We start from the raw sequence: 56579 nt of genomic DNA on the forward strand, positions 1-56579 counted from the left end.
TCATCTAGTTTAAGTAATTTTTCTTTAGCAATAGATACATTGCTTTGTAGTTCTTTATTTTTATTAGAGGTCTTCTCTAAAGAGCTTTTCGTTAAATTTATTTCATTGTTCAATTGATCGACTTTACTAAATTGAAAATAAATCAATCCTAATAGTGCTAAAGCTAAGGTTATAATAAACCCCGTAGTCCTTTTAAGTTTAATACTTTTTTTTGTAAAAATTAGTGCATTTTCAATTCGATCTGTAACTGATTTCGAAGGTTTACCATTCTTTATATTTAATGCTTTTTCATTAACTAAGGCTAACCCTAAAATAGACTCATACCAAATAGCTTTTTCAATTAACAATCCATCAATAGTAATTGGAATAAGAGGTTTATTTTTGTTCTTTCTTAGAAAAAGAATTAATTCATCTTTTATAGGTTTAGAATTTTGTGCTCCTTCACTTCCAATCAGTATAAAGCAAGTAGATACAGTCACTGCATCTTTAATGTTTTGGGGTAAATCTTTGCTAGGAGAAATACTAGATAGTTGATCAATGTAACACTCATATCCTTTTTTCATAAAAAATTGAGCAAGTGCATATGCATAATCAAGACCATCTTTTCTCGAATAGGAAATGAAAATATCATAACCAAAAATAGCTTTATATAATTTTGACTTTTTTAAAGGCATTACTTAAACATAATTGAATTTCATTCTTCAAAAACTCTAGATCTAGTTAACTTATCATGAACAGAAGTTTTTTTAAGAAATACTAAGACTAGTGAGACTATAAATAACGGTGATACAACACTTAAAAATTTTAAAAATGCTCTTAACCCACCTTGGTATAACGATATAGGTACACCTTCTTTATCTTTTGTTTTAATTTTGCAAATTTTTTTCCCTAGTGAATTAGTTATTACTCCATCAATAACACCAAAATAAAAATAATAATAAAATACCCCACCAATTAACAATCCCAAGCCTGCCTCAGAACTTGTAAATATTCTATTTAATATTTGTACTGCAATTACAATTGATATTGTAAAAAATAAAACATCAATAATGAAAGCTAAAAATCTTTTAGATATTGAACTTAACTTTCTTTTACTATAAGTTTTATCAAAAACTGGTTGAAGAAGTTTTTGTAAATCTGAAGCTAATGTATAATTAACGTTATCAAACCTAAATCTAAACGCTTGTATTTCTGGTTTCCAAAACTCATTGAACCATAAAACACCTCCAAAACTATAATCCATTGTTTCATTTGGAATATAAGCAGCTTCTATCGGTACAATAAGTAATTTATCTATTTTTTCTTTAAATTCTAAGTAGTCTTTTTTTTTCTTTGGTAATAAAAAAATTATCTTTTCAGGTTCTCCATTTTCAATAACTTTTCTCACTTCCCACCAAAAACCTTCACTTTTTCCTACCCGTAGGATATATAATTGCGCTTTCCCTATTAGGTTTATAATTTCATTTTTCCAACTTTCATTAGTAGTATAAGTTCTGTATGCTCCTAGTTGTGGTAATAACTCTCTTGGATTTCCAATAGCTATAAATGGACCGTATCGTGACATTACCATTTCTATCTGTTCTTCTTCACTAACTACATTATGAGGAATTGATTTAGGTAATATTTTCATTAATATACTATCACTTAAACTTTTACTTCCTATCTTATCGTCTTGAAATGATCTTAAATACAAAATAGGACTTCGTAAATCAACTTTTAATCTCTCCTCTAAACTCTTAACTCTTAATTTTTTTCCGAGCTTCCATAACCATATTCCAATTAATGAAGTTACTGTTATAGTTATATATAAATACATTCCCCATTCATCTTTTTCTTGATCTTTAAGAATTCTAAAAGAACTCCAAAAAAAATAAGACATTATGAAAAATAAAATCGCCACACAACTTACTACTATACTAAATATTCTTTTCATTTATAAAAATCTATTTAATATGCTCTGATTTAATATCTCTAATGGCAGCTTTAGTACCAATATCATACAATAATTCTTTATTTTTAGATTCAGACATTTCTCTTAGAGATTCTAACTCTTTTTCATTAAGATTAAAGCCTAGATCATTAAGTTCTTCTTTATCTAACATAACATTATAGTGTACATAGTGTAAGGCTGGTTTTTCTGTAACTAGGTCATTTTTTAAGTCTAATATTTCTGAATCTATTATTCTTGGTGTTGGTGAGTTTGATAAGTACTGTAGAATTGTTTGATTTAAATAGTTAGCATCTTCCATAAATAGTTCTGGCATCATTTCTGCCCAACCTAACAAGCCTTTTCTTGCTATTTTATCTGCATCAAACCTTTTAGTATAAGTTCCTGTCCCAATAGATAATAGAGATAATTTTTCCTCTCCTGTTTCCCATTTATATGGAAACTCACTTAAAGTACCCACTAAAAATAACTGTAATGCTGGATTGTTTGCTAAGCTTACTCCACCATCTATAAAGGTTCCAAACTCCTCGTTGTTTTCCACATAAATTTTCTGAGGTATAAAATAGCTTGGAGCTGCTGCACTTGCTCTAATTACGTTTCTTAATAAAAAATGTTTGTTGCCTTTTCCTAGTAATTTCCCATTGCTATCTCTAATGTCATTAAAAAATTTACCATTTGGATGATTAATTATTGGCCACGTGCTTAATGTATCTGCTCTTTTTGTTACAATACAAAGCCCTGTTTTTATTTTATCACTTCCTATTGTTATATCTCCAAAAACTTTTTTTAATTCATCTTCTAAAGGTTTAAAATCAAATGCAGCTTTATATCGTTTAAATGGATTCCATAACCAACTTCTTTTTTTTCCGAATATTTTATCTCCTAAGTTTAAATATAAATCTTTGATCTCACTAGCTGTCATACCAATAGATAAACCTGCTGCTATAATAGCTCCTGTACTAGTGCCTCCTATTAAATCAAAATAATCGCATAGTTTTAAATTAGGATTATTTTCTCTTTTTTGAATTATTTCCTCTACTTTTTCTAAAAAACCTAAAGTTAATGCCCCTCTAATTCCTCCTCCACTTAAAGCTAATATTCTTTTACGTTTGTTTTCACTCATATTATATAGTTTAAAGTTTTAAATGACAGCACTTTTTACTAAAATTCTTGACTGAATCAAATCACTCTAAAGTTTTAAGTAAAAAATAAATTCAATAAAAATTCTTGCCCTGAGGAAATATCTTTTATACTTATAATATGGATTCTTCTTATCGTTTTAAGATTGATTTATTTGTTTAATATCAATTTTTGATTTAAGAAAGGTTAATTATTTCTCTTTTTTTCACAGGTTTAATAATGATTGAATAGGATGTTAATTTACTATTTTTTTGATAGAAATCCTTATTTAAAGATTGATTATTAGTTTTTTACTATTAAGAAGTGTGTTTGTTTTTCTATTATCTTTTCAACAACTTCAAAGCTTCTCTAGAGCTTTCACACCAATTACAATTCTTATTCTTTCCCAATTCTAAAGCTCTTTTATAGCTTTTAATTGCTTTTTTTATTTGTCCATCTTTTGTGTATCCTTCTCCTAAAGAATCCCAAATATTACCATCGTTTGGAAATAACTCTGTATTTAGCTTAAACAAGCTAATAGCCCATTTAGCATTGTTTTTAGATTGTATTAATTCTTTATTAAGCACCATGTACCCTAAATCATTTAGTTTATTCGAGTTTCTTAATTGTTCTTTATAAACTGTTTTAATGGTATTTGATAATACATCAACCTTTTCTATAGAATTGTTTTTTATAAAATCGTGTACCAAATAAAATAAGTTCTTTTTAATAGGTTTAGGATGGTAATTACTGTCTAAAATCATTCTTTGAATTGGCCAAGTTACTTCTACTTCGCTACTACTTGCATTGGTAAAAAGAAGCACTAAAACATCTTCCTTAGGCAGCCAAATAAAGTCATGAAAAAATACATTATTTCCTCCATTATGACTAATAATTTTCGTGTTATTCTTAGAGTTATAAATAGCCCAACCATATGCATAATAACTCAATTTATCTTTTGTTTCTGCTACATAAGCAGTTGTTAGTTTTTCAAATAATGCTTTAGATAGAATTTTGTTTGTTTTTAAGGCAGTATACCATTTATACATATCTTTTGTTGTGGAATGTATACCACCATTTCCTTTCAAATTCCAAGTAATTTTTTGTTGTTTTTTAAATCGATCAATTAAAGTTCCTAAACTAAATACATTGAAAGCATAACCGCTAGCAATGTTATGTTTAGACCAATCTGGAATAAAATAACCTGTGTTTGTCATTTTTGCAGGTGTAAATAGATGTTTATTAAGGAATTGTTCATATTCTATTCCAGAAACTAATTCAATTATTCGTGCTAGAATACTATATCCAGCATTAGAATATCTATATGTTCTTCCTGGTGCATCTTTTAACTCAGAAGTAAATAAACGTTTAAAGTATGTTTCTGTAGGGATGTAATCAAAATCACCTTCTCCAATACCATTTGAAAATCCTGAAGTATGTGTTAACAACTGATGTATCGTAATATCTTTTTTGTCTTTTGGTATATTATTAAAGAATTTACTCAATGAATCTTCAACCTGCAATTTTTGTTGTTCAACAAGTTTTAAAATTGCTGTAGCAGTAAACTGTTTAGTAACCGAACCTATAGTAGCAATTGTAGTAGTTGTGTACGGAATCTGCTTTTCTTTATTTGCAAAACCATAAGCTTTGTTCAACAGAATTTCACCTTCTTTTGCAACTAATACAGCTCCTGAAAATCCATTAGAAATTCCATTAGTTAGATAGGTGTCTATTTTATTTTTAAGTACTTTTTCTTCAGAAGGTGTTTGAGCATTTAGTTGTATAAATGATGTTATTGTAGTTATGCTATATAATAATAACAAGATTATTTTTTTCATGATTTTTTAATTTTTTGGTTAAAGTTTAGACGTGTAGATATTAGACTCTATGTATGTAAAGCCTTTTAATAAATTGTAAAGTATAAGAAAGTTCTTTAACTACTGAAGCGATTTAAATAGATAGCATTTACTAAAAATGCACTAGCAATGCTAATGGCCATAATTCCAATAGAATGTATGCCTAGAGGTAAAAACAAATTGCTAATAAATAATCCTATTCCTGTAGCTATTAACACTAAAAACCATTTGACACTGGTATGTTTAATGCTTTGAGAATCGTTTTGTAAAATAGTAGCAATTATTTCTTCTGAAAGCTCTTTTTCAAGCATTTTATTTTTTAATTTATGATCTAAAATATTTTTTAAAACTGTGGTAAAAAAGGATAGAAATACAACAATCAAAAATATAATTACTATGATTTTATATACATCAGGATCTATATAATTCTCTGAATCTGTAGAAATAAATAATGCGTTCATAATCTTAATTTTATATATAGTTAATTAGACCAGTATCTTGTTTAAATGTTGCTTAAAAAGTCATCTTTTTTTGAAAACTCTGTACCATATCAGTAATCCATAATACACCAATAAAAAATCCAATGCTTAGGGTAAAATAAACACCTTTGTTTTCCATCCTTTTCCAATTAAGTGCAGGAATATTTATAAAGTGTATGAGAATAGATACTATTCCTAATCCCAGTAAAAGTAAAGCAGTTTTATTTGCTGTTATAAAAGGTGTTTTTGGTTTATTTACAGGAAGCTGCTCTAGGATATTTGACGCTATATCAATACCTATATTTGGTACTGGTAATTCACCTAATTCTTTTGATAGTTCCTGATAAGATGCTACTAATTCCAGACATTCCGTAGAAGATTCAATATAAGCTATTACGTCTTGTTTACAATTTGCTTTATCAAAAACGTATTGCTGAATTTCTTTATCTGTTATATCTATTTTGCTCATAATTCTTCTTTTTTATAGGTATGCAAAAGGTACTCTCGTAACTTCTTTCTAGCTCTATATAAATAACTCTTTAAAGTTCCTTCAGGTAAGCCTGTTATCTTTGAAATTTCTTCATAACTTAGTTCTTCGTTATGAAATAGTGTGATTAATGTTTTATATACTGGAGGTAGTTTGTCTACAGCCATTTGTAATATGTGCATTCGTTCCTTTTTAAATAAATAACTATCCGTATCATTATAAGAACGATGTTGTACAGTACTATCTACGATATTCCATGATTCATTTCCTTCTTTATCGAATACTTTTACTGTAGGAATTTTCTTTTTTTCTAAAAAATTAATACAAGTATGATAAGCAATGGTTGCAATCCAAGTAGATAGCTTACTTTGATATTTAAAACTCGAAAGTTTGTGATATACTTTCAAGTAAATTTCTTGAATCAAATCTTCTCTATCTAACGGAGCATCAGTCATTTTGTAAACAATTTGAATAACCAAACCTTGTGTGTTAGTTATAATGGTTTTAAAGGCTGTGTTATTGCCTTTTAAGACCATTTTAATCAATTGTTTATCTGTTGAATATGCTTTTTTCATGTCTTATCTAAAACATTAGACCGAGTACTTTGATAAAAGTTGCAGCCTTTTAGAGAAGTTTAGTTTTATCCATTGTTTTTTCCTCTAAGTATAGCTACAATTTTCTTTAAAAGTTTTGAAAAAATACCTACACCAGTAATTACAATATTCTTTTCAAATTGTGGTAAATTGTTTTTTAGATAATCTAAATCTTTTTGAATACTATCTATTTCAAATTGATTAATACTTTCATTAATAAACGCTATATCTTTGACTATAAAATCTTTTTCAAATGGGCTAACCATTGTTTCTAATTCTTTAATTAATGCATTCATTTGAAAGTTAATTTCTTTACCTTCAGTAGATGAGTTCCATGTGTTTTTAAGGCCTTCCCATTTTTTTTGTTCTGTTTTATTTTCCATCTTATTTTATTTTAGTGGTGATACATTTCAATAATTTTTTGCGAATTCGTTTCATTTTAACCGCAATATGATTTTCAGTTAATCCTGTTACTTCAGCAATTTCTTTATAAGCTAACTCTTCTAAAGAGAGAATTACAATCGATTTATCTAAAGGGTTTAAATTTTCGATACAACTTTGAAGTGCTTGAAATTTTTCATCGTTCATTGAAGTAGAACTATTTTCTTTCGTTTCAATTTGTATTCCATCTAATCGTACTGTTTTTCCATTCTTTTTATCTAATTTTTCTTTAAAACGGATACAAACATTTAACGCAATCTTATAAATCCAAGTGCTAATACTCGATTTTCCTTTAAAAGAAGTATAAGATTTCCATATTTGATATATAACTTCTTGAAACAGATCTTCAGCAGTAATAGGATTTACTGCATAAATTCTACAAATTCTAAAGATCTTAAGCTTATTAGTTTCTATTACTTCTTCAAAAGTCTGGTTTTGTTGGTATTGCATAGTTTATTAGCTTCTTTCTATTTGTTTAGTGACAGAAAGTTTTAAAATATGACAGTACAAATAAAAAAATGTTGCTTTTTACAGCTTTTTTAAGGAAAACATTATTTATTTATAAAAGCAGTTACACTATTCTTATAGGTCTGCCCGATTGGAATTTGGTGATTTCCTATGATTATTTTGTTGTTTTTTATCTGTTCTATTTTTGAAGTAACAACAATGTATGATTTGTGAACTTGTATACAATTTGCCTCAGATAATTTTTCGAGATATGAAGACAGTTTTTCTAATGTTATAATTACTTTATTTTCTGTAAAAACTTTGGTATAATTTCCTAAAGCCTCTACAAATAAAATCGTGTTCATTACCACTTGATGATGTCCATCACTATCTTTTAAAAAGATTGTTTTATGTTCAAAAGGAACTATATTGATATAGGGACTATGTTCTTTATAAACTTTATCTATTGCCTTTAAGAATCGTTGTAAACTAAATGGTTTTAAAAGATAATCTACAATTTCTAGTTCATAACCTTCTAAAGCATACTCTTTATAAGCAGTTGTAACAATTATTTTTGGTGGATTTGATAACGACTTCAGAAACTCAAAACCATTTATTTTAGGCATTTCAATATCTAAAAAAACTAAATCTACAGTGTTCTTATTTAAATATTCAATTGCCTGAAATACATTATAGCAATGTTTTTTCAATGTTAAATATTCAAGATTTTCAGCATATTCTTCAATAATTTCATGTGCTATAGGTTCATCATCTACAATCAAATAGTTTATCATAATTCAAGTTCTAATGCTGTTTTAAAAATAGTTTCCGTACTTGTAATTGTAAAGCTATGTTTATCTGGGTATAATAACTCTAAACGTTTCCTAAGGTTTTTTAACCCTAGTCCATTTGTTTTAGTTATTGTATGCTTATCAAAATTATTCTCTACCGAAAAAAGTAGCTTTCCTTTTATTGTTTTTAACTGTAAATGAATAAACGCATTATCTGTAAGCTTTTCTGCTCCATGTTTAAAAGCATTTTCTATAAGAATAATTAACAATAAAGGGGCTATTCTTAGGTTTTTCTCCTGAACTTCCTTCTTAAAATCTATAGTTATGGTATTAAAATAACGAATTTCATGCAATGCTATAAAGTTCTCTAAGTAATTAATCTCTTCTTCTAACGAGACGGTTTCCGTTTCACTGTTGTATATGGAATAGCGCATTAAATCAGATAGTTTTAGCACAAACTCCCTAGATTTATCAGTATCTTTTTTAATTAAGCCGTATAAATTATTGAGTGTATTAAAGAAAAAATGTGGACTTATTTGACTTTTTAAATTATTGAGTTCTGCCATTAATTTTTCGTTTTTTAATTGCTGATATTCTTTCCATTTTCTAAATAACCAATCTCCTATAAAAACTATTAAAACTGTGAAAAAAAGAACTCTGAATATTGAAAAATATAATTCACCATTCGTGTTAGTGTTATATTCTATTTCACTTTTCATTATAAGCATTCCAATAATGGAAACTAAAAGTAAAACAAGACTAAAAATGGTTATTAAATATCTTTTATTCATTGTAATCATTTCTTAAAAATAGAAAAAAATTGAAGGCTATCACTTTCTAATTGATATACACAATTACATTCAGGATGAACATAATCATTATACTGATGAATCTTAAACAACAAGATGTATTCACTTTATAAATAGAATTTCAAGGAAGTCATCATATAAATTTTAAAATGCTAGGAGATCGATTTAGGTTTATATCATAATTTTTATAAAAAAGCATTATGAAAACAATTATAGCATTAATATTTACAGTCTACTTAGCAAGTTTATTTCTACATAAAGATACTCACATAAATGGCACTTCTGAACATCTTAAAATTGCTGAATTACCTGAAGGCATAGCTCATATGCAACAACGTATTGTTGGACAATTATCTGGTAAATATGCATTAACAAATACCGTGACACTTTCGAGTAGATGGACTCCAAAAGAACGAGTATTAACTCAAGATTATTTGAAAGCAATTATTCACCAACTAGGATTACAACCTATAACACATACATATTCTTATCCAAACATGAATTTTGGTATTGATTTATTAATTGAACCTTTTAAAGGTGTAAATATTTATACCGTACTTCCAGCAACTGTAAAAAGTAGTGAATATATAATTTTAGGAGCTCATTATGATTCTGGTAAAAGAAATGCTCCTGGAGCTATTGATAATGCTACAGGTATGGCTTTAATTTATTCAGTTATTAAAGAGCTTCAAAAAGTACAACATCGTAAACAGCACATACTTATGGTCTTTTTCGATCAAGAAGAAGAGGAAAATATTGGTAGCAAAGCATTTATAAAACTTATACAACAAAAAAAATGGAATATAACTTCTGTACATTGTTTTGATATGATTGGATGGGATGCAGATAATGATGATGCTATGGAAATTTATACAGCTTCAAAAAGTTTAGAAAACTACTATTTAAAATTAGCGGATAATTTAGATAAAAAGATTTTAAATATTACTATTAATCCTATCAATTATAACAATTCTTCTACTGATTTTGATGAGTTTCTCAAGAAAGACTTTAATGTTATAGGAGCTGGAGAATGCTATTATCATAGAGACACAACTCCGTATAAAGATACTGCTAAAGATACTTTTGAAACAGTGAATTTTAGCTATTTGTTATCCTCTTCTCAATTCATTACATCAATTATTAAAAACTTAATCAACTAATTATGGAAAGACTGATAATTTCAATAAAACAGCATAGAATATATTTTGTACTATTAACCTTAAGCTTGTTCTTTTTTGCAAGAAAAGCTATACAATATGCAGTATTAGAAAGTTATATTACGTCTGTAATCCTATTACTTATTTTAACTCTTATTAGTACTAGTTTGTTATTAAATAAGAGAACAAAGTTCGCATTACGTTTTTGGAGTATACTATTACTAATTTGGTCTATTATTAGAGTATTATTATTTATTGCTAATGCTTTTTTAAAAGAAATGTCTGAAAGCCATCTCTATCATCAATTATTTAGTCCAAAAGGAATTATAACTAGTAGTATATTTCTATTTATGAGTATTTATTTATTCAAAAATTCAGGGAAAGTATAACAATCTAATTATACTTCCCTTCTATGCTTTTTTAATTAGAAACTTTATAATGTTCTCCTAAACTTCCTAAAGTGAATAAGTGCTCAAATTGCTTTTTAGGTAATTCATTTTCTAGTTTAAGAATTTTTTCATCGGAAAATGCATTTCGTAACGATTCAAGATCCTGCCATTTACTATTCGCAAGAATTAATTTAGAATTTCCTACACCTTTACTTAAGTAACAAGCAATAAATCCTGGTTTTTTACTCATTTTATCTGCTAGTATATTCCACCTTTCTTCTAAGTTTTTAACTTTAACCGTATCTACAATAACATAACCTTGTATTGATAAAACAACTCCTTGGTTTTTAGCGTTAAATTGCTTGAATGCATAATTATGTTGCGGTGCACATCCTAGTAATAAAAAGATAAAAAAGCATGTGCATATAACTTTAATAAAAGTACTTTTATTTGTATTCATAAAATTGATTTTAAAATTAACGACTAGTTATTATTTCCTTCTACCATTGTTTTAGATATGGCTAAAATTGAAGTGACTAATGCTCCAGAAGCAAAAAATATTCTTTGCCAATGATAACTTAACCAATTATTTAATTCTTCCGAAACAGCTGATACTTCGATAGTCTGGTCAGCAAAAGAAGTGTTTGTTGGTAAAAAATAGACAGGAAAATATATGATGTTTATTAATGTAAATACAATGGTTAATCCCCAAAGTACTTTATACTGCTTGTTTTGGAGAAGAGCAATTATTGCTAAAATTAATACGCCAGGACCTAATGGAATCATAAGGTTTCCTATTTTATCTCCATAAATAGTAAACCAATCTAGAAATTGCTGTGGTTAGGAATTTTTCCAGAAAGGGACTAACACTAAAGCAATTAATATCATGGCACCAATAAAGGCTCCATTAATAGCAATTGTTAATAATTGAATTGTTTTGTTTGTAGTATTCATAATGAGTCTTTTAAAAGATTCTTTTTAAAGTATTTTCTTTCGTATTTATATAGTGCTTTATTACGCCTATAACGTGTAAGAGTAAAAGCAACATCATTATTGTTGCCATAATACCATGGGCTTTAAGTGCTGGAATATTTGTTGGTATTTTAATTAATTCTGAGTTTCCAATTTGTAAGGCTTTTGCATATCCTCCTAAAAAAATGGTAGCAATACCTGAAAATGATAATCCAAATAATAAGAAATAGAACAGATTATGTATCCATATAATCAATTTATCATTGATTCTTGATCCCGTTTTTACATTTTGAGGTCGTTCTTTTTTAAAAAACAACCAAGATCTTATTAAAGTTAACACCAATACGATTGCCCCTAGAAAAGCATGCAATTTTATTAGTCCCAGTTTTTCAGAGTTTTCTAGTCCCTCCATGTATTTACCTAATGGAAATAATATTATTATGAGTACAGCTGTAAACCAATGTATTACAATTGTACTTCTATGGTATTTGTTATTATTTTTAACTTGATTCATAACTACAGAATTCGTTTGTTACACTAATATTTGTCATGACAAATATATATAAAAAAATTAACTAACTAAATTCTCCATTATTTTTTTTGCTGTTCTATTGAATAAGTTAACATCCTTTTTATCAATTCCTTTAGTAGATTTTTTAAGGATTTCTACTGCTAAAGGTTCAATAGCATCTCTTAATTTTCTTCCTTCACTTGTAATAAATATTTTCCATGTTCTTCGGTCATTAGCATCGTTTCTTCTATCTACTAAACCTTTAGCAACTAACTTATCAATTATTCTAGTAATGTTAGCATTGTCTTTAAAAGTTAACTTCGCTACTTCTTTTTGAGAAAGTCCAGATTTTTCATTCAATCTATTTAAAATAGCCCATTGCTCTGTAGTAACATTAATATTATTATTTTTTATAGCAGTATTCAATTCTCTTTTTAATAAGAGTGCTGTCATATTTATTAAATAGCCTGCAGATTGATCTAAAAAAGATTCCATAATATTTGTTTTGTTAATTGATAACATGACAAATATAAAGGAATCTTAAATTAAATCTACGGTTAAAACTTCTTATAATTTTCGAAAGTAAATAAGAACTAATACCTGTGTAGTATATTTGTTAAAAAATATTTTAGTGCTTATTAACTTAATACACATACTCGTTTTTACATCTTTCCTTTTCCTCTCATTTATTATCTTTTCTAACCCTCTTAAAGTAAATAAAAAAGCAAACATTTGGTTTGGTTTTTTCTTATTATTATGGGCAACATTCTGGTTAGATGAAATATTAATTCTTGTAAAAGCTAAGCCATTAGGAACTATCTCAAATTTGATTCTTTATTTTTTCCAGTTTTTAACTCCTATAATACTTTATTTAAGCATCGTTTTTTTTACCAACCCAAATTATAAGTTTAGTAGGAAAGATTTTACTTATCTAATTTTTCCTACTATTTATCTTTTTTTACTTTTTTATTATAAACCAAATTTAACTACATCTATTTTAATTATATTTCTTATTTCTCATGCACTTTTCTATGCCTTAAAATCTTATTTCAAAATTCATAAACATCAGCAACAAATAGCTCTCTTTTCTTCGAATACATTTGATATTAATTTAAAATGGTTAGAACACATTATTTTAGGTATTCTCTTTATTTCAATAATAATTACAATTTTTAACCTCTTTTATTTTGGACTTCCTTTAAATTTATATATAAATATTATAATGCTTTTTACTGCTTATTTTATAAGTTATAATGCTTTAAAGCAAAAAGAAATTTTTCCAAAAGAAAAATACAGAGACGAAATAATTACTATTAATACTACAGAAGCTAATAATCAAATTTCTGCTAAACGTAAGCTTGTTTCAGATAGCGAATTAATTGAGTTTAAATCACAACTAATTCATCTAGTAACCGAAGAAGAATTATATTTAAATCATGAGATAAATCTTGCTTCTTTATCAGAAAAACTAGAAGTTACTCCTCATCAACTTTCTTATATTCTTAATAATGGACTTAAGCAAAACTTCTTTCAATTTATCAATTCTTATCGTGTAGAAAGAGCTAAAGTATTATTATTAAAAAAGTCTTCAGAAAAATTAACTATTTTGGGAATAGCATATGCATCTGGTTTTAGTTCTAAAACAGCTTTTAATACTACATTTAAAAAATTTACCAATCAAACACCTTCTCAGTATAAAAAACAACATTCAGTTTTATAAACCAGCACTCACACATATAATAACAACCTAATAACAAACAACATAAAAACAAGTTCAGTTTTATAAACACGGGCATTTAATACTAATACTGCATCTACTTTTGTTTAAATTTTATTTCAAAAATGAAAAAAATAGATTCAAAAACTACTTATGCAGTAGTTACAGGTGCAAGTCAAGGTTTAGGTAAAGCTTTTGCATTTTCGTTAGCAAAAAGAAGTCATAATATTATTTTAATTAGTCTACCAAATCAAAAACTAAAAGAAGTAGCAAATCATATTAAAGCACTATATGGAGTAAAAGTATTATACTTTGAAGCCGATTTTTCTTCAGACGAAAATATGTTTTCGTTGGTCAATTTCTTAAATAAAAATTATGCCATAGATATTTTAATTAATAATGCAGGAACTGGTGGAACTAAAAAAATAGAGGATGCTTCTTTTAATTACCTTAATACTATTATTCAAGTAAATGTAAAGGCTACTACTTTATTTACTCATCAACTACTTCCTAATCTAAAACGCCATAAAAAATCATATATACTTAATGTATCGAGTATTGCTGCATTTTCACCTATTGGTTACAAAACAGTATATCCTGCTTCAAAAGCATTTATACATTCATTTTCAATTGGTCTTTCTGAAGAATTAAGGAATAGTAATATTACAGTAAGCGTTATAAATCCGGGAGCAATGAAAACAAATCCTGAAATTACTGCGCGTATTGAAAAACAAGGTTTTTTAGGTAAATTAACTTTATTAGAGCCAGAAAAAGTTGCCGAATATTCAATAAACAAAATGTTTCGTGGAACGACTTTTATATTGATAAATCCTTTAAGCTGGTTACTTTCTAAACTTTTACCTAATTGGATAAAAGTACCTATGATGACTAAAATAGTAAAAAGAGAAGCCTAATGAAGCGAATTTTTGTCACAGGAATAAATGGTTTATTAGGAACTAACTTATGTCATTCTCTTATCAATAAAGGGTTTGAAGTAACTGGACTTGTTAGAAACAAAAATAGTTTTAAAGGAAAACAACATAAAAACTTGAAATTATTAGAAGGAAATTTATTTGATGATTTTTCATTATTGTTTAATAATATTGATATCATCATCCATACTGCAGCAGTAACTAATCAAAATTTAATTCATTATTCTGAATATTTTGAAGTTAACTCTAAAGCTACTATTCAATTATATAATACAGCCATAACCTCTAATGTTAAGCAGTTTATTTTTGTAAGTACAGCTAATACTTTAGGCTATGGAACGTTACATTTTCCTGGTACAGAAAATAATAAAATGAATTCTTTATTTAGAAAATCATTTTATGCTAAAAGTAAATTTGAAGCTGAAAATTTCTTATTAAAGAATAAAAACACAATAGCAACAATTATTGTGAATCCAACATTTATGCTTGGAGCTTACGATACAAAGCCCAGTTCTGGAAAAATTATCCTAATGGGATGGAAAAAGAAACTTATATTTTATCCTCCAGGAGGAAAGAATTTTGTTCATGTTAAAGATGTTGCTTTAGGCATAGTAAATGCTATTGATTATGGAGTTTCTGGAGAAAAATATTTACTAGCAAATGAAAATATGAGTTATCAAGAGTTTTTTATAAGCCTGAATAAAGTAACTAATCAAAAAACAATAATGATTAAAATTCCAAAACTTGTTCTAATAATAATGGGATATTTTGGAGATATACTAAGATGGTTTCATATAAGATCGAGTTTAAGTTCAGTAAACATGAAAATTTTGTGCGTAAATAATTATTTCTCAAATTCTAAATCTAAGAAAGAACTAAAAATAACCTATGTACCTATTGAATCTGCTATTAAAGACTCCATAGGTTATTTTCAAGAAAACACATAATTGTTCTGTCTGATAAGCTATTTTAAATACCTAAATTTCTAATATTTGTTGTTTATATAATCATTAAGTTTATCTAAAGCATAGATAGTAGATTTGTATGGATTACTTCCATGGTTTGCATTTGTAGTAGTTTGTGAATATAAAGCTATATTATTACTATTTAATGAACTATGTAACTCTTTGTTAAGTAAATTATGAATCACGTTGTATCCATTTTTCATTTTTTCATTTTCTCCATCTCCAATACTCATAAAAATGAACTTATCCTTTACTTTATTTTCATTTAAAAAAGCCTTTGTTTTTTCTGCTATGAAAATATCTTCTCTCCAAAATGCAGGGCTATAACTTATATAACCGTTAAAAAGCTCAGGCTTCTCTATAAACGCGTATAATACAAATAACCCTCCTCTAGAATGTCCGCTTATAGTTTGAAAACCATTTGTTCTATAATTACTATTTATATACGGAACTAATTCTTTTTCTATAAAAGCTAAAAAGTTATGAGCATTCCCTTTTTTACTATCCTCATCTTCTAAATCTATTTTCATATAGTGCGGTGTAAAATCACGGCTTCTATTACCACTTGTGTTTGGAATTCCAACCACAATAGCCTCTGGGAATTCATTAATTTTTGATAATAAATCAATTTTAGCAAATGTATGCCCATCTTGTGAGGTGCCATCTAAAACATACATTACTGGATATGTTTTGTTCTTATTTTGTTCATAGTTTTCTGGTAAATGAATGATAACAGTACGTTCTTCATGCATCTTTTTAGAATTAATTGTTGCCAGTACCACATCATCATACTTATTAGATTGAACGTAATATTCTAATGAAAAAGCAGCTATTATCATAGATAATACAATTGTGGTAACTATTGAAAGGAGAATTTTTTTATTACAGCTCATTGTGTATTCTTTTAAAAAGTTTCATTAAAAGTATACGTAGCATTTCATAAGCTCTAATAAAATTGATGAACTACTATATTTTTACATTAGACCTAACTTTTCTCAGAAAAGCTAACTTCAACCTAAAAACAGTACTGTTTAATCCTATTTTTATGTTGTTTATGAATTAATTAAGCATTGCTCTTATAGATTTTATATTTTTACATTTAATGAGGTTTTTAAAATCATATTGGCCATTAATTCTGCTTCCTATAAGCCTTATGCTAGCCATTATTCTTGGTAATGATGCAGATGTTCGAATAAACTCTATGCTATTTCTCTTAATCATTTTTGGGTTTATTTTTTTATTGCAATGGCTTGTTGTAATGAAAAAAAATGTTCAACTAGAAAAAGCAAATCTCGAAAGTGAATTACGATTATTAAAAAATCAAATAGATCCTCATTTTTATTTTAATACATTACATAATTTATACGGATTAGCTTCAAGAAAATCAGACAAAACTCCTAATGCTATCATGAAATTGTCTGAAATAATGCGCTATGTTATTTATAAAGGAAAAGAGCCATTGGTAAGCTTAAATGAAGAAATTCAATATATAGAAAACTATATAGAACTTCAGGAATTACGTATTCATAAAGAATTAGATATTAGTTTTGAAAAGGATATCTCTAGTATTCAAGCTAAAATTGCTCCATTGCTATTTATAATCCCAGTAGAAAATGCTTTTAAGCACGGTGTAGATAAACTACTTACTAAAGCTTTAGTTTATATAAAATTAAAGGAAAATAAATATGAAGTTTCTTTTGAAGTACGAAATAATTTCGATGTAGAAGAGTCTTTAAAAAGTAAAGGAATTGGCCTTGAAAACCTAAAAAAAAGACTAGATTTATTATATTCAAATAAATATGATTTACAAATAACGATTGTTAAAAACGAGTATATTTTTAAACTAAAAATTAAAAAGGGATGAAATGCATTGTAATAGATGATGAACCTATTGCACATACAATTATTGAAGATTATATCGCAAATATAGAAGGACTAGAACTCATAAAAAGTTTCTATAATGCTGTAGATGCGATTACTTTTGTGAATACCAATCCTGTAGATCTTATCTTTTTAGATATTAATATGCCTAAATTACAAGGCTTAGATTTTGTTAAAACTCTTCATAAACCTCCAGCAATAGTTATTACTTCTGCTTATGCTGAGTTTGCTTTAGAAAGTTTTGAATTACCTATTAACGATTATCTTTTAAAACCCTTTACATTTCAGCGATTTTTAAAAGCATATACCAAGGTTTTAAGTTTCCGGTCTGGAGTTCATAAACAAGAAGTATATGAACCTACATCTAATACAATATTCTTAAAAGGCGATAAAGAAATACATCAGGTAAAGTATACTAATATTGTGTATCTAGAAAGCTATGGTGGTTATGTGAAAGTATTTTTACAAAATGAGAGTTATCTGCTCATACATCAAACATTACAATATTTTGAAACGAATTTACCTACTCATTTTATAAGAATTCATCGATCTTTTATTGTAAACAAAGACTTTATTAAAAGTATTTCTGGCAATAGAATAATTTTAAAAAACAAGAAATTAGCTATTGGCTTAAAGTATAAAGACAATGTAAACTTCTTAATTAAAGGATCTTAATATTTTCTTTAGTTAAGAAACAAAAATGAAAGTTTACAATCAAAATTTATAAAGACGAGTAAACACAAACACGTGATGATGGAAGGTTTATGCTTGCGTCTACAAGTCTTCAGTGGGGATTATCGAGGTATTTGGGTATTATACACCTGTCATTTCTACAGAAAGTTGCATTAATTTTTTTCTATTTTCTTCACTATAAGCAGTAGGGTTAGCTTTTAGTTGTAATTGTTTAAAAAAATATTTTCCTGTAACATTATTTAAACTAGTATCAATAGCTAATTTTACAACTGCATCTACTCCTTCAGATAAATTATCAATTACATGTTGAACGATCTTTGTAGGCATCATAGATGCTGGATGCAACGCATTTACTATAACTCCACTTTTACCAAATTCTTCTCCTATTTCAATAGTTAACATAATTTGTGCAAGTTTCGATTGACAATAAGCTTGCATTCCACTCCAAACTTTATTCTGATTAATATCCTCAAATAATAAAGGAGCTTGTCCAGCAGAAGCAACTTGAACAATACGAGCTGGTTTTGATTTTTCTAATAACGGCTGTAATAATTTCGTTAGCATATAAGTTCCTAGATAATTTACTTGCCATAGCATTTCATTTCCTTCTTTACTAATACGTTTTGTAGGCTCAATCCCTAGACCTGCATTGTTAATTAATACATCTAGTTTTGGTTCTTTTTCTATTATTTGAATAGCGAGTTCTTTTATTTGAGCAAGTTCAGAAAAATCAGCATTATAATATCTTAAATTTTTATTTCCTGTTGCTTTTATAATATCAGCTATGAGTACTTGTCCTCGTTTAGGGTCTCTACCATGTAATAATAAATGATGTCCTTTCATTGCCAAGGCTAGCGCAACTCCTTTTCCTAATCCATCTGTAGCACCTGTGATAAGTATCACTTTTTTATCAGACATATTTTTATTTTTTTATAATTGCGTATTTGAGAATAATTAGTTGTTTTGTTTTCTTTTGAATTAACCATTTTTCTATTGACTCGGAACGAAATTTGATTATTCCATCTGGATTCTTTTCTTCAAGAGCGATGTCAAAACATATTTCAAAAAGCTGTTTATCTATTTGCTTTACCATAATATTTGAAGCAATATGCTTTGCTTTCTTATTATTTTGGACAAGCATACTTTCATAAATACTTATAAACCCTTGATGTCCTTGTAATTTTGTTCCGTAAATATCAAATTCAAAATGCTTGTCTAACCGATGTAAAAACAACTCCGTTTCCTTCAGTTCATCTAAATCTGAAAACCATTGATGCACAAAATCTTCGAAGATTTTTGTTTCAATTTCCATTCAGAGATTATTTTCTAATTTGTAATAGAACATACACGCACAATAACAAAGCAATACCTAAACAGATAACTCCCATAAGTGCAACGTTGGTAAAATTACTTCCTACAATTAATACTGAAGCAATCGCAGGACCTATAGATTGTCCACCATTTTGTGCTCCAATTCCTAGAGAAGCAGCTCTACCTTGTGGATCTAAGACAGCTACTATTCCCATTAAAAATGGCATTGAAAACATCCATATAAACACAAAACTTAAAGCGATAATTGTAAAATTTGAAGCATCTAAAAACAACATAATTCCTGTCATAAGAAACATCAGTATCACAACACTAAGTATCAAAGGAGTGGTTCTTCCTAATTTGCTTGCTACAAAAGAGGATAATAAAGAGCCTACAGCACCTGCAATAGTTGCATTTCCTAATACTGAAAGAATGTTTTCTTGAGAAACGCCAGCTGCTGCTCCTATTTGTCCCATGTATACCCATACAGAACCTGTAGCAATAAAAAATAATAACATGGCAAATAAAGCAACTCCAATATTCTTCCAATCGGTTTTTATTATTGTTTTTTCTTGTTGTATTTCTTCCGAAGTTTTTGGAAAGCCTTGAATTTTGTTTAGTACAATAACAAAAAGCGCTATTATTCCAAAACCTGATATTAATTTATATACTCCTGTAGCTCCCAAATAATTGTGAATGTATATACCACTGTAAAATAAAACTGTGGCCATTAACAAGTAACTTGTAAAAAAGTAGGCAAAACCTTTTTCTGGGTTTGATTGTGTGGCTAGTTTTGCACTCATTAAAGCTAAAGAGGCTCCAGATCCAATTCCTGCAATTAACCTACATATCATAATATACTCTGTAAGCAAAATACTTAATGTATTTCCTAGTATAATGAGTAATAAACTAACAATAGCTAATTGCTTAAATGTATAACGTGATAATAAACTAGCTACAGCTATAGTAGATACTGCAACTCCTGCTAATTCTAAAGAAGCTATTTGACCTGCTTTGGCTACTGAAAGTCCAAAAGTATCTTTCATAACATTTACTAACATTGGCATTATTACGATAGATACACTTGTCAATACGCCATAGAAAATGATCCAAAACGTTTGTTTTGATTGATTTGTATTCATTTATTTATTAAATTTTTATTTGTTGCTTATACTTACGATAAAGGCGCCTACAATAACCAAAAGGACACCTATAAGTTTTGTCCAATTAATTGGATGTTGTTTAAAGCCAACTAAACCATAATTATCTAGAAGAATTGAGCAAATCATTTGCCCAGCAATTACAGAGGCCATAAATGTTCCGGCTCCTAATTTTGGAGCCATTAGCATTGTAAAAACTACGTATACAACAGCTATAGCTCCTGAAATCCAAGACCACCAAGGCACATTTTGTAATGTAACTGTATTTGGAGTTTGTGGTTTCATAACTACTAACAATACTAAAACTACTGCTAATGAGACTCCCATTGAAAAAAGTGTTGCCCAAATAGGACTATGTACACTTCTGCTAAATGTTGCATTGGTACCAGCATGAAAAGGAATGATAGCTCCTCCTGCAATTGCTAATAATACATATAATATAGATACATTTTGTTCCATAAAAATGCGTTATACTATTTCAAATGATGCCAACGTAACTAATGGATTCGAATATTCGTAAAAGTGAAGTATTTTTCCATTTCTTACTTGTACCATAAAACAGTATTCATTATTATAATCATGCCCATCTACTGTTTTAAATTCTCCTCTACCTCTAACAACACACCATTCATTATCCTGCATTGATTCTATAAAATCATAATGCATAACTCCACCATTTGTCCCTGCAACCGATGCTTTCCAAAAAGCCATGATATTGTCTTTCCCTTCTATTCGAGAATCTACAACATCTGAATATGCAATCATCATTGCTGTAACACTTCCTACTTCACCTTTATGTTCTGGTGCCTTGGCAAAAGGAAATTCAATAACTGCATTTTCATCCCATAGATTACGTATTCCTTCAAGATTACCTTGACTAAAATTCTCAAATAACGATTTTATAATTGTGATACTTTCCATTGGTTTCTAATTTGAGTTATACACCTACCATTTTAACACTCATACCACCATCTACAATAATATCTTGTGCATTTATATAGGTAGCACTACTTGATAACCATAATACAACTTCTGCTAATTCTTCTGGAGTTGCAGCACGTTTTAAAGGAACATCTTTTGCCCAATTATCACGAGCTTCTTGTGTGTTTAAAACGCGTCTGAACATTGTAGTATCTACACCTCCTGGTGAAATTGTATTCACACGTACATTATCATCACCTAGTTCTACCGCTAAACATCTTCCAAAGTGAGAAACTGCTGCTTTGGAAGCGGCATAAGTTGCTACACCTGCTGCTGCGCGACTTCCCCAAAAAGAGGAACATAAAATAATGCTTCCTTGAGATTTTTTTATCTCCGGTAATACATTACGAACTAATTGAATAGTACCTTTTAAGTTGGTATTTAATACTCTGTCTATTTCTTCATCTTCAATATCTGCAATCATAACTGGCTTCTGTTCAACTCCAGCACAAGCAAATAAAACATCTATTTTTCCAAATGCAGAGACTGCTTTTTCAGCTACTGCTTTCATATCTTCACTAGAACGTTGGTCTGCTGGGAAAAAAAACGCATTTCCATTCGTTTCTTCTTCTATTTCTTGAGCAGCTACAGCATTTCGTCCTGTAAAAAGTACCTTAGCTCCAGCTTTTACTAAAGCTAAGGTTGTAGCACGTCCTATTCCACTAGTACCACCAGTTACAATGGCTACTTTATTTGTTACATCGTACGTATTCATAATGAATTTTCTTATTCGTTTGTTAACAATAATTTTCCTCTCACTAAACCAGCTTGTATCTTTTCGTGTGCTGCTTTAGCTTCACTTAATGGCATTGTTTCATACACTGGAGAAATTTTTCCTTCAGCTAACCATTCATATAATTGTTTTAATCCTTGATCTACTACTTCGTATTTATTTGTAAAAGTTGCATAAATTTCAGAGAACGAAATTGAAGGTGCTTTTCCAAAGTATTTTACACTCTCTTCCATTAAGTTGAAATTTCCTAACCCAGCTAAGAACCCGAAAATTACAATATGACCTAACGGAGCTAATAATTCTAAATCATCTTTAATAGAATTTCCAACAACTGGATTAAAAACATAATCTATACTATTTTCTCCAATAGCTTCTTTTACTTGTGCCTTCCAGTTTTCATCTGTTGTATTAAAAGCAAAATTAGCTCCCATATTTAATGCGTTTGTTACTTTTTCATCTCTACGCTCTAAGGCAACAATATTAAGGTTTAATAACTTAGCTATTTGTACCAAAGCAGTACCTACTCCACCAGACGCTGCGTAAATTAAAGCTGTTTTTCCTGCCTCTACTTTTGCAACATTTTTAAGCATGTGATATGCTGTAAAATAATTTACAGGTATAACTGCAGCTTCTAATAAATCTGTAGTATCCTCTAACACGACTAATTTATCTGCGTCTACTAAAGCGTATTCTGCATAAGCTGAGGAACCAATTACTCCTAAAAATGCTACTTTACTTCCTTCTTTTAAATCCGTTCCATTAGCATCAGCTATAACTCCTGAACCTTCTACTCCCGGTATAAATGGTAATTCTGGCATCATTCCTGGAGGCATATTACCTTCACGTATAATGGTATCAATAAAGTTTACTGGTGCTGCATGTATTTTTACAAGTACTTGCCCTGCTTTAGGTGTTGGACGATTTACTTCTTGATATGTTAATACGTCTGCTCCACCTGTTTTTGTTATCTGAATTGCTTTCATAATTTTATTTTTAATTTGTTTTTTTATTCCGTTTAATTCCATGGAAGTTCTCTTCCAAATTGTATTAGTTTTCCTGAAAATTGTGTGGTATCTGTTTGTAATATATTACTGATATGCTTTGCCGCTTCGTAAGGAGTTTGTGCTTCGTGCATATTATTAAAAAATGGTCTTGATGCATCTGTATCTACCAAACCTGGGCAAACAGCAAAAATACTTGTGTGTTTATTTGCATTTTGACGCTCTTCTTCTCTAGCTGCTATCTTAGCTAATGCTACTTGACCTATTTTTGAAGGAATATTAATCCACTCTGGCCAACCTTCTGTAGTCGCAGTTCCTTTTTTAACACTTGTTATATAATTAGACATAATTGTGTTGATCTCTTCTAAAGACTTTGTTTCAACATTAAAGAGGGAATGTAAGTGTCCTTTTAGATGAATTAAAGAACCAAAAGAGCTAGCTACAACAATAAAAACGCCATTTTCTTTTAAGTATGGTTGAAAATGCTTTAACATGCAATAGGCTCCGAAATTGTTTGTTCTAACAAATTGAGCTACTTGATCTTTATTATCTATATCTGGAGAAATACGTGCTGCTGCATTAGAAATTACAAGGTCTATCCCTCCATGCTTCTCTACAATGGTATTTTTTACAGACTTAATAGTGTCTTCTTTAGCAACATCTACATAAAGCACTTCTAATTTAGGCCCTTTATTTATGATACTTTGTATAGCTTTTTCTCTCTCTTCAGTTCTTCTAACGCCTACATAAATAATATCTTCTTTTGTATACAACTCATTTAGCCTTTGTAATAATCCAAAACCTAATCCTTGGTTTGCTCCTGTAATGAATGCTACTTTGCCCATTTGTATAATTTTAATGAATTACACTGCAAAATTACACTCACTATCTAAGTGAAGAATAATACTAAAAAAGGGGAAAATGGTACAAATTACTGATTGTCTCTAAACTTCTTTGGAGTTTGTTGTGTGTGCTTCTTAAAAAACTTGCCAAAATAAGAAGGCTCATTAAATTGTAATGTATAACTGATCTCAGCAATATCCATATCTGTATACAACAACATGTTTTTTGCTTCTAAGAGAATTCTGCTCGTTATATGTTCTTTAGCCGTTTTACCGGTATGAACTTTAATTCTGTCGTTTAAATAGTTTGCTGTTAGGTTTAATTTTTCAGCATAATAAGCAACTGACTTATGCTCTATAAAATGATTCGACACTAAGCGTTTAAACGTATTTACCAATTGAAATTCCGTAGGTATTGCTTGTTCTATAGTATGGTACTTTTCTTGTATTTTTTTACTTTTTTCTAAAAGTGCCGCTATTAAAAACTTACATAGGTTTTCATTTTTTTGCTCTCTTAGAATAATTTTGAATAAGTCTGTAGTTTCTTCTTTTTCCTTTTTATTTAACTGAAATACATTACTCTCTACGCTACTAAAAAAAGTATATTCAGCAACAATATCTTTTATATAAGGCAACAAAAAATCGGCTGTAAAAAACAATAAAAACCCTTTCATGGATTCTCCTCTGATAAAACTAAACACATGTTGTGGAGACTGGAAAAATAAAATATCATTCATACTAGCATGTGTATTCTGATTGATATGCATTTCTCCACTTTGTTGGTTCTCTAAAAAAATAACTGAGAAGAAATCTCTTCTATGTGCAGCAACCATTTTTAGTGTATCTGGATACGTTTCTTCGTGTGTTAAAATATCAAAATGGTTAGCAATAGGAGTTCTTTTTAATCCTGTAAAGTTGTATAATTCTTGTATTCCTGTTATTTTTTTAATCATTTATATAACAACCATATATTTTATAGCAAAAATAGTTTTTTCTATAGAGTTTATTTTTATTCTTCTTTCATCTAAAAATCTCTTATGTATATTTGAACTGGTTATCCTTTTTTAAATATTGTTTTACCTTATGATAGATAAACCCATAATTGAGTTCATAAATTATATACAACAATACACCTTGCTTTCTAAAGAAGCGGTAAATGCCATCAGTTCTTTAGTTTTATACGAAACTTTGGAAAAAGGAACTTTATTAAATAAAGAAGGAAAAACATGCAAACGGCTTTATTTTTTAAAAAGTGGTTCGTTACGTACTTATTTTTATCAAAATGGAAAAGATATTACGCATTGGGTATATCCAGAAAACAATGTGATTACTTCTTGGCATAGTTATATAACACAAACACCTTCAAAAGATTATATAGAAATTATAACTCCTAGTGAAGTAATTTCATTAACTTATGATCAATGGCAAGAATTATACACAAAATTCCCTGAATTAGAACGTTTTGGCCGTTTATTAATTGAGAAAGAATTGGCTTTAATAGATGATTTTTATAAAGGTTATTATTTCCTCTCTGCGAAAGAAAAATATGAATTGTTAGTCACAGCAATTCCTAATATTACTCAAATTGCAAATTTGGGACATATTGCTTCTATGTTAGGTATTAGTCAGGAAACTTTAAGCAGAGTTAGAAAGTAGATTTTGACTTAAGTCAAAAATAACTGTTATTCCACTTAATAACTTTGTACTATCATCTTAAAACAACAATAATATGGTAGTTAATAATTTTATTTGGGCAGACTTATCAAGTTATAATCCAACGAAAACAAAAACGTTTTACGAAGCGGTTTTTGGCTGGAAGTACTACAATATTGACAATTATTTTACAGCATATCTTGGTCCTAAAGAAATTGTTGGTCTCTATGAAACACCATTAGCATTTCAAAAAATGAAAATGCCTTCGTTTTGGATGTCTTATATACAAGTTTCTGATGTTGAAAGCACTGTTGAAAAAGCACGTGAATTAGGTGGTATTATAGAGTTAGTAGAAATAGATGCTTCCATAGGAAATATTGCTTTAATACGAGATACTCTAGGTGCTGGGTTTACAGTTTATGATGGTAATGCATTCAATTCAAGAACTAAAAATGAAGAAAATACATTCATCTTTAATGAACTCCATATTTCTGACGCTACAAAAGCTATTTCATTTTATAAAGCATTATTTGATTGGGAGTTTACAGAAATCTCTAGCAATAGTTTTGCAGTATACAACTCACAAAACGAGCATATAGCAACCATTAATGAAATTCCAAATAGTATAAAAAGTACATACGAATATTGGATTTGTGTTTTTGGAGTTAAGGATGTACAAAAAACATTGAAAACTATTGAAAAACATAATGGAACCATGGTTTTTGATGAAGGTGAACGATTACTATGCTCAGATGGTTCAGAAGCATTTTTCTACATTCAAAATATTTAATCATATGAAATAATAGAAAAAAGACTGTTCCACTTTTAGAAAAAAGAACAGAGAGTCTATGTTCTTGCATCTTTAAACCTATTGATCTTGTTTCTATTTTCAAATACCAATAATTCAAAATATGTAATCATATGAAAAACTCAACATTATTTTTTAGAAGTATTGCTGTCATTATTTTACTAACTGGAAGTGCTCATTTAGTAGGTTATGCTTCTAAAACTTCCCTACAAAACACTCAAAATCAATTGGAAGAAATGATAAATGAAGCTTATAGTACATCAAAAAACTATAATGAAACTACAGATTATATTATAGGGAAATGGAAACTTAATTACAATTCAAAAGATTTTAAAGGTGCAATTGTTTATACCATTAAAAAAGAAGGAAACCTATTTAACGCTTATACTTATTCGTATGAAGACACCAATGGAAATATAGAAAAAGCTGATAAAACTAAAGCATTAACCATACAATCTTTTGATGGTTATAAAGGAAGTGGTACTTATAAAATTGAATACGAACAGCAAGTATATGATGTTGCTTGTACCATAGATATGATAAATGAAAACACCTTTAAATTAAGCTACGACTACTATGGTTATGGCGATGTAGAAACTTGGAAAAGACAATAAATTATGATTGAATTTTTATCAAAACAGTTAGATTGGATAGATGTTAATTACTGGTTTTATGTATTTAACGACTTAAGTTTATTATATATAATTCTTCCTTTTTTCGGGTTGGAATTAATTCGCTATGCTTGGTTAAAACGCTTAAGCAAAGACCTCATCCTTGATAGTATTGCAAACATTATTACATTTGGAGCTTTTTTTCTTATTGAGATTATTCTTGGAATTTTAGCGATTACCAAAGTTTACTATTGGTTATATAATAATGTTAGTTTGCCTCATTTAGAACTTAATTGGGCTACTATTATAACTTGTATTTTATTAGCTGATTTTGCCTATTATTGGGAACATAGAACAATGCATAGAATTGGAATTGGCTGGGCAACACATACTGTACATCATAGTTCTCCACATTTTAATATGTCTGTCGCATATCGTTTTGGTCCTTTAGATGCTATTATGCCAATTGTATTTTCTCTTCCCATAGTAATGCTGGGTTACGATCCTATTTTAGTTTTATTATGTGAAGTCTTTGTTCAGGTATTTCAGACCTTATTACACACTGAAATTATTGGCAAACTCACCAAACCTATTGAATATATTTTCAATACACCATCTCACCATCGTGTACATCATGGTTCTAATAAACAATATTGGGATAAAAACTATGCAGGTATCTTAATTATTTGGGATCGAATATTCGGAACTTTTGAACCTGAAGTTGAAACCGTACGTTATGGTATTTCACAACCTTTAGAGAGCACTAATCCTATTAAAGTTTTTTTTCATGGACTAACTCGATTGTACACTAAATTAACAGCCATAAAAGGTTTTAAAAACAAATTACTGGCTCTGGTAAAACCTCCAGATTGGATGCCTAAAAACTAAGTGAATTATAGCATCCATTTTTAAATGTTACCTCTTAAAACCTTCCGCTATTTATAACAATAGCGGAAAGTTTATTTTAGTTTCTTTTTAAAAAGGAACCTTATCTGGTTCTAAAAATACAGATTTAGCTTCCTCAGATGAAAAAATATCGTAACTATAATGGCTATTAATTAATGCTTTAAAGCTATTATTTAACTCTGGAAATTCCTTTATAAATTCCTGAAAATCTTTTGCTTTAGACTGTTGTATATAATGATTTACCATTCTAATAGCCGCAATAGTTAGTGTTGTATGATATTTATCTGTTGCTCCAACATGTTTTACGAAATCTTGTAATTGATTTTGTATGTTTTGCTCCGCAATTGTTACTCCATATTTTTTAATATGTATCCAAGCTAATCGTAAATGTGCTTCATGAGAAAATAATTGAGGATTTAGTGTACAATTTTGAAATTGGTTTTCAAATTTTGCATCTGTCATATCAAAATGTGTATCCATATCTAATGTATTTTTTTAGAGATTCAATATCTCTGTCAATCCTTTGTTTTCTAGTATTTTTTATATGGAAACAACTCTTTCGAGAATTCTCAAAAGAGTTATGATTTTAGTAGTTAATTTTTATTAAAAATTCCATCAGGTAATGGTTTTATCTCGTCATTTTTAATATAATAATCTAATGCGTCTAGCAAAATCCCAATAGGTTCATCATTCGGATTCATATTCTTAAGAGCCTCATTACCTTGTGGCGTTAAAGCTGTAGCATTTACAATCCATGTTCCTGTAGATGTCCCATCTAAATTATCACAAATTCTTGCATCAACTTTTACAGATACATGTTCTGAAACTCTTACAAATTCTATTATTCTGTTAGGTTCAAAATGTGATACCACCCAAGTTTCGTTAGGAATGAAATAGTCTGTTTTAAAAATAGCATTGTACTCATGGTAATTAGATTGAGAATATACCAATTCGCAATGCCAACCATCCATCCAATCAAACTCAGTTGTTGGGCACAATAATGGAAATAGTTTATCTGGAGTAGTTTTAAAAGTTTGTGTGTGTCTAATTACTTTACGTAAGTATTGTGGTCCTTTTTCTTGTAATTCTTTTACAGCCTTGTCTGATAATACAGTATTCATAATTTATTATATAATTCGAATACAAAACTATTGATGGCTTATTTTTTTCTCATCTACATTTGTTGATAAAATCTTTTCTAGCTCTACTTAATTGTGTTGGTGTAATTCCTAAGTAGTTTGCAATATAATAATGTGGAATTCTATTTACTAAGCTTGGATATTCTTTTAAGAAAAGCTCATATTTTTCTACAGAACTTAAGTTTAAAAGAGATACTAATCTTGATTGTAGTTGGTTGTTTAATTTCTGAAATTCTCGAGTTATAATTTCTGTTATTTTATGATCTTTATTTACCCAAGACATTACCTCCGAATAATTTGCTACAGAAATTTCAGTATCAACTAAAGCTTCTATAGTAAATGCAATATTTACATTTGGAATATAACTCCCTACAATCATATCTCCTTCCTGATAAAAATGTGTAGTAATTTCATTACCGTCATTGTCATAAACAAATCCTCTCATAACTCCATTCAAAAGTTTCCCTATCCTAGTACAAGGCTTTCCTATTTTAATAAAGCACTCTCCTGCTTTTACTTTATGAGTTGTATGTAAAGATTCATCTAATGTTGATCTTTTATCCATTTAAATTTCTTTAAACTCTTTAAAATAACGTATTATAAATTGCAAAATAAAAGAAAATAATTTCTTTCTTATTTACATTTGTTGATAAGGATTAAAATATTAATTCTTATATATTTACCTAAACAATTTGATTCCTTAGAGATATTATTTTTTGTGAATAATTATAATCTAATTCTAATTTTTTAAAGTCATATTTATTACCTATTTTGGTTAATGCGTATGAAAGTACAATTACACACTAGAAGTTTCCCCGACGTTCAGTGGCTACACAATATGAATGCTTGCTTTACAAAGTATACTTATTGTATATTCATCTGTTTATTCTCCATATATTCCTCTTTTAGTTTACCTCAAGCTACTGAAGAAATAGATACGCTCGACCTTCGACATATATTTATTGAAGGAAATACCGAAATAAGCTTAGAATCTGGTTGGGCATTTTATTGGAAACAATTAATTACACCAGAAGAATTTACCTCTAAAATTCCTTTTACAAAAGTATCTTTAGAAAGCTGGACAAAATTTAATCTTCCTGATAGTACTAAACTACCTTCTTTTGGTTATGCTACTTATAGATTAAAATTTTCTATTTCTAAATATAGACCACATATTTCGTTATCAATTCCTGCTGCTTTTGGCTCATCAAAAACTTGGATTAATGGAGAATTAATTTCAGAAATTGGTAGAGTTGGAACTACAAGGGCTACCACATTACATAGAAGAACATCACAATTAATTCCTTTAAGTACAAACGAAACTAATTTTGACATTGTAATTCAAGTCGCTAATTTTTATCATACTAAAGGAGGTATAGACAAACCTTTAATTATAGGTTCGAGTTACCATTTACAAAATTTAAAATCTAAACGAATTATTGCCGATATGATTTTTATTGGCTGCTTGGGTTTTATAGGAATGTTCTTTCTGCTCTTCTTTTTATTCTATTGGAATAAAGACAAAGCTATTCTCTATTTTGGTTTGCTTTGTATTTCTTTATCCTATATGGCTGTGAGCGATCGTTACGCACCTTTTGCCGAAATATTTCCAAACGTTAGTTGGATATTACTAACTAGAATTGAATACGTTACTTTATTTCTTGCAGGTGCTTCTGCCAGTCTCTTTTTCTGTACTATTTTCGACTATTTCAAAAGCGATATGTATGCAAAAGTTGCTACGTTAGTTTTTGGCTTACTTTCTTTATTAGTAATTTTTCTACCAGCGCCATACTTTACCAAATTTGTAATACCTTTCTTACTTTCTATGATTATCAATTTGATATTCGTAACCGTAGTTATAATTAAAGCCATTATTAGAAAGCATTACGAATCTATATTATTATTAGTAAGTATGCTATTAGGTTCTGCGGTATTTTATATACATATTTTTGTCTTCTTAGGAAAAAATGGGAATGCTATCATTTATGTAAACTTTGCCTACATAATTGTTTTCATGTTGCTTTCTATGTTATTAATGAGACGATTTTCTAATTCTTTTCGACAGTTAGAAAATGCTAAGGAATTAGCGCTTGAGCAGGGAGCTGAAATTTCAGAAAAGTCTGAAGAGCTTTCTCAAATGAATACCGAATTAACAGAAAATCTACGCCAATTAGAAAGCTATAATGCTGAGTTAGATAGCTTCAATCATATTGTATCTCATGATTTAAAAGCTCCTTTAGTGGCCATGCATACACTTATATCTTTTATAGAAGAAGACCTTCAAGATGCTTTATACGACGATGCTATAAAACATTTTAACTTTTTAAAAGAACGTATCACAAAAATGAATGCGTTAATTAACGGACTTTTAGAATACTCTAAAGTTGCTAAAGGACATAAAAATAAAGAAGAATTTAGCTTACATTATTTATTAAATGAAGTTATTGAATTGATCAATCTTAAGAGTGATGTTACCGTTAATTTACCTGATAACGATGTAGCATTATACACCAATAAAATTGAACTAGAACATGTATTCCAAAACTTAATTAGTAATTCTATTAAATATAGCGATAAAGAACAAACAATTATTGATATTACTGTGACTGAGCTTTCTAATGAATATGTATTTGCTGTAAGTGATAATGGCCCTGGAATAGATCCAAAATACCACACGAAAATTTTTGAAATGTTTAGTCAGTTAAATGCTAACAAAAATGAGGTTGACAGCACTGGAATTGGTCTTACTATTGTAAAGAAAATTGTTTCTGAAAATCATGGAAATATTTCTGTTGAATCTGAAAAAGGTGTAGGAACAAAAATCATCTTTTCATGGAAAAAAACAGTGAAAGAAACCTAAAATATCCGAATTCATAACTCTATTTTCAGAACTAAAATAAAAAAGAAGACAACTCCAATCTCTCAGAGCTGCCTTCCATACTACAAATAAAAATAATAACTTCTTATTTGTTCCCCCAATTAAAATTTTACAACCTTTCCTTGTTTATGACAATAGAATAAGAGGATACTTGCTACAATTAATGAAAACAGTACTGCTTGAATAGATCCTTCAGGACCAAAAGCTCCGCCTGTATACCAAGTTGCTCCTGTTGTTTCAGATGTGATTAATGTTTGATTGGTAGAAATCCCAGAAACATTCGCTCCAAAAATTGCCGATTGAGAAAAATTCCATGCAAAATGTATCGCAATAGGAAACCAAAGGTTTCTTGTGTACATATAAGCTACTCCAAGTAAAATTCCTGCTTCTATTGCAATAGCTAAACCTCCCATAAATGTGCTATTAGGGTTTCCTAAATGTACCATTCCAAATATGAAACCAGAAATGATTAATGATAGATAACTACCTAGTTTTTCCTCCATAATTCGGAATAAAATACCTCTAAATAAAATTTCTTCTACAACACCAGCAAAAAGAGCAGCTGCAAAAGGTTGAATAATATAACTTATAGGGTTTATACCAGTAATAGTATAACCTCCTTTTATATAAATAACTAAAATTGTAAGTGCTTGTAAAGCGAATCCTAATAGTAAACCTGCTCCCAATTGAATAGCATTTTCTCTTTTAAAAGAAAATTCTACTATACTTCGTTTTTCATAATAGGTATATAAAAATATGTAAGCGAAAACACTTAATCCTACTGGAATAATATTTAGTAATAGTTCCTTAGTATTTCCTGATAAAAGCTCAGTGGGTAGTATAAGCTCTAGTAAAATAGATGTTAATACAGTTGTGCTAATAATAACTATAAACCCTATAATGATCCTCATTAATGAAGAATGGAAAATTCTTTGCCACATATGTATTTATTTTTTCGAAAAAGGATAATGCCTTTGTATTGTTCTGCTAATGGTATCTCCTTTTTTGTTTACAACAGAAATATGAAGTGAATCTTGCCTTTTTGTAATACCTAAAATAGCATCACTTAAAGGTTTAATAGCTGTATTAGGATAATAAAAATAGTCTTTGAATTGTTTAGCTGTTATGTTAGAGACATCAGTTTGCCCCCATTTAATAATTTGATCTCCAAAATGTATTCCTGCTTTTTCTACAACTCCATTTACTACTATTTTACCTACAATTACTTTATTATTCTCGTATCTTAACCCAATACCAAATGATGATTCTGGCGAAAGATCTATTGTATTGCTTCTACCAATTGGAGCTAAATAAACACCTTCTTGCTGGTGTTTTTGTCCCCAATCGAAAGTTGTATTTAAATGACGCATAACATAAGCTCCAACATCAACAACTCCCAAAGAGTTTACTTCTAGAATAGGAACATTCTTAAATTCAATTTCTCCTAGTTTAATGCTTTTAGCTTCAGATGCCTGATATTCATTCACTGCTTTTTGACCGTTTCCATAAATTAATATTTTAATCGTATGCAGCTTCTCTGGATTTTTATATTTTTTGAATAAATCTGATGTCAATGTTACATAATGCGTTGTATTCCCAGAATCAAACTCTGTTATAGAGTTAGGATTTTTTTCTCCATTAATCTCAATACCTTTAATTGTTGGAGATAATGCTATTACTTTATTCTTAAGTTCCTTTCCTATTCCTGGCACATCAAAAACCTTACCTTGTTGGTATGTAAAATCGAGTTTATTTTTAGTATTGAATCCTGTTAGTTTTTCTTTGTTACTACTCAAGATCAGTTTATCTCTTGCTGCATTTAACTGTACAAAATGACTTCCTCTTAGTAATTGATAACCAATAGAACCGTAAGATGAAACACTAGCTTTAGCATCTGGTGTCCAACCTACTGTTGCTTTTAAATTATTAAAAACCAGTGTACCTAAACCTATTTTATTTATTTCATATTGGTTAGCTGTGCTTGTTTTTCCTAGAGCGTTTGTTAATTTTATCTGACTTGAAGGCCTTCCTAGATTTGCTTCTTTTACAAAGTCATCCGAAATCACAAATAATGCTCCTGTATCTATTACAAAAGGATATACTTTTCCATTGTAATTTAAGTTAACAACATATGTATTGTCTGCGTATACTATATCTACTTCTTCATAATATGTTGTAACTGTTGCTCCGTTTTTATCTGTAAGCTGTATATCTACTACAGCAGACTCATAATGTTTTGCGTTCTGAGTTAAATTATAATATACAAAACCAACTACTCCAATTAGTATGATTAGAATACCTAAACATCCAATTCCCATTATTTTTTTTGCTTTCATATGAAACATTTTAATTATACAACTCTTCTGTTTCGATTTGCTTCCAATTAGGATTCAACTTTTGTAAATCTGTTAATAGTCCTTCTTTGTGTGCAGAACCATACAATACCAATATTTTAGGGTATTTAGATTCTTCAATTGCTTTTGCTAAATGTTCATTTCGAAGATTTAAAATGATTGCTTCAAAACCTTCTTGAGGCAAAGTTTCCTCAATAGATTCATCTATAGGTGTTTCTTTGTCTATTTTTGATAATTGTATTACTCCATATTTCTTTTCATATGCATTAATAATTTCTTTAGGTGTTAGATCGATATTAAAATCTTTGTCATTAACCTGATGTAGAAACAACGCATTATTTTGAGCTACTAATTTTTCTGAGTCATCAGAATCTGCATTGATCTTAGCTACCATCTTCGCATAATTCTCTGGACTAGGAACTAAACCTGCCAACTTTCGAGTTTTTTGTAATAATGTAGTATCCGTTTCATTTGTATAATCTACATATTCATAAAACAATACATAACCTTCTTTCTTAGCTTTAATAACTTCTTTTTGTACATTCTTATAAAAAGTTTCCAACCCTATGTGATGCATTCCTACAAACAACACCTCTTTTTCTTCATCGCTAATTTCATCAACTGTTACAGTAGTACTATACATTTCTACAAGTGGTGAACTTCCTATTTTATACAATACAAAAATGGAAACACCTGCTATTAAAAGAAACAAGCCTAAACAACCAAAACCTAATACTTTCTTTACATTCATTTCTTACTAATTTATTGTTACGCGATTTTTATATGAGAAAGACTATTAGTTGTTTATTAACTAATAGTCTTTATTTAGGTAATCTATTTTTTTACTTTTTTATACGATGTAATATATACGTCTTTACCTTCTTTAAACGAATACTTTACATAATCGTCTTTAAACGCTAACACTTTTTGGTTTGCTTTTACTCCACGAGAACTTATAATAATTTCTTTATTTTTTAGTTCCCAAGTTCCTTCTATTTTTTGATCTCCTATCACGCTAACAAATGCTCCTTTGTCTTTAAAAACTTGGTATACATTAGTGGTGTTAAACGCATCTTTTATAACTATCTCTTGACCATTCACCTCAAAATGTTCTAATTGCCATTTCCCTAGCAAATCTTCTTTAGATTGTGCATAGATTGTGCTTGCAGATAAATGTAAAACCAGTAGTAAAATTATTTTTCTCATTAGTTTTTATTTTGGATTATTAATGTTTTTAATATTGTCTAAATTTTTCTTTCTTTCTGAAAACCATATTTACTCTAAAGGTACCTTCACCTCCATCTAATGCATTAAAGATATCATCTACATCATCATTTCTGTTTTTACTGTTAGAAGACACTACAGAACTAGCATTGTAAGCATCTAAAAACTCATATCCTAACTTAGACATTGAGTTTAATAAATCGGTTTGGTTTCTTACACGTAGTTTATCTCCATCCTGTAATAAACTTTCCAATTCTCTTAATTGATTTTTGTATGATGATTTTTTTGCATCAATTACAATATTAATTCCTCCTAAAAGTTTTGTGTTTTGTGAAGTGATAATAACATACTCTGGAAGTTCATTAATACTAATACCTGCAGTTTTTACAATAGAAAGTTCTTGAGAAAATCCACTCGTTACAAACAAAGCAAAAATGCTTGAAATAAAAATTGTCTTTAATTTGTTCATTACTATTTTAATTTTTTTTGACGTTGCAAAATTCAAAATAGCATTTGTAAAAAAGTAAGATTTTAGTCTCTAAGAACTCTTGATTTCGGAAATTTGAAGTAATTAAGCACCTTTTGCTGTCTTTATAAACTTAGAAGGAGTGCTATTTTGGTATTTTTTGAATGCTGTATAAAAAGAACTATTACTCTTAAAACCAGCACTATTCCCTATACCTTCAATATTCAAATGGTTACTTTCTTCATTTAAAAGCATTGTTTTTGCTTTTTCCACACGATAACGGTTAATAAAACTATTGAAGTTTTCATTATTTAGTGTATTTATAACTTTTGAAATTAAACGTGGGTGTTCATTTATATGTTCTGAGACATTAACAATTGTTAAATCTGGGTTTAGATAGAGTTCTTCTTTTTCCATTAAAACTTCAATGGAAGTTAAAATAGTTTTATATCTATCTATATCTTTATGCTCTTCTATTGCCTTTTCATTTTCTAAGAAAATCGTTTCTGCTTCTTGCTTTTCAGATTCAGAAATTAAATTTTTTGAAACCTGTTGTAATAAGCCATGGTAAGAAGCCCAAAATGTAAAAAAAAGCCCCCATAAAGCTATTAAAACATCTTCGTATAGTTCTGGTATGAAATCTAGAAAACCTTCTAGGATACCAAATAAAAAATAGACTAAAAGAAATTGTAATAATAGACTTACCCATAGAAGATCTCTATTTTCTGTAGAGCTATATTGATTTTTTAAACGTTTATTATTCTTTTTAATTCTTCGATATGTTGCTACAAAAACACTTATTATAAATACAAACACAAAGAAGTAATATAGAAAATGATACACTACAGAAACTACGCTTTCTTCATTAAAAGGAAAAAACAAATTAAGCACTATACTAATAGCAACACCTACAATACCTATCCTAGTTATTATTTTTATATCATTGCTTTTCTTAAGAATAACTAGATTATCTACATAACTATATAATAGCGCTGGAACTAGTACAAAAAAATCGATTCCTAGCTTAAAATCCTTATCAAAATAGTTAATTATATCTGGTAAAGATGATAGTCCTAATACAAAAAGAAACATCCCTAATAGTAATAATGAGTTTTTCTTTTTACGATTCAACAGCATTAAGAAAATTCCTATGGAAAAAGCTTGGGAAGTTTCTGCCATACTTATGAGTAGTACTATTGTTTTTTGTGTCTCCATCTAGAATACTTCTTTTTTTCTCAAAAAATGTGGTACAAATATATTATCTAATAAAGTTTAAGAAAAAGAGATTAATGCTTAATTCCATCTTGTTCCATTAACTGGAATCCATAATCTCTTAAAGAAGCTATTATAGGTATGGCTTCCGCTCCTTTTTGTGTAATAGCATATTCAACTTTTACAGGAACTTCTGGTAAAATGTTTTTTAAGATAAAACCATCATCACATAACTCTTTTAAGTTTTTGCTTAACATTCTGTCTGATATATTTGCAATGCTTTTTTTCAATTCAGAATAGCGCCAAACTTTATCTTTTACTCTCCATAAAATAGGCATTTTATAAGTTCCGCCAATTTTGGCAAATACATATTCTACAGGCGTATAATACTTTTTGTTATTACTTAAAAATGATGGCATACTTACTTTAATGTTAGTTACTAACAAATATAGTGATTTGTAAAACCAATTGTGCTTACAAATATTTTTGTATGTGTATAAATAATTAAAAATCAACACTAAAATTATAAACAAGAATATTATGGCAACACAAATAATAGAAACACAACAGTATGTACATTTTCATAGTGCAGCAACTAAAGGTAATATTTTAATAGTAGCTAGTAGTCCTACTATTTCTAAACAAACTGGGTGGCCTATTGGCTTTTGGGGAGCAGAATTAACACATCCTTTATATGTATTTAAAGAAGCAGGATATGAAGTAACACTTGTATCTACAGATGGCGGAGCAATTACTATGGATGCTTATTCCGATCCTACGGATGAAAGTGGTTATTCTGCAAATGATGTAATCACATTAGGTTATATGCAGCAAAAATGGTTTAGCGATTTATTAAAAAATACTTTAAAGTTTACAGCAATTGATGTGAATGCATACGATGCGATCTTTTTAGTAGGTGGTCAAGGACCTATGTACACATTTAAAGGAAATAAAGAACTACAAAATTTATTTTCTACTTTTTATGAAACCGGTAAACCTAGCGCAGCAGTATGCCATGCAACTACTTTATTATTAGAAACAAAAACAACTAATGGAGAACTACTTGTAAAAGATAAAACTTGGACTGGTTTTGCTAATACAGAAGAAGACTTTGCTGATAATGCTGTTGGAATGCAAATTCAACCTTATAGAATAGAAGATGAAGCCAAAAAAATAACTAATACTACTTTTAAAGTAGTCGCTCCTTTTACTTCTTATGCTATTGCAGATGGAAATTTGATTACTGGTCAGCAACAAAACTCAGGGGCAGCAGTTGCTAAATTATTAATAGATCAACTATCAAAAAAATAAGAAATGAAATTAGCATTTATAGGTATTGGAAATGTAGGATTTGCTATTGCTAATAATCTACAAAGAAAAGGACATAAAATAATTATAGCTCATAATGATTTAAAAAATGAAACCGTTCAAAAAGCCTTGCAAAAGAACACGGCTTTTACAGTGCAAAAAATGCAAGAAGCTATTCATAATGCAACTGTTATTTTTTTAGCAACTCCTTTCTCTGTTTCTAAAGAAATACTAGAAACATTGCATTTTAAAGGTAAAATATTAGTTGATTGTACCAATCCGGTAGGAAAAGGAATTTCTCATGGCTTAAACAGCAAAATTTCTGGCGCAGAGAAAATACAAGAATGGGCATCAGATGCTAAAGTTGTAAAAGCCTTTACTATTTATGGTTTTGAAAACCTTATTAATAGTAATTTTCCTAATTACAATATAAACCCCGTAATGATGATTGCTGGAAATGACTTAATATCAAAAAAACAAGTAAGTAAATTATGTGAGGACTTAGGCTTTCAAGCCCTAGATACTGGTACTTTAGATCTAGCTTTACATCTAGAGCATCTTACTTTATTATGGGTAAAAATGGTACGCAGAGATGGGCACCATCCTAATTTTACTTGGGCATATTTAGAGAAGTAAATTAGTTTTTACTTCTTAAGCCACTACAATTATCAATCGGTAATAGAGTCTAATCGCACAATAAGATTATAAGTTTCACTCTTGATAATTTGTTTACTGAAAAAAAGGTCTATTCTTACAGAAATAATAGTCTTACTAATTGATTATTTTTTTTAGAAAGCTTCTTATTCTCTTTTTTTGTTCCCGAAATGGAGCTACCAGTAGTATAATTGAAGTCATTTTATAACATAAAATAACAGTAGCGAAATTAAAAGAAATAATTTATTGAGTTTTCTATATACTCAATAAATAATACAATTTTATTTTTATTTAGATCAAGGGGGAGGATCATCTATAACGGGTGGTCTCCCCCAACTTGATTTTACTTATGTTTTTATTTAATTCAAGAACTATAAATAAATTGGAAATGCATGTATACAAGCTATACTTTTCAATTTGTAGTATCCTATTTTACCTTTCATAGTTCTATTTCAATTTGTTTTTTCTACTTTCTTTTAAAGGAATATTTTAATATCATCGTAAACTTCATATATCTTTTTTACCATTCTTTTCTAAAAAAAACAGGTAGGTCTTTACTGAAAGAAAGACACCATTTCACTGAAATTAAACTCTCATTTATTGATTATTTTTTCATAAAGCCTTGCTTCTATCTTCTTTTGCGCCTTAATTAAAATTAGTCTAAATAAACACATTAAATGTATTTAAGAAATATTCTAGCCATACTAGTAATTACTTTTCTACAAAAGTTACATGCCCAACAAATAAATATAGATAGTTTAAAACATCAAATAAAAAAAGAGCTCAAAGAAGAATATGCTATAGCAAAAAACAAGAGTAATTTACTCAGGTGGAAAAATTTTAAGTTAAGAGGTTATGGTGCCATTAATTATTACAAAAATGATTTTGACACAAACCCAAATGAAAAAGATAAAATAGATCCAGAGCGTTTAAATTTGTATTTAGATTACAACTTTACTCCTAAAATTGCTTTAAAAACAGAAATTGAATTCGAACATGGTGGTACTGGAAGTACTTTAGAATTAGAAACTTTTGAAGAAGGAGGTGAATTTGAACAGGAAATAGAAACAGGTGGTGAAGTAAAGCTAGAACAGGTATACATTAACTTTAACATATCTGAAAATTTCAATGTTAAAGCCGGTAGGTTTAAAATTCAATTCGGATTAGCTCAAAATTTAGATACTCCAGACGAATATTTTACCTCATATCGTCCAGAAATGGAAAACCAATTATTGCCTTTAGGTTGGTATGAAACTGGTGTAGATATTTATGGTAGCTTTTTTAAAGGAAGAGTAAAGTATCATGTTTCTTTTGTAAATGGTTTAGACGGTACTGGTTTTAATTCTCAAAACTTTATCAGAGATGGACATCAAACTCGATTTGAGATGATGAATGCGGAAGATTTTGCTATTTCTACAAGGTTAGATTATAAATTTGGAAAACATAAAAACACATTTGTAGGTTTTTCTACATACTACGGAAACACAAGCGGAAATAGACCCAAAAATGACATTGATGTAGATTCTTATCTTACCATGTTTGAAGGTCATTTTTCTTATAACGAACACCCTTTAAGAATTGCTTCTACAGCTATTTGGGGTGGTTTAGGAAATTCAGAAATTGTTTCCTTCTTTAATGCTAATCTATCTAATAATTTAGGGGTAAAACGAACTCCAGTTGCTAAAAGTGCATTAGGTTTTGCTACAGAAATCGGATACGATGTTCTTCCACTACTTTTTAACGACACTAAAGGAATGATGTTTTACCCTTTTATTCGATACGATTATTATGATACAATGCAAACTGTTGCTCAAGGAATTTCAGATAATCCAAGATGGCAAAGAAATGTTATAACTGGAGGTTTTAACTGGTTTGTAGCTCCAAAAATAATTGTAAAAACACATTATTCAGAACGAAAATTAGGATCTAAAAATATAGATCCAGTCACTGGTGCACAACTTTCAAATAACCAGATAGATAAAATATTTTCAATAGGTATCGGATTTACATTTTAAACTTAAATAAATAATAAACATCATGAAATCAATAATTACAAAAGGTTTTTTAACTGTTGCCACTGCAGCATTCTTTCTAACATCATGTAGTAGTGACAATGAAAGTAGCATCGTACAAAATCAAAAAGATTATACAAATCAAATAGATAATATTACAAATAATGTAATTATTACAACGTATACATCCCTTAATAGCAAAGCAAATGCATTAGTTACTGCTGCGCAATCTTTTACAATAGGAGATGCAATTGCTTTAGAAAGTACTAGGCAAGCTTGGAGAGATGCTCGTGAGCCTTGGGAACAATCTGAAGGTTTTTTATATGGTCCTGTAGATACTGAAGGAATTGATCCTTCAATTGATTCTTGGCCATTAGATTTAACATTTTTAAATACTGTATTAGGAAGTACAACGGCAATTACTCCTACCTTTTTAGCTAGTCAAAATAATAACGCCAAAGGATTTCATACTATTGAGTATTTATTATGGGGAATAGACGGTAGTAAAGTTGCTGCAGACTTTACAGCTAGAGAAATTGAATATTTACAAGCCGCTACTCAAGATTTACAAAATAATACACAAGCTTTATACGATGGTTGGATTTCTTCTGGAGGAAATTTTGCAGCACAATTCTTAACACTTCCTTCTACAAATTATGCTTCACAAAAAAATGTAATACAAGAAATTACTGATGGTATTTCTATTATTGCTGATGAAGTTGCAAATGCTAAAATAGAAGTTCCTTTAAATGGTAATGGAGGTAGCGCTGCTCCAGACCAGGAAGAATCTAGATTTGCTCACAATTCTAAGGCCGACTTTGTAAACAATATTATTAGTATTCAAAATATATACTTAGGTGGTTTAACAAGTATTGTAGCAGAAACTAACGCTACTTTAGATACAACAATTAAAACACAAATAACTGAAGCTATAGATGCAATTAATGCTATTCCTGGGACATTTACTGATGCTATTATAAACAATAGAAGCACTGTACAAAACGCACAAAGTAAAGTAAATACCTTATTTGACACTACAGAAAATGAGTTAAAACCATTTATAAATTCTTTAAACTAAAAATCTTTAAAAGAAATCACCATTGTATAATTTCTCTATTCAAAAACGGAATTTTTGTATGAAAAAAGTAATTTTCATAATATCCATAGTATTTATTGGATGCTCAAAAGACGAAATGGCTAATGAATATACACCTTTAACAGATATATCTGAAAGGGAGTTAGCTGGTGGAGCTACTACTATTTTCTCTTCTACATCTTTTGCTTTTGAAAATCCAGCGGCTAACTTAACGGGTATTAATTTAGAATTACATTTGGCTGGAGACGCTGAATTTGAGAATACATTTGTTACTGCTGGCTCTCCTATTAATCCAGGACTAGGGCCTCGTTTTAATAATACTAATTGTGTTGCTTGCCACCCAAGAGATGGGCGTGCTGATTTTCCTACGGATATTAATGCTCCTAGCGGTTTATTATATCGTATTTCTACAGGAAACGATATAAATAATGGGCCTATCGCTGTACCAAACTATGGAACGCAAGCTCAAAATCAGAGTGTAATTGGTTTTCAACCTGAGATGAACTATAAAGTAACTTGGGAAGAATTTAATGAAACACTTTCTGATGGTACTATTATAACATTAAGGAAACCTACTTTTAGTTATGAAAATCCTTATGTTCCTATTCCTGCCAATATTAAAATTTCAGCAAGAATAGCACCACCAGTCTTTGGTTTGGGGCTATTAGAAGCAATTCCTGAAAATGATATTTTAGCTATTGCTGATGAAAACGATATTGATAATGACGGTATTTCTGGAAAAGCAAATTATGTAATTAATCCAGAAACTGGAGCGAGAGAATTAGGAAGATTTGGTTGGAAAGCAAATACGTCTAATCTTAGAATTCAATCTGCCGCTGCATACCATGAAGATATGGGAATTACAAATGAAATTTTCACCAATGATATTCCTAATGATGGTTTTGCAGATGATCCAGAAATTACTCCAGAAGTTCTAAATCAAGTTACGGTGTATTGCCAAACATTAGCTGTTCCAGCAGTAAGAAATGTAATCGATACATCTGTACAAAAAGGTGCTACCATTTTTAATAGAATTAATTGTAATGCTTGTCATACTCCTAAGCAACAAACCGGAATTTCTACAATAAATGCTCTGGCAAATCAAACTATTTGGCCATATACAGATATGTTACTACACGATATGGGAGATGGATTAGCAGATAATAGAGGTGATTTCTTAGCTAACGGAAACGAATGGAAAACCAGACCTTTATGGGGAATTGGTTTAACACAAGTAGTGAACGGACATACTACTTTCTTGCACGACGGTAGAGCTAGAAATATAACCGAAGCCATTTTATGGCATGGCGGAGAAGCAGCTCAGTCAAAAGAAGAGTTTAAGCAATTAACAAAAGAAGAAAGAGACAATTTATTGAGCTTTATAAACGCTCTTTAAATCATACAATTCATTTTTATTTAGATCGAGAGAGAGGCTTATCCGTTATGGAGGGCCTCTTTCTATTTTAAAATGAGTAGTAAAATTTCTTTTTACAATAGGTATTTCTAGTTAGTATACAAAAAGAAAAAGCAAGAATTCAGGGGTAAAGAATTCTTGCTAGAAGTACGATTATGTATACCTATCGTCGTATCATAATCTTGGGGAGAGGGATTATTTATAATGCTTCTTGAAAAAACGTACTTGTTTTATCTACAGCTAACGTAACTTCTTCTTCTTGATCGTAAAACGCAAATTGATGCATTGGTGAAGCCATCTCTGTATCTACCCACACTAATTCTTTGTTTTCTGAAGTAACTTCATTAAAATATTTCTTTGTATAATCTGGCAATACACAACCATCTGAATGAATCATTAATAAAGGCTTATTAAGTTTTGCTGCAGATGGAAATGGATTTAACTTTAACCAATCTTCCCAAGTAGCCACAGCAAATTGATCTGCACTCCACTCTTTAATTGCACCACGCTCTGGATTTAAATAATAATCGTATTCACCAAACATTGCTGCAGTTTCATCTGTAGTAGAAATTGTTTTGATATACGTAAACTCTCCAGTTTCTGCATATTTTTTCTTAGCTTCTTGTGCTTGCTTTATTTTCCCTTGTACTCCTTCTTCTCCACCATAAAATAATTTTACAGCTTCACCATCGTGTAACCAAGAGGCTGTTGTTGCAACTGCTTTGATAGCTATATCTTCTGATGCTGCCATTAATGTATACATAGAGCCTGCACATACACCAAATGCACCAATTTTATCGCTTGCTACTTCTGGTAAGCTTTGTAAGTAAGCAACTGCATTCTTTATATCTTGAATTTTCATTTGTGGATTTTCCCAAGATCTTGGTACTCCTTCACTTTCTCCATAGTTTCTAAAATCGAATGCTAAAGTTATAAATCCGTTTTTTGCTATACGAGAAGCATACAAACCAGCCATTTGCTCTTTTACAGTAGTCCAACTACCTGAACATACAATTGCAGGATATGTTTTGCCTTCTTCGTAATTTTCTGGATAATATAAATTACCGACTAAGTTTAATCCTTCGCTTTTAAAGTTTATTTTTTTCATTGGGAGTTTTTATTTTATCTTATCAATTAATCCAAAACCACGTGCCGCTACAATTGGATTGAATATTTCTACATATTCTGTAATTTTACCTTCATCATTAAACTTAAATGTTGAGTAATAATTGTTACTATATACTCCTGCATTGTTCTTAAGTGTAATATTTCCTGTATACGATACAAATACAATAGTAGGGTCTTCCATTGCGTATAGTTCTTTAATTGGAAATGTCATTCCATCAAATAATGGAAATGTTGGCTTCCAATACGCTCTAATCGCTTCTTTCCCATTTGCCCCTTGCGGAAAAAGACCAGAATGATATGGATTTATGTGTTTCGCGTTTTCTGCAAATAAATCTGCAACAGTATCTGCGTTTTCTGCTTCTAATGCTTTAAAAAATGCTTTTACTGAATTTTTATTTTTAGTTGCTGTTTCCATTTTAGTTGTTTGTTGTTGTTTTAATTCATTTACTTCATTTTGTAACTGTGTTACTTTCTCTGAATTTGAACAAGACAATAATGTCCCTACGAATAGTATTGCTAATACTCTTTTCATTTTACTTTGCATTTTCAATAGCCTTCTGAATCAACCCGCTATTTCCATCTTGATATTTGTAGTTGAATTTCATTGAAGTTACTTTCCAATTACCTTCAATTTGCTCTACATTAAAATCATAACTTCCAACTACAGTCCATACATTACCTGCTTCATCTTCTAAATAATGTGTTGCTGTTCCGTAACAAAATACATGCGCTTTTGTTCCATTAACTTCTGTTATAAAGTTTCCTATTTGATGATGAGTGCTTGTAAAACCAGGTAAAACAGTTTTCCATGCATCTGTAATAGCTTTAGGAGTTAGTTCTGCTGCTGGATTACCAGACATTGATGCGTAATCTAAAAGTACTTTTGGTCCAAATTGCGCTTGCACTCCTTCCCAATTACGATTATCTGTGTTTATAAATACTTTTGTTACAACTTGTTCTATAGTGTTTACTTCAGTCATAATTATTGCTGTTTTTTGTGTTTCTTGTGATTTTTTTGTGTTCTGACATCCTACTGTAGTAGTACATAGTAATACTAGAATAATTCCTATTGTTCTCATGCTTATTTGTTTTTGATGATACAAAGATCTATCACTTTCACATGAAAGGATTTATGAAATCAAACTAAGAAGTATAAAAATCAAAGATTACCCGTTTTTTCGAAAAGAATTTGGGGTTTGTTGAGTAAGTTTCTTAAAAAAACTGCTAAAATTGTTCGGAGCTTCAAAATGTAAAGAGTACGCTATCTCTTTCACACTCATACTAGTATGCAATAATCTAGACTTAGCCAAATGCAATAGGTGGTTATGAATATGAGTTTTTGCAGTATGTCCAGTAATTTGCTTTACAATAGCGTTTAAATGATTGGGATGTACCGCTAATTGTTTGGCATAATAACTTGGTGAATGTGTCTTTTTCGTTGCAACTTCGCTTTCATAAAAACTAGTTTCTATTAGTGTTTGAAAACGAGACAATAAATGTACATCTGCTTTTCTAAATTCTTCATCGGCTTTGTCTTTGTGTACTTGTGTATTAAAAAAGCGTTTTACTAAATTCAACAATACAAGTGTTTGTGCTTCAATAATGGCTAATGAATCTTCTTTCAAATCTTGAAATTCTTCCATAATCCCCTCATATACAACCAATAATTTTGATACTTCTTTAGGTTTTACCGTAAAAGGAATAGACTTATCTATTTTTAAGAAAGGGAATTCAGAAAGTAAATTGCGTAAATGTTTTGATTGTAAGATAAATTCTTTTGAAAAAAGTATGTAATACCCTTTCCAATCGGGCAGGATGTCCCACGAAAGCAACTGAAATGGAGAATTAAAAAATACAGTGGCTCCTTCTGGAAAATTTGTATGATGACCAGAAACTACTTTTCCAGAGCCTTCTACTTTAATTGCTATGGCATAAAACTCATGTTTAAATGGTTCCATATTAGCAACAACCGTTTTCATGTTTTCTTCAAAACTTCGAATATCAAAATAAGGATGTAAAGGTTTCGGAATGTTTATTGCCTTACAATAATCTTCTATTTTTTTAAAATGCTCCACAAATCAAATCTACATTTTCTTTTCATTTCTTTCATTGTTTTTCAAAAAAATAACCATTAAAAATATTCATGGATATTATATATTTTGATTTTTAGTAAACATTTACTAATATTGAAAAATAAATAGAAAACTATTTCTAAATTGAAAGAAAAGATAAAAACTACTGCGCTACAATTATTTAATGAAACTGGAATTTCTACTGTTTCTATGCTTCAAATAGCTCAAAAACTAAATATTAGTGCAGGAAACTTAAGCTACCATTTTAAAAACAAAGAGCTACTACTAGAAGCTATTTTTGAAGATTTAAAAGAAGAATCTACAAAATTTCTCTTTCCGCCAAACGAGTATATAACCTTGCATCATTTCGAAAACTCTATGCGCAAATTTGATAGAGTACAATCTAAATACGAGTTCTTTTTTAATGAATTGGTACATATTACCAGGGTATATCCAAGTATTGCAAAAAGATATGAGGCAGTAAACCTGACTCGATTTAAAGAATCTAGAAAACTTATTGATTATTATATAGAAACAGACAGACTAAAACCTGAAAATGAGTATACCAATTATGATAAAATGATTCACTCTATTTGGATGATTAGTACTTTTTGGCAATCGCAAAAACAAATTATTACAGATACCGATTTTACATTAAATAAAGGTGATTTTATTGATTTCCATTGGAACTTATTAATCCCTTTTTTAACAGAAACGGGCTTAACTGAATATCAGCAAATTAAAAAATATACAAATACAAACCCTTTATAGTTATGCGAAAAATAGACTTATTATTAAATGAATATGGAGAAAGTCATCAAACAAAGCTTAACAGAATTATACATTATTTTTGCGTTCCTGCTATTGTACTAAGTATTATTGGCTTATTAGCAGCTATACCAACGCCTGCTTTTATTATAAACTTGTTTCCTGATAGCTTAACCGCTTATGCACATTTTGGCACTATTTTTTTACTAATTGCTTCAGTTTATTATTTACGACTTTCTTTTGTGTTATTTTTAGTAATGCTTGTATATTCTATAATTGTGTTATGGCTTATTAATCTAATTTCTCAAATTAATATTATGCCTCTTTGGGCTTTTATGACTATCATTTTTGTGGTTTCATGGATTATTCAGTTTTATGGACATAATCATGAAGGAAAGAAACCTTCTTTTATAAAAGATGTACAGTTTTTGTTAATTGGGCCAGCTTGGACTACAAGTCATTTATTTGAAGCTCTAAATATTAAGTTTTAATAAAATATACTACTTCTAAATACACCACCGAAATAAAACATTCCTATTACAATAGCGATATTGATGTTCTATAAATAAATATTCTCAATTTATTTTATCATATATTCAATTTTTATTGTATTTTACTGATTAAGAAAACAAAATTATATAAACACTGTTCGTTTATAAAAACCCTTCAAATTAAAAAAGCGAGAAATTGATATGTAGATATCTATTCTCGCTTTTTAATTATAGGTAAGTACTAAATTCTTATATAATTTGTATCGTATCTATTTCTAATGCGAAACTTTCATCTTTCTTATTTCCAATGAGAATTGCAACTTCTTTGATTCTATTGGAAGCAAAGTTTTCTTTATTAAGTTTATAACCTCTAAATGATGGATAAAAATTTACTAGATCGAGACTTATAGTCTGCCAATCTCCATTTGTTTGAAAAGATTGTATATACCAATATCGTTGGTGTTTTTTGGCTTTAATTCTGAATTGATACTTTTTACCATCTCCTTTTATACGTAGTATAATTTTCTTAGAGTTTTCTTTTAAATCAATTGATACAGGTAATCTTACCATTGCAAAACCTCCATTATTCTCTGTAGAAACATTTCCTGAAAACACTCCTTTTCCTTCATTATTTAACCTTATAGAAGAGTTTGAAATTCCTCCCATAACATCATCATTCGTTGTGTTCCATTTTTCTATTGAAACATCTTTATCAAAATCAAATACAGTAATACTTTCTTGAAAGCACATCATAAGAAATAATATAACCATTAATTGTTTCATGCTATAATTTTAAACTCACAATACCTGCATCTATGGGAAATACTTGTCCTGAAATAGCTGAGGCATTTTCTGATAATAAATAACTAGCCAAACTTGCCACTTCTTCTGGTTGTAAATATTTTTTTAATGGATGTCGTTGTTCCATATTTTCTTTCTGCTTATCGTTACGCAATAGTTTTTCTGCTAAAGAAGTTTCAGTTACTGTTGGAGCAATACAATTAAACCTTACTTTGGTAGCAAACTCTCCAGCTAATGATTTTGTAAGCCCTTCTACTGCAGATTTACTTGCAGAAACACTCGCATGAAAAGGCATTCCTAATTTTGTAGCTACAGTACTGAACAATACAACGCTACCTTGGTTATTCTTTAAAACATTAATATACTTCTGAATGACTTTAACCGCACTTACTACATTAATTTCGAAATCACTTCTAAAATCTTCTAACGATAATCTGCCAATAGGTTTTAAATTGATACTTCCAGGACAAAAAACCAATCCGTTAATTGGTATGTCTAAATCTGGTAATTCGTCTTGTAACACATCTATTGAATAATGTGTTACATTAGGATGTATTGCTATTTCACTCCTACTAAAATTTATAATACGATGCGATTCTTTTAACGTATCTATAATCGCTTTTCCAATTCCTTTACTTCCTCCTATTATTAAAATAGTTTTCATGTACTTATTATCTTTTTGAAATTTTATTATTTGAAACTTGTCGTTGTCTAGAGCATTTAAATCGTCCTTCGTTAAAAACTCTTTTTGCTTGATGCTTTGTAGCTCTTCCTGAAACTCTTTTTCTCCACATTCTGAAGCTAGAAGGTTTCATTTCTCTACGCATTAATGCAATAACTTCTTGCTCTTTTAATCCAAATTGAAATCGAATTGCATCAAACGTAGTTCTATCTTCCCAAGCCATTTCTATAATTCTATCCAAAACTCTATCCGTCATAATACTCTAGATTTAAGTATTCGTTTTTAAAATCGATCATTTTAGTAATGAAGTTTTTATTTTCAGTATAATTCTTATTTTTCAAAAACTTTATAAAGCTCCCTTCTGCATGAATACTAAAGAAAGACGCATTATAAACAACTAATTTATGATAAGGTATACACCAAGAAAAACGCTCTAAACGATTAGTGTAATGAATTAAAACACCTTTAGGACGTAATTCTATATTTCCGTAATTAAGTTCTGAAAATTGTTTTTTAGTCGTTTGTAATTTCTTACTTACTTCAGCAATCATAAGTCTTCCTGAGCCTATTCCTTTCATTTTAATTTTCTCAAAAAAAGAAAATGGTTTTCCTAGTAATTCTTTACTATGAATAGTAAAATCTTCGTTATTATAAGTGGTATTAAAAATCATTATTCATCTCTTAACATTCTACTTCTATTTATAATCGTGTGTTTTTTAAGTATTCGAATACTTTCTCGTAACACTTCTGGATCTTTTTTCATATTCCATAAAATATCACTTGCTTTTTTTCTATTCTCTTTCACATTTACAATAGGAAACGGATAATCTTCTCCTAATACACAGTTGTTAAACTGTTGATCTAAAGCAGTCATTAAATAAGGTTCGTGAATAAATGGAATAGGTAAATGTGCTAATTCTGGCACCCATTTTTTAATAAACAATGCATCTGGGTCGTGTTCTTGTCCGTTTTTAATTGGATTATATATTCTGAGGTTGTTTATACCTGTTTCTCCTGCTTGCATTTGTAATTGTGGAAAATGTATGCCTGGTTCAAAATCGAGAAAATTTTTAGATAAATGGTGTGTTGCTTCTTGCCATGGTTGCCATAAAATATGTGTAAAAAAAGACACTAACATGGCTCGCATTCTAAAGTTAATATAACCTGTTGTATTTAAACAACGCATAGAAGCATCTACCAATGGAAAACCTGTTTGCCCAGTTTCCCAAGCTGTTTTATACGTTTCGGATATCGATTTTTTAAGCTTATGATATCCTTTGTTTACACTCGCATTTTCCATGGTGCATTCCATTTCAAATTTCTGAATAAAATGTGCTTGCCAACGTAAACGAGAAATGAATGCTCCTAAATGCCGTTTATTCTCTGAAGTTTCTTTTACTTCTTTCGCTTTCTGAAATATTTCTCGTATTGATACATTTCCCCAAGCTATATATGGAGATAATCTGCTACAACTTACTCTAGAAGCTTCTGGTTTTGAAATATGATACATGTACTTCTCATATCTTCCTTCAAAAAAAGAATTTGCATATTTCCATGCCGTTTCTCTACCTCCATACTGGAAATTTTCACTCTTCTCAGTTCTCAAATTTGTAGTATGAAAATATTCAGAAATTTGATTGATTGTTGACAAAGAAATGAATACATTTTCATTGGGATTGAATGTTAACTGTGATTGATACATATAATTTTCCCATTTGTCAAACCAATCTTCTCTATCTAACAATCCTCGTAATACGCCATTGTTTATATTTTCTACCCATTCTATGGAGTTATTTCTACAATAACGTGCAAATTCTTTGTCTCTTTTAAAGGTGGTTAACAATCCTGTTTCTTGGTGAGAGTAAACTTGTTCAACTCTAAAATGAGATTGCAATTGATTGAAGACTGCAAAAATATCACCTGTAACACTCAATACTTTTGTGTTATATGAGGCTAAATCTGTATTTATATCAACAAGAGATTGTTTTATAAAATCCCAATGTCGTTTACTGTAATGTTCATCTTCTAATAATAAGTTTTCAAAAACATACAAGAACAGTACTCGTATTCCTGATTCTAATGCATTAAAAATGGCTTCATTATCATGCAAACGTAAATCTCTTTTAAGCCAAACTACGGCTATTCTTTCTTTATTCCTCATACGTTCTGACATACATTTATCTTTTGTTTATTTTCTTCTTCTATACTTTGTAAAAATGTTTCTGCATTCAAAAAATGTTTGTTCCTTTTTTCTATATCCATTTTATCAAGGTTTGTCAACAACATTCGTAATCTTGGATTTTTAGTTAGAAATTCCCTGTTTTTATCCATGAATTTCCAAAACAATCCATCCCATATTGCTTGCCAATCCCCATTAGGATAATCACTCATTTTTTTTATATAATTACTACTACTGATATAAGGTTTGGTAGACATTAATCCTCCATCTGCAAATAAGCTCATTCCATACACATTAGGTACCATTACCCAATCGTAAGCATCTATAAATAATTCCATAAACCATTGGTAAACTTCATCCGGATCAAATTCGCAGAGTAACATAAAGTTTCCTAATATCATTAATCGTTCTATATGATGTGCATAGCCTGTTTTTAAAACTTTTTTAATTGTTGCATCTATTGGCAAAACACCAGTAGTTCCTGTATAAAAAGATGATGGTATTTTACGAGAGTGATTCCAAAAGTTCTTTGTTCTTTCTTCAGTTCCTTTTACTTCATATACACCACGAATAAATTCTCTCCAACCTAATATTTGTCTTATAAAACCTTCTAAAGAATTTATTGGAATATCGTTTTTAGCGGCATAATCACTAGCTTTTTTTATTACTTCCATTGGATTTAATAATCCTACATTTATAAGTGGCGATAATAAACTGTGGTGTAAAAAATGCCTGTCTTTTACTATAGCGTCTTCATAATCTCCAAATTCATGAAAACGAACTTCAAAAAACTCTTGCAACCAATTTTCTGCTTCTTTAAAAGTGGAAGGATATATTTGAAAATCATGCAAATTGCCTACATTTTCAGAAAAATGAATTGCTACATAGTTTTTTGCTTCTAAAAAGAAGGAATTGTTATCTGGAAATAATACAACAGGACTTATTTTATTTTTAGGATACTTCTTTCTATTATCGATATCGAAAGTCCACTTACCTCCTACTGGGTTTCCATTTTGAATAAGAATATTCCTTTCTAAACGTTGTTGTTTATAAAATGATGTTTGAAAAAATTTCTTCTTTGTTGGTTTGAAAAAAGAGGTTAATTCAGTTTTTTTATTAATAAACAATGGATTTTCATACCACTCTACACGGATGTTTTTAATGGTATTTTCAATTCTTTTTTGTAACCAATTATCAGTTGGGTCAATAATATGTAATTCTTCTATACTTTCAGCTTCTAAAACTGTAATAAGTTCTCTTACATCTGATTTGAAATCTGTTGCCTCAATATATTCTACTTGAAATCCTTGATCCTTTAAATAAGTTTCGTAATATTTCATAGTAGCTCTATGAAATACTAGCTTTTGTTTGTGAAAATTATACTGATTAAAAAACAACGTTTCTTCTATCAAATAGATGATAATATCTTTTGAAGGAAAAACTACTCTTTTAAATAGTTGGTGTGGAAAAAGTAATGCTCTTTTATTCATTTAAAACAGTGTAGGTTGTAACCACAATCGCTGATAATTTCCGTTTGTATCGTACTTATCTGCTTGTAGTTTTATATTAAACTTTCGATCTCTAGGATCATTTCCAACGCCTGCAACATATTGCCAATTGCCATAATTGCTATGTACATCATAATCTATGAGCATACTTTCAAAGTAAGCTGCTCCTATTCTCCAGTCTAGCAACAATTCTTTTGAGAAATAAGACGCTACATTTTGTCGTCCTCTATTACTCATCCATCCTGTTTCTTTAAGCTCAATCATATTTGCATTAACAAAAGGTTCATCAGTTTCTCCATGAATCCATCTCTCTATTGAACTTAAATCATCTTTCCAGTCATAATTTGCTTTTTTAATTCCCTCGATCTTAAACAAGTTGTTTTTGTGCTTTAAGGCTATATATTTAAAATAATCTCTCCACAACAATTCGAATACAAACCAGTAAGTAGATTGATTACTTCCATACTCCTTTTCAAACTTCTTTACTTCCCAATAAATAGTTTGTGCAGAAATACAACCATTAGCTAACCATGGAGAAAATTTTGAACTGTAATCAGTACCTATAAGTCCGTTTCTAGTTTTCTTGTAAAAAGCGAGTTTCTTTGTTTTGAAAAAATAATCTCTTAATCTATTTTTCGCTTGATTTTCTCCTCCTTTGTAGGGAAAAGCTGCATGAATTGGCATTGAAAAATCTTGAAAACCTAAATCTTGTAATGCTGGCAGTTTTGTACCTACTTCAATATAATTCGATTCTGGTTTCGTTATAGGCAATAATTCTTCTTTCACAACTCCATATTTTTCTACTTTCTTCCTAAAAGCCATAAAGACCTCTGGAATTTTTTCAATCTCAAAAGGAATAGCTTCAGGATCAAATAAAAACTGGTCGTAACTCTCGTGTGTTGTTATTTCTTCTGGAAGTTTAGATTTTACCGATTGAATTATTTGCTCTTCTTCGTCTGTAAATTCTTTTTGATAAAAGAGAGCATCCGCCTTATATGTCAGGCAAAACTTTGGTAAAAAAGCCGACGGATGCTCATAACATAAGAAAAGAGAAATGTTTAATTTTTTTAAATTATTCGATAATTCTTCAACAGATTCTAAAGTAAATTTTGCTCTATATTTTGCTGTTTTTTTAAATCCAAATTGTGTTTCCTCATATAAGTTAGGATCAAAACAATATACTGCAATGACCTTATCATATTGTAAACAAGCATTGTATAATGCCCTATTATTATATGTTCTTAGGTTATTTGTAAACCAAACTATCGCTGTTTTTGTACTTTGCATTTTTTACTACAATATTTTACATTTTCCCAATCTCGTTCCCATTTCTTTCGCCATGTAAAGGGACGCAGACAACATTGACATATTTTGGTTGGTAAGTGTTGTTTCTTTACGTTTCTCACTTTTCGGTTACTAGTGCTTTAATCATCCCATTAAAAACAAAGGCGTGAAATGGCAACACAGCATACCAATACATTCTCCCTAAAATTCCCTTAGGTCTGAATACTGCTCTTTGAAATAGTTGATTTTTAACAATTTTGAACTCTAACCATGCTTCTCCTGGTAGTTTCATTTCTGCAAATAGTAATAATCTTTTTTCTTTTTTATCGGCTAACAATACACGCCAAAAATCTAGTGGATCTCCTGGTTCTAAATATGAATTATGTGTTCTTCCCCTTCGTAAGCCTACACCTCCAAATAACTTATCTATATAACCTCTAATCCGCCATAACCAAGTAAAACTGTACCAACCATTCTCTCCACCTATAGACCAAATTTTATCTATTGTATATACTTCATTGGTAACTTTTCTAGAACGGATATCTTTAAAACAACCAAAATGAGGAATATGTATATGATTACTTAATTGATCGTTAAATACGCCACTACTCATCGCATCTTTCCAACTAGAAATAACCGCATTCTGTTTTATTTTTTGAAATGCTAATGCGACTGCTTCTTTATACTTTATAGGTTGCACACCTAAAATTTCATTAATATTACTAGGCTTTGCAATTACTTCTACTTTCATACTGTCTACCAATGCTTTTGCTAAGTTGAAAGACGTGGAAGTAACAAAGTACAGCCAATATGATGAAAGTCTTGGAGTGAGTACTGGTAATGTTAAAATATAGCGTTTTAACTTTCTTACTTCTCCAAATTCTAGTAACATTTCTTTGTATGTCAGAATTTCTGGTCCACAAATATCAAAAGAAGCGTTCAACACTTTTTCATTACCAATGGCATTTTCCAAAAAGCTTAATACATCTCGAATTGCAATGGGTTGCGTTTTGGTATTTAGCCATTTTGGTGTGACCATTACAGGTAACTTCTCAACAATATCTCTAATAATTTCAAAAGATGCGCTACCACTTCCTACAATAATTCCAGCTCTAAAAGTGGTTAATGCATAATGAGTAGATTTCAAAATCTGTTCTACTGCTAATCTAGATTGTAAATGTTTAGATAAAGAACTATCATTTACAATACCACTTAAATAAATTACTTGCTTACAATTTGTTTGCTCAATTAAATTTTTAAAATTGATAGCACATTGTTGCTCTAAATCTTCAAAATTTGTGGCTGTAGTTGCCATTGAGTGAATTAGATAATAGGCTACATCTATGTCTGTTGGAAAATGAGTGTTTTTAGGATCTAAAAAATCTATTTTAATAAATTCTATATGTTCTTTATGCTCAATTTCATCTGGAATTCTATTTAAATCACGAACACAACAGGCCAATTGATGGCCGCTTTCTAATAACTTTAACACTAATCTTTTTGCAATATAGCCTGTTGTACCTGTGATTAAAACTTTCATTCTTTGTTTACTATTTGTTTTGGGCGTTGGTATGCATACCTTGTTGTCGAGTCTGGTATTGCGTAACCATCTAAACCATTAATTGTTGCTACTTTTCCTTTAGAAAGGTTTAAAAATCCGTCTGCTTCTAACATTTGCTCTTGCACATAAAAGAATTGAATTTCTCCAACGATAAG

At 29.4% G+C, this 56579-nt stretch carries 68 protein-coding genes (2 of these 68 running past the window's edge); 19 read left to right on the forward strand and 49 right to left on the reverse strand.

Annotated features, from left to right (window positions below):
• From ACKTTC_RS08800 to ACKTTC_RS08850, 11 genes are all read right to left on the reverse strand, one after another.
• Nucleotides 1-674 carry the 5' portion of a TIR domain-containing protein gene (locus ACKTTC_RS08800; protein WP_408039439.1) on the reverse strand. The gene continues 2554 nt to the left of window position 1, outside the view, so the window shows 674 of its 3228 coding nt (coding positions 1-674); the start codon lies at nucleotides 672-674; its stop codon lies beyond the left edge, outside the window.
• A 20-nt stretch (nucleotides 675-694) separates the two neighbouring features.
• The gene (locus ACKTTC_RS08805; protein ID WP_408039440.1) at nucleotides 695-1933 is read right to left on the reverse strand and encodes an RDD family protein; all 1239 of its coding nucleotides are present in this window, start codon (nucleotides 1931-1933) and stop codon (nucleotides 695-697) included.
• A gap of 10 nt (nucleotides 1934-1943) precedes the next feature.
• On the reverse strand, nucleotides 1944-3071 hold the full coding sequence (locus ACKTTC_RS08810) for a patatin-like phospholipase family protein (RefSeq protein ID WP_408039441.1): 1128 nt from the start codon (nucleotides 3069-3071) through the stop codon (nucleotides 1944-1946).
• A gap of 337 nt (nucleotides 3072-3408) precedes the next feature.
• Nucleotides 3409-4905: a serine hydrolase gene (locus tag ACKTTC_RS08815; protein WP_408039442.1), complete on the reverse strand. Its 1497-nt coding sequence runs from the start codon at nucleotides 4903-4905 to the stop codon at nucleotides 3409-3411.
• A 95-nt stretch (nucleotides 4906-5000) separates the two neighbouring features.
• Nucleotides 5001-5384 (reverse strand): hypothetical protein, encoded by a 384-nt coding sequence (locus tag ACKTTC_RS08820; RefSeq protein ID WP_408039443.1) that lies wholly within the window; start codon nucleotides 5382-5384, stop codon nucleotides 5001-5003.
• A 52-nt stretch (nucleotides 5385-5436) separates the two neighbouring features.
• Entirely contained in the window at nucleotides 5437-5871 is a 435-nt protein-coding gene (locus ACKTTC_RS08825; RefSeq protein WP_408039444.1) for a hypothetical protein, read from the reverse strand.
• The gene (locus ACKTTC_RS08830) at nucleotides 5868-6464 is read right to left on the reverse strand and encodes an RNA polymerase sigma factor (protein ID WP_408039445.1); all 597 of its coding nucleotides are present in this window, start codon (nucleotides 6462-6464) and stop codon (nucleotides 5868-5870) included. The genes ACKTTC_RS08825 and ACKTTC_RS08830 overlap by 4 nt, the downstream gene beginning before the upstream one ends.
• 65 nt (nucleotides 6465-6529) lie before the next feature.
• On the reverse strand, nucleotides 6530-6865 hold the full coding sequence (locus ACKTTC_RS08835) for a hypothetical protein (RefSeq protein WP_408039446.1): 336 nt from the start codon (nucleotides 6863-6865) through the stop codon (nucleotides 6530-6532).
• A gap of 1 nt (nucleotide 6866) precedes the next feature.
• A complete protein-coding gene (locus ACKTTC_RS08840) occupies nucleotides 6867-7373 on the reverse strand; it encodes an RNA polymerase sigma factor (protein ID WP_408039447.1) in 507 nt (168 codons plus the stop codon).
• A 101-nt stretch (nucleotides 7374-7474) separates the two neighbouring features.
• Nucleotides 7475-8164 (reverse strand): LytR/AlgR family response regulator transcription factor, encoded by a 690-nt coding sequence (locus tag ACKTTC_RS08845; protein WP_408039448.1) that lies wholly within the window; start codon nucleotides 8162-8164, stop codon nucleotides 7475-7477.
• Nucleotides 8161-8952, reverse strand: a complete 792-nt coding sequence (locus ACKTTC_RS08850; RefSeq protein WP_408039449.1) for a sensor histidine kinase — start codon at nucleotides 8950-8952, stop codon at nucleotides 8161-8163. Before ACKTTC_RS08850 ends, ACKTTC_RS08845 begins: the two co-directional genes overlap by 4 nt.
• 218 nt (nucleotides 8953-9170) lie before the next feature.
• Here ACKTTC_RS08850 and ACKTTC_RS08855 point away from each other — a divergent pair, with 218 nt between their 5' ends.
• Nucleotides 9171-10130: a M28 family metallopeptidase gene (locus ACKTTC_RS08855; RefSeq protein ID WP_408039450.1), complete on the forward strand. Its 960-nt coding sequence runs from the start codon at nucleotides 9171-9173 to the stop codon at nucleotides 10128-10130.
• Nucleotides 10131-10132: 2 nt separating this feature from the next.
• Nucleotides 10133-10516: a hypothetical protein gene (locus ACKTTC_RS08860; protein ID WP_408039451.1), complete on the forward strand. Its 384-nt coding sequence runs from the start codon at nucleotides 10133-10135 to the stop codon at nucleotides 10514-10516.
• 31 nt (nucleotides 10517-10547) lie between these two features.
• Here ACKTTC_RS08860 and ACKTTC_RS08865 read toward each other — a convergent pair whose 3' ends face one another.
• The 4 genes from ACKTTC_RS08865 to ACKTTC_RS08880 form a co-directional block, all read right to left on the reverse strand.
• A complete protein-coding gene (locus ACKTTC_RS08865; protein WP_408039452.1) occupies nucleotides 10548-10976 on the reverse strand; it encodes an antibiotic biosynthesis monooxygenase family protein in 429 nt (142 codons plus the stop codon).
• A 23-nt stretch (nucleotides 10977-10999) separates the two neighbouring features.
• Complete coding sequence (locus ACKTTC_RS08870; RefSeq protein WP_408039453.1) at nucleotides 11000-11302, reverse strand: hypothetical protein; 303 nt, start codon at nucleotides 11300-11302, stop codon at nucleotides 11000-11002.
• 178 nt (nucleotides 11303-11480) lie between these two features.
• Entirely contained in the window at nucleotides 11481-12002 is a 522-nt protein-coding gene (locus ACKTTC_RS08875; RefSeq protein WP_408039454.1) for a cytochrome b, read from the reverse strand.
• Nucleotides 12003-12059: 57 nt separating this feature from the next.
• A complete protein-coding gene (locus ACKTTC_RS08880; protein WP_408039455.1) occupies nucleotides 12060-12494 on the reverse strand; it encodes a MarR family winged helix-turn-helix transcriptional regulator in 435 nt (144 codons plus the stop codon).
• A gap of 727 nt (nucleotides 12495-13221) precedes the next feature.
• Between ACKTTC_RS08880 and ACKTTC_RS08885 the strand changes: the two genes are divergently transcribed.
• The 3 genes from ACKTTC_RS08885 (at nucleotide 13222) to ACKTTC_RS08895 (ending at nucleotide 15595) form a co-directional block, all read left to right on the forward strand.
• Entirely contained in the window at nucleotides 13222-13719 is a 498-nt protein-coding gene (locus ACKTTC_RS08885; protein ID WP_408039456.1) for a helix-turn-helix domain-containing protein, read from the forward strand.
• A 122-nt stretch (nucleotides 13720-13841) separates the two neighbouring features.
• The gene (locus tag ACKTTC_RS08890) at nucleotides 13842-14630 is read left to right on the forward strand and encodes an SDR family NAD(P)-dependent oxidoreductase (protein WP_408039457.1); all 789 of its coding nucleotides are present in this window, start codon (nucleotides 13842-13844) and stop codon (nucleotides 14628-14630) included.
• Nucleotides 14630-15595 (forward strand): NAD-dependent epimerase/dehydratase family protein, encoded by a 966-nt coding sequence (locus ACKTTC_RS08895; RefSeq protein WP_408039458.1) that lies wholly within the window; start codon nucleotides 14630-14632, stop codon nucleotides 15593-15595. The genes ACKTTC_RS08890 and ACKTTC_RS08895 overlap by 1 nt, the downstream gene beginning before the upstream one ends.
• Before the next feature lie 38 nt (nucleotides 15596-15633).
• Here the strand turns inward: ACKTTC_RS08895 and ACKTTC_RS08900 are convergent, their stop codons facing one another.
• The gene (locus ACKTTC_RS08900) at nucleotides 15634-16506 is read right to left on the reverse strand and encodes an alpha/beta hydrolase (RefSeq protein ID WP_408039459.1); all 873 of its coding nucleotides are present in this window, start codon (nucleotides 16504-16506) and stop codon (nucleotides 15634-15636) included.
• Nucleotides 16507-16715: 209 nt separating this feature from the next.
• On the opposite strand from ACKTTC_RS08900, the gene ACKTTC_RS08905 reads away from it, so the two are divergent.
• Nucleotides 16716-17477, forward strand: coding sequence for a sensor histidine kinase (locus ACKTTC_RS08905; RefSeq protein ID WP_408039460.1), 762 nt, complete (start codon nucleotides 16716-16718; stop codon nucleotides 17475-17477).
• Nucleotides 17474-18169 (forward strand): LytR/AlgR family response regulator transcription factor, encoded by a 696-nt coding sequence (locus ACKTTC_RS08910; protein ID WP_408039461.1) that lies wholly within the window; start codon nucleotides 17474-17476, stop codon nucleotides 18167-18169. Before ACKTTC_RS08905 ends, ACKTTC_RS08910 begins: the two co-directional genes overlap by 4 nt.
• A 138-nt stretch (nucleotides 18170-18307) precedes the next feature.
• Here ACKTTC_RS08910 and ACKTTC_RS08915 read toward each other — a convergent pair whose 3' ends face one another.
• The 9 genes from ACKTTC_RS08915 to ACKTTC_RS08955 form a co-directional block, all read right to left on the reverse strand.
• Nucleotides 18308-19105, reverse strand: a complete 798-nt coding sequence (locus tag ACKTTC_RS08915; protein ID WP_408039462.1) for an SDR family NAD(P)-dependent oxidoreductase — start codon at nucleotides 19103-19105, stop codon at nucleotides 18308-18310.
• 4 nt (nucleotides 19106-19109) lie between these two features.
• Nucleotides 19110-19499: a hypothetical protein gene (locus ACKTTC_RS08920; protein ID WP_408039463.1), complete on the reverse strand. Its 390-nt coding sequence runs from the start codon at nucleotides 19497-19499 to the stop codon at nucleotides 19110-19112.
• A gap of 7 nt (nucleotides 19500-19506) precedes the next feature.
• Nucleotides 19507-20640 carry an MFS transporter gene (locus tag ACKTTC_RS08925; protein ID WP_408039464.1) on the reverse strand — a complete coding sequence of 378 codons (1134 nt, stop codon included), beginning with the start codon at nucleotides 20638-20640 and terminating at the stop codon, nucleotides 19507-19509.
• A 15-nt stretch (nucleotides 20641-20655) separates the two neighbouring features.
• Nucleotides 20656-21117, reverse strand: coding sequence for a DMT family transporter (locus tag ACKTTC_RS08930; RefSeq protein ID WP_408039465.1), 462 nt, complete (start codon nucleotides 21115-21117; stop codon nucleotides 20656-20658).
• 9 nt (nucleotides 21118-21126) lie between these two features.
• A complete protein-coding gene (locus ACKTTC_RS08935; RefSeq protein WP_408039466.1) occupies nucleotides 21127-21579 on the reverse strand; it encodes a nuclear transport factor 2 family protein in 453 nt (150 codons plus the stop codon).
• Nucleotides 21580-21595: 16 nt separating this feature from the next.
• Nucleotides 21596-22354 carry an SDR family NAD(P)-dependent oxidoreductase gene (locus tag ACKTTC_RS08940; RefSeq protein WP_408039467.1) on the reverse strand — a complete coding sequence of 253 codons (759 nt, stop codon included), beginning with the start codon at nucleotides 22352-22354 and terminating at the stop codon, nucleotides 21596-21598.
• 11 nt (nucleotides 22355-22365) lie between these two features.
• Nucleotides 22366-23355 (reverse strand): quinone oxidoreductase family protein, encoded by a 990-nt coding sequence (locus ACKTTC_RS08945; protein ID WP_408039468.1) that lies wholly within the window; start codon nucleotides 23353-23355, stop codon nucleotides 22366-22368.
• Between the two features lie 32 nt (nucleotides 23356-23387).
• Nucleotides 23388-24218 (reverse strand): SDR family NAD(P)-dependent oxidoreductase, encoded by an 831-nt coding sequence (locus ACKTTC_RS08950; RefSeq protein WP_408039469.1) that lies wholly within the window; start codon nucleotides 24216-24218, stop codon nucleotides 23388-23390.
• 86 nt (nucleotides 24219-24304) lie between these two features.
• Complete coding sequence (locus ACKTTC_RS08955) at nucleotides 24305-25168, reverse strand: helix-turn-helix domain-containing protein (protein WP_408039470.1); 864 nt, start codon at nucleotides 25166-25168, stop codon at nucleotides 24305-24307.
• 130 nt (nucleotides 25169-25298) lie between these two features.
• On the opposite strand from ACKTTC_RS08955, the gene ACKTTC_RS08960 reads away from it, so the two are divergent.
• The 4 genes from ACKTTC_RS08960 to ACKTTC_RS08975 all read left to right on the forward strand — a co-directional run bounded on the left by ACKTTC_RS08960 (nucleotide 25299) and on the right by ACKTTC_RS08975 (nucleotide 28175).
• A complete protein-coding gene (locus tag ACKTTC_RS08960; protein ID WP_408039471.1) occupies nucleotides 25299-25871 on the forward strand; it encodes a Crp/Fnr family transcriptional regulator in 573 nt (190 codons plus the stop codon).
• A 73-nt stretch (nucleotides 25872-25944) separates the two neighbouring features.
• A complete protein-coding gene (locus ACKTTC_RS08965) occupies nucleotides 25945-26658 on the forward strand; it encodes a VOC family protein (RefSeq protein WP_408039472.1) in 714 nt (237 codons plus the stop codon).
• Nucleotides 26659-26789: 131 nt separating this feature from the next.
• The gene (locus ACKTTC_RS08970; protein WP_408039473.1) at nucleotides 26790-27290 is read left to right on the forward strand and encodes a hypothetical protein; all 501 of its coding nucleotides are present in this window, start codon (nucleotides 26790-26792) and stop codon (nucleotides 27288-27290) included.
• Between the two features lie 3 nt (nucleotides 27291-27293).
• Nucleotides 27294-28175 carry a sterol desaturase family protein gene (locus tag ACKTTC_RS08975; RefSeq protein WP_408039474.1) on the forward strand — a complete coding sequence of 294 codons (882 nt, stop codon included), beginning with the start codon at nucleotides 27294-27296 and terminating at the stop codon, nucleotides 28173-28175.
• Nucleotides 28176-28262: 87 nt separating this feature from the next.
• Here the strand turns inward: ACKTTC_RS08975 and ACKTTC_RS08980 are convergent, their stop codons facing one another.
• The 3 genes from ACKTTC_RS08980 to ACKTTC_RS08990 all read right to left on the reverse strand — a co-directional run bounded on the left by ACKTTC_RS08980 (nucleotide 28263) and on the right by ACKTTC_RS08990 (nucleotide 29897).
• On the reverse strand, nucleotides 28263-28673 hold the full coding sequence (locus tag ACKTTC_RS08980; RefSeq protein ID WP_408039475.1) for a hypothetical protein: 411 nt from the start codon (nucleotides 28671-28673) through the stop codon (nucleotides 28263-28265).
• 113 nt (nucleotides 28674-28786) lie between these two features.
• Entirely contained in the window at nucleotides 28787-29314 is a 528-nt protein-coding gene (locus tag ACKTTC_RS08985) for a hypothetical protein (RefSeq protein ID WP_408039476.1), read from the reverse strand.
• Between the two features lie 49 nt (nucleotides 29315-29363).
• On the reverse strand, nucleotides 29364-29897 hold the full coding sequence (locus ACKTTC_RS08990; protein WP_408039477.1) for a Crp/Fnr family transcriptional regulator: 534 nt from the start codon (nucleotides 29895-29897) through the stop codon (nucleotides 29364-29366).
• Between the two features lie 219 nt (nucleotides 29898-30116).
• Here ACKTTC_RS08990 and ACKTTC_RS08995 point away from each other — a divergent pair, with 219 nt between their 5' ends.
• Nucleotides 30117-32192 (forward strand): ATP-binding protein, encoded by a 2076-nt coding sequence (locus ACKTTC_RS08995; RefSeq protein WP_408039478.1) that lies wholly within the window; start codon nucleotides 30117-30119, stop codon nucleotides 32190-32192.
• A 119-nt stretch (nucleotides 32193-32311) separates the two neighbouring features.
• Here ACKTTC_RS08995 and ACKTTC_RS09000 read toward each other — a convergent pair whose 3' ends face one another.
• The 7 genes from ACKTTC_RS09000 to ACKTTC_RS09030 all read right to left on the reverse strand — a co-directional run bounded on the left by ACKTTC_RS09000 (nucleotide 32312) and on the right by ACKTTC_RS09030 (nucleotide 37885).
• Complete coding sequence (locus ACKTTC_RS09000; RefSeq protein WP_408039479.1) at nucleotides 32312-33121, reverse strand: CPBP family intramembrane glutamic endopeptidase; 810 nt, start codon at nucleotides 33119-33121, stop codon at nucleotides 32312-32314.
• 36 nt (nucleotides 33122-33157) lie between these two features.
• Complete coding sequence (locus ACKTTC_RS09005) at nucleotides 33158-34546, reverse strand: aspartyl protease family protein (protein ID WP_408039480.1); 1389 nt, start codon at nucleotides 34544-34546, stop codon at nucleotides 33158-33160.
• 10 nt (nucleotides 34547-34556) lie between these two features.
• The gene (locus ACKTTC_RS09010) at nucleotides 34557-35315 is read right to left on the reverse strand and encodes a hypothetical protein (RefSeq protein ID WP_408039481.1); all 759 of its coding nucleotides are present in this window, start codon (nucleotides 35313-35315) and stop codon (nucleotides 34557-34559) included.
• Nucleotides 35316-35398: 83 nt separating this feature from the next.
• Nucleotides 35399-35770, reverse strand: coding sequence for a lipocalin family protein (locus ACKTTC_RS09015; protein WP_408039482.1), 372 nt, complete (start codon nucleotides 35768-35770; stop codon nucleotides 35399-35401).
• Nucleotides 35771-35798: 28 nt separating this feature from the next.
• A complete protein-coding gene (locus ACKTTC_RS09020; protein WP_408039483.1) occupies nucleotides 35799-36257 on the reverse strand; it encodes a hypothetical protein in 459 nt (152 codons plus the stop codon).
• Between the two features lie 102 nt (nucleotides 36258-36359).
• Complete coding sequence (locus tag ACKTTC_RS09025; RefSeq protein WP_408039484.1) at nucleotides 36360-37469, reverse strand: helix-turn-helix domain-containing protein; 1110 nt, start codon at nucleotides 37467-37469, stop codon at nucleotides 36360-36362.
• Between the two features lie 71 nt (nucleotides 37470-37540).
• Entirely contained in the window at nucleotides 37541-37885 is a 345-nt protein-coding gene (locus ACKTTC_RS09030; RefSeq protein ID WP_408039485.1) for a winged helix-turn-helix transcriptional regulator, read from the reverse strand.
• Between the two features lie 121 nt (nucleotides 37886-38006).
• On the opposite strand from ACKTTC_RS09030, the gene ACKTTC_RS09035 reads away from it, so the two are divergent.
• From ACKTTC_RS09035 to ACKTTC_RS09055, 5 genes are all read left to right on the forward strand, one after another.
• Complete coding sequence (locus ACKTTC_RS09035; RefSeq protein ID WP_408039486.1) at nucleotides 38007-38777, forward strand: type 1 glutamine amidotransferase domain-containing protein; 771 nt, start codon at nucleotides 38007-38009, stop codon at nucleotides 38775-38777.
• 3 nt (nucleotides 38778-38780) lie between these two features.
• Nucleotides 38781-39410 (forward strand): NADPH-dependent F420 reductase, encoded by a 630-nt coding sequence (locus ACKTTC_RS09040; protein WP_408039487.1) that lies wholly within the window; start codon nucleotides 38781-38783, stop codon nucleotides 39408-39410.
• A gap of 695 nt (nucleotides 39411-40105) precedes the next feature.
• Nucleotides 40106-41443 (forward strand): autotransporter outer membrane beta-barrel domain-containing protein, encoded by a 1338-nt coding sequence (locus tag ACKTTC_RS09045; protein WP_408039488.1) that lies wholly within the window; start codon nucleotides 40106-40108, stop codon nucleotides 41441-41443.
• A gap of 22 nt (nucleotides 41444-41465) precedes the next feature.
• Complete coding sequence (locus ACKTTC_RS09050) at nucleotides 41466-42518, forward strand: imelysin family protein (protein WP_408039489.1); 1053 nt, start codon at nucleotides 41466-41468, stop codon at nucleotides 42516-42518.
• A gap of 58 nt (nucleotides 42519-42576) precedes the next feature.
• Nucleotides 42577-43932, forward strand: coding sequence for a di-heme oxidoreductase family protein (locus ACKTTC_RS09055; protein ID WP_408039490.1), 1356 nt, complete (start codon nucleotides 42577-42579; stop codon nucleotides 43930-43932).
• A 217-nt stretch (nucleotides 43933-44149) separates the two neighbouring features.
• Here ACKTTC_RS09055 and ACKTTC_RS09060 read toward each other — a convergent pair whose 3' ends face one another.
• The 4 genes from ACKTTC_RS09060 to ACKTTC_RS09075 all read right to left on the reverse strand — a co-directional run bounded on the left by ACKTTC_RS09060 (nucleotide 44150) and on the right by ACKTTC_RS09075 (nucleotide 47153).
• On the reverse strand, nucleotides 44150-45058 hold the full coding sequence (locus ACKTTC_RS09060; RefSeq protein ID WP_408039491.1) for an alpha/beta hydrolase: 909 nt from the start codon (nucleotides 45056-45058) through the stop codon (nucleotides 44150-44152).
• Between the two features lie 9 nt (nucleotides 45059-45067).
• A complete protein-coding gene (locus ACKTTC_RS09065) occupies nucleotides 45068-45610 on the reverse strand; it encodes a nuclear transport factor 2 family protein (RefSeq protein ID WP_408039492.1) in 543 nt (180 codons plus the stop codon).
• A 1-nt stretch (nucleotide 45611) separates the two neighbouring features.
• Nucleotides 45612-46157 carry a nuclear transport factor 2 family protein gene (locus tag ACKTTC_RS09070; protein ID WP_408039493.1) on the reverse strand — a complete coding sequence of 182 codons (546 nt, stop codon included), beginning with the start codon at nucleotides 46155-46157 and terminating at the stop codon, nucleotides 45612-45614.
• Nucleotides 46158-46244: 87 nt separating this feature from the next.
• The gene (locus ACKTTC_RS09075; RefSeq protein WP_408039494.1) at nucleotides 46245-47153 is read right to left on the reverse strand and encodes a helix-turn-helix domain-containing protein; all 909 of its coding nucleotides are present in this window, start codon (nucleotides 47151-47153) and stop codon (nucleotides 46245-46247) included.
• Nucleotides 47154-47294: 141 nt separating this feature from the next.
• Between ACKTTC_RS09075 and ACKTTC_RS09080 the strand changes: the two genes are divergently transcribed.
• A complete protein-coding gene (locus ACKTTC_RS09080; RefSeq protein ID WP_408039495.1) occupies nucleotides 47295-47921 on the forward strand; it encodes a TetR/AcrR family transcriptional regulator in 627 nt (208 codons plus the stop codon).
• A 2-nt stretch (nucleotides 47922-47923) separates the two neighbouring features.
• On the forward strand, nucleotides 47924-48409 hold the full coding sequence (locus ACKTTC_RS09085) for an Mpo1 family 2-hydroxy fatty acid dioxygenase (protein WP_408039496.1): 486 nt from the start codon (nucleotides 47924-47926) through the stop codon (nucleotides 48407-48409).
• Nucleotides 48410-48658: 249 nt separating this feature from the next.
• On the opposite strand, the gene ACKTTC_RS09090 is transcribed toward ACKTTC_RS09085, so the two are convergent.
• The 10 genes in view from ACKTTC_RS09090 to ACKTTC_RS09135 are tightly spaced (at most 7 nt apart) and all read right to left on the reverse strand, a layout consistent with a single transcriptional unit that may run on beyond the window.
• Nucleotides 48659-49192: a CIA30 family protein gene (locus ACKTTC_RS09090; RefSeq protein WP_408039497.1), complete on the reverse strand. Its 534-nt coding sequence runs from the start codon at nucleotides 49190-49192 to the stop codon at nucleotides 48659-48661.
• A gap of 1 nt (nucleotide 49193) precedes the next feature.
• On the reverse strand, nucleotides 49194-49874 hold the full coding sequence (locus tag ACKTTC_RS09095; RefSeq protein WP_408039498.1) for an SDR family NAD(P)-dependent oxidoreductase: 681 nt from the start codon (nucleotides 49872-49874) through the stop codon (nucleotides 49194-49196).
• 7 nt (nucleotides 49875-49881) lie between these two features.
• Nucleotides 49882-50148, reverse strand: a complete 267-nt coding sequence (locus tag ACKTTC_RS09100; RefSeq protein WP_408039499.1) for a TIGR03643 family protein — start codon at nucleotides 50146-50148, stop codon at nucleotides 49882-49884.
• Complete coding sequence (locus ACKTTC_RS09105; protein WP_408039500.1) at nucleotides 50138-50563, reverse strand: hypothetical protein; 426 nt, start codon at nucleotides 50561-50563, stop codon at nucleotides 50138-50140. The genes ACKTTC_RS09100 and ACKTTC_RS09105 overlap by 11 nt, the downstream gene beginning before the upstream one ends.
• Nucleotides 50563-52053 (reverse strand): cryptochrome/deoxyribodipyrimidine photo-lyase family protein, encoded by a 1491-nt coding sequence (locus ACKTTC_RS09110; protein ID WP_408039782.1) that lies wholly within the window; start codon nucleotides 52051-52053, stop codon nucleotides 50563-50565. Before ACKTTC_RS09110 ends, ACKTTC_RS09105 begins: the two co-directional genes overlap by 1 nt.
• Nucleotides 52050-53561, reverse strand: a complete 1512-nt coding sequence (locus ACKTTC_RS09115; protein WP_408039501.1) for a cryptochrome/photolyase family protein — start codon at nucleotides 53559-53561, stop codon at nucleotides 52050-52052. The genes ACKTTC_RS09110 and ACKTTC_RS09115 overlap by 4 nt, the downstream gene beginning before the upstream one ends.
• Complete coding sequence (locus ACKTTC_RS09120) at nucleotides 53562-54866, reverse strand: DASH family cryptochrome (RefSeq protein ID WP_408039502.1); 1305 nt, start codon at nucleotides 54864-54866, stop codon at nucleotides 53562-53564. It lies immediately after the preceding gene.
• Nucleotides 54842-54985, reverse strand: coding sequence for a DUF2256 domain-containing protein (locus ACKTTC_RS09125; RefSeq protein ID WP_408039503.1), 144 nt, complete (start codon nucleotides 54983-54985; stop codon nucleotides 54842-54844). The genes ACKTTC_RS09120 and ACKTTC_RS09125 overlap by 25 nt, the downstream gene beginning before the upstream one ends.
• Entirely contained in the window at nucleotides 54982-56403 is a 1422-nt protein-coding gene (locus ACKTTC_RS09130; protein WP_408039504.1) for an SDR family oxidoreductase, read from the reverse strand. The genes ACKTTC_RS09125 and ACKTTC_RS09130 overlap by 4 nt, the downstream gene beginning before the upstream one ends.
• Nucleotides 56400-56579: the end of a flavin reductase family protein gene (locus ACKTTC_RS09135; protein WP_408039505.1), read on the reverse strand. It continues 453 nt past the right edge of the window; the window shows 180 of its 633 coding nt (coding positions 454-633); the start codon falls outside the window, past its right edge — the gene reads right to left on this strand; it ends in the stop codon at nucleotides 56400-56402. The genes ACKTTC_RS09130 and ACKTTC_RS09135 overlap by 4 nt, the downstream gene beginning before the upstream one ends.

This window comes from Tenacibaculum amylolyticum (assembly GCF_964511145.1).
GTDB classification, from domain to species: domain Bacteria; phylum Bacteroidota; class Bacteroidia; order Flavobacteriales; family Flavobacteriaceae; genus Polaribacter; species Polaribacter amylolyticum.

Coding starts and splice junctions, on each gene's coding strand:
- ACKTTC_RS08805 (WP_408039440.1), bottom strand. CDS start 1,933: ATGAAAAGAATATTTAGTATAGTAGTAAGTTGTGTGGCGATTTTATTT.
- ACKTTC_RS08810 (WP_408039441.1), bottom strand. CDS start 3,071: ATGAGTGAAAACAAACGTAAAAGAATATTAGCTTTAAGTGGAGGAGGA.
- ACKTTC_RS08815 (WP_408039442.1), bottom strand. CDS start 4,905: ATGAAAAAAATAATCTTGTTATTATTATATAGCATAACTACAATAACA.
- ACKTTC_RS08820 (WP_408039443.1), bottom strand. CDS start 5,384: ATGAACGCATTATTTATTTCTACAGATTCAGAGAATTATATAGATCCT.
- ACKTTC_RS08825 (WP_408039444.1), bottom strand. CDS start 5,871: ATGAGCAAAATAGATATAACAGATAAAGAAATTCAGCAATACGTTTTT.
- ACKTTC_RS08830 (WP_408039445.1), bottom strand. CDS start 6,464: ATGAAAAAAGCATATTCAACAGATAAACAATTGATTAAAATGGTCTTA.
- ACKTTC_RS08835 (WP_408039446.1), bottom strand. CDS start 6,865: ATGGAAAATAAAACAGAACAAAAAAAATGGGAAGGCCTTAAAAACACA.
- ACKTTC_RS08840 (WP_408039447.1), bottom strand. CDS start 7,373: ATGCAATACCAACAAAACCAGACTTTTGAAGAAGTAATAGAAACTAAT.
- ACKTTC_RS08845 (WP_408039448.1), bottom strand. CDS start 8,164: ATGATAAACTATTTGATTGTAGATGATGAACCTATAGCACATGAAATT.
- ACKTTC_RS08850 (WP_408039449.1), bottom strand. CDS start 8,952: ATGAATAAAAGATATTTAATAACCATTTTTAGTCTTGTTTTACTTTTA.
- ACKTTC_RS08855 (WP_408039450.1), top strand. CDS start 9,171: ATGAAAACAATTATAGCATTAATATTTACAGTCTACTTAGCAAGTTTA.
- ACKTTC_RS08860 (WP_408039451.1), top strand. CDS start 10,133: ATGGAAAGACTGATAATTTCAATAAAACAGCATAGAATATATTTTGTA.
- ACKTTC_RS08865 (WP_408039452.1), bottom strand. CDS start 10,976: ATGAATACAAATAAAAGTACTTTTATTAAAGTTATATGCACATGCTTT.
- ACKTTC_RS08870 (WP_408039453.1), bottom strand. CDS start 11,302: ATGATTCCATTAGGTCCTGGCGTATTAATTTTAGCAATAATTGCTCTT.
- ACKTTC_RS08875 (WP_408039454.1), bottom strand. CDS start 12,002: ATGAATCAAGTTAAAAATAATAACAAATACCATAGAAGTACAATTGTA.
- ACKTTC_RS08880 (WP_408039455.1), bottom strand. CDS start 12,494: ATGGAATCTTTTTTAGATCAATCTGCAGGCTATTTAATAAATATGACA.
- ACKTTC_RS08885 (WP_408039456.1), top strand. CDS start 13,222: ATGCTTTTTACTGCTTATTTTATAAGTTATAATGCTTTAAAGCAAAAA.
- ACKTTC_RS08890 (WP_408039457.1), top strand. CDS start 13,842: ATGAAAAAAATAGATTCAAAAACTACTTATGCAGTAGTTACAGGTGCA.
- ACKTTC_RS08895 (WP_408039458.1), top strand. CDS start 14,630: ATGAAGCGAATTTTTGTCACAGGAATAAATGGTTTATTAGGAACTAAC.
- ACKTTC_RS08900 (WP_408039459.1), bottom strand. CDS start 16,506: ATGAGCTGTAATAAAAAAATTCTCCTTTCAATAGTTACCACAATTGTA.
- ACKTTC_RS08905 (WP_408039460.1), top strand. CDS start 16,716: ATGAGGTTTTTAAAATCATATTGGCCATTAATTCTGCTTCCTATAAGC.
- ACKTTC_RS08910 (WP_408039461.1), top strand. CDS start 17,474: ATGAAATGCATTGTAATAGATGATGAACCTATTGCACATACAATTATT.
- ACKTTC_RS08915 (WP_408039462.1), bottom strand. CDS start 19,105: ATGTCTGATAAAAAAGTGATACTTATCACAGGTGCTACAGATGGATTA.
- ACKTTC_RS08920 (WP_408039463.1), bottom strand. CDS start 19,499: ATGGAAATTGAAACAAAAATCTTCGAAGATTTTGTGCATCAATGGTTT.
- ACKTTC_RS08925 (WP_408039464.1), bottom strand. CDS start 20,640: ATGAATACAAATCAATCAAAACAAACGTTTTGGATCATTTTCTATGGC.
- ACKTTC_RS08930 (WP_408039465.1), bottom strand. CDS start 21,117: ATGGAACAAAATGTATCTATATTATATGTATTATTAGCAATTGCAGGA.
- ACKTTC_RS08935 (WP_408039466.1), bottom strand. CDS start 21,579: ATGGAAAGTATCACAATTATAAAATCGTTATTTGAGAATTTTAGTCAA.
- ACKTTC_RS08940 (WP_408039467.1), bottom strand. CDS start 22,354: ATGAATACGTACGATGTAACAAATAAAGTAGCCATTGTAACTGGTGGT.
- ACKTTC_RS08945 (WP_408039468.1), bottom strand. CDS start 23,355: ATGAAAGCAATTCAGATAACAAAAACAGGTGGAGCAGACGTATTAACA.
- ACKTTC_RS08950 (WP_408039469.1), bottom strand. CDS start 24,218: ATGGGCAAAGTAGCATTCATTACAGGAGCAAACCAAGGATTAGGTTTT.
- ACKTTC_RS08955 (WP_408039470.1), bottom strand. CDS start 25,168: ATGATTAAAAAAATAACAGGAATACAAGAATTATACAACTTTACAGGA.
- ACKTTC_RS08960 (WP_408039471.1), top strand. CDS start 25,299: ATGATAGATAAACCCATAATTGAGTTCATAAATTATATACAACAATAC.
- ACKTTC_RS08965 (WP_408039472.1), top strand. CDS start 25,945: ATGGTAGTTAATAATTTTATTTGGGCAGACTTATCAAGTTATAATCCA.
- ACKTTC_RS08970 (WP_408039473.1), top strand. CDS start 26,790: ATGAAAAACTCAACATTATTTTTTAGAAGTATTGCTGTCATTATTTTA.
- ACKTTC_RS08975 (WP_408039474.1), top strand. CDS start 27,294: ATGATTGAATTTTTATCAAAACAGTTAGATTGGATAGATGTTAATTAC.
- ACKTTC_RS08980 (WP_408039475.1), bottom strand. CDS start 28,673: ATGGATACACATTTTGATATGACAGATGCAAAATTTGAAAACCAATTT.
- ACKTTC_RS08985 (WP_408039476.1), bottom strand. CDS start 29,314: ATGAATACTGTATTATCAGACAAGGCTGTAAAAGAATTACAAGAAAAA.
- ACKTTC_RS08990 (WP_408039477.1), bottom strand. CDS start 29,897: ATGGATAAAAGATCAACATTAGATGAATCTTTACATACAACTCATAAA.
- ACKTTC_RS08995 (WP_408039478.1), top strand. CDS start 30,117: ATGAAAGTACAATTACACACTAGAAGTTTCCCCGACGTTCAGTGGCTA.
- ACKTTC_RS09000 (WP_408039479.1), bottom strand. CDS start 33,121: ATGAGGATCATTATAGGGTTTATAGTTATTATTAGCACAACTGTATTA.
- ACKTTC_RS09005 (WP_408039480.1), bottom strand. CDS start 34,546: ATGAAAGCAAAAAAAATAATGGGAATTGGATGTTTAGGTATTCTAATC.
- ACKTTC_RS09010 (WP_408039481.1), bottom strand. CDS start 35,315: ATGAATGTAAAGAAAGTATTAGGTTTTGGTTGTTTAGGCTTGTTTCTT.
- ACKTTC_RS09015 (WP_408039482.1), bottom strand. CDS start 35,770: ATGAGAAAAATAATTTTACTACTGGTTTTACATTTATCTGCAAGCACA.
- ACKTTC_RS09020 (WP_408039483.1), bottom strand. CDS start 36,257: ATGAACAAATTAAAGACAATTTTTATTTCAAGCATTTTTGCTTTGTTT.
- ACKTTC_RS09025 (WP_408039484.1), bottom strand. CDS start 37,469: ATGGAGACACAAAAAACAATAGTACTACTCATAAGTATGGCAGAAACT.
- ACKTTC_RS09030 (WP_408039485.1), bottom strand. CDS start 37,885: ATGCCATCATTTTTAAGTAATAACAAAAAGTATTATACGCCTGTAGAA.
- ACKTTC_RS09035 (WP_408039486.1), top strand. CDS start 38,007: ATGGCAACACAAATAATAGAAACACAACAGTATGTACATTTTCATAGT.
- ACKTTC_RS09040 (WP_408039487.1), top strand. CDS start 38,781: ATGAAATTAGCATTTATAGGTATTGGAAATGTAGGATTTGCTATTGCT.
- ACKTTC_RS09045 (WP_408039488.1), top strand. CDS start 40,106: ATGTATTTAAGAAATATTCTAGCCATACTAGTAATTACTTTTCTACAA.
- ACKTTC_RS09050 (WP_408039489.1), top strand. CDS start 41,466: ATGAAATCAATAATTACAAAAGGTTTTTTAACTGTTGCCACTGCAGCA.
- ACKTTC_RS09055 (WP_408039490.1), top strand. CDS start 42,577: ATGAAAAAAGTAATTTTCATAATATCCATAGTATTTATTGGATGCTCA.
- ACKTTC_RS09060 (WP_408039491.1), bottom strand. CDS start 45,058: ATGAAAAAAATAAACTTTAAAAGCGAAGGATTAAACTTAGTCGGTAAT.
- ACKTTC_RS09065 (WP_408039492.1), bottom strand. CDS start 45,610: ATGAAAAGAGTATTAGCAATACTATTCGTAGGGACATTATTGTCTTGT.
- ACKTTC_RS09070 (WP_408039493.1), bottom strand. CDS start 46,157: ATGAGAACAATAGGAATTATTCTAGTATTACTATGTACTACTACAGTA.
- ACKTTC_RS09085 (WP_408039496.1), top strand. CDS start 47,924: ATGCGAAAAATAGACTTATTATTAAATGAATATGGAGAAAGTCATCAA.
- ACKTTC_RS09090 (WP_408039497.1), bottom strand. CDS start 49,192: ATGAAACAATTAATGGTTATATTATTTCTTATGATGTGCTTTCAAGAA.
- ACKTTC_RS09095 (WP_408039498.1), bottom strand. CDS start 49,874: ATGAAAACTATTTTAATAATAGGAGGAAGTAAAGGAATTGGAAAAGCG.
- ACKTTC_RS09100 (WP_408039499.1), bottom strand. CDS start 50,148: ATGACGGATAGAGTTTTGGATAGAATTATAGAAATGGCTTGGGAAGAT.
- ACKTTC_RS09105 (WP_408039500.1), bottom strand. CDS start 50,563: ATGATTTTTAATACCACTTATAATAACGAAGATTTTACTATTCATAGT.
- ACKTTC_RS09110 (WP_408039782.1), bottom strand. CDS start 52,053: ATGAGGAATAAAGAAAGAATAGCCGTAGTTTGGCTTAAAAGAGATTTA.
- ACKTTC_RS09115 (WP_408039501.1), bottom strand. CDS start 53,561: ATGAATAAAAGAGCATTACTTTTTCCACACCAACTATTTAAAAGAGTA.
- ACKTTC_RS09120 (WP_408039502.1), bottom strand. CDS start 54,866: ATGCAAAGTACAAAAACAGCGATAGTTTGGTTTACAAATAACCTAAGA.
- ACKTTC_RS09130 (WP_408039504.1), bottom strand. CDS start 56,403: ATGAAAGTTTTAATCACAGGTACAACAGGCTATATTGCAAAAAGATTA.